Annotated in this window: 56 protein-coding genes and 1 pseudogene (1 of these 57 only partly in view); 29 read left to right on the plus strand and 28 right to left on the minus strand. The window is 62.1% G+C overall.

Annotation, left to right across the window (positions count from 1 at the left end; genetic code table 11):
• Positions 1-424 precede the first annotated feature (424 nt).
• Both N5D53_RS18725 and exaA read right to left on the minus strand, forming a co-directional pair.
• Positions 425-1,084: a pentapeptide repeat-containing protein gene (locus N5D53_RS18725; RefSeq protein ID WP_020193825.1), complete on the minus strand. Its 660-nt coding sequence runs from the start codon at positions 1,082-1,084 to the stop codon at positions 425-427.
• Between the two features lie 66 nt (positions 1,085-1,150).
• Positions 1,151-3,046 (minus strand): quinoprotein ethanol dehydrogenase, encoded by a 1,896-nt coding sequence (exaA, locus tag N5D53_RS18730; protein WP_010953593.1) that lies wholly within the window; start codon positions 3,044-3,046, stop codon positions 1,151-1,153.
• Between the two features lie 254 nt (positions 3,047-3,300).
• Between exaA and pedF the strand changes: the two genes are divergently transcribed.
• The 11 genes from pedF to N5D53_RS18785 all read left to right on the plus strand — a co-directional run bounded on the left by pedF (position 3,301) and on the right by N5D53_RS18785 (position 14,691).
• Complete coding sequence (gene pedF / locus N5D53_RS18735; RefSeq protein ID WP_010953594.1) at positions 3,301-3,762, plus strand: cytochrome c-550 PedF; 462 nt, start codon at positions 3,301-3,303, stop codon at positions 3,760-3,762.
• A 5-nt stretch (positions 3,763-3,767) separates the two neighbouring features.
• Positions 3,768-4,643: a transporter substrate-binding domain-containing protein gene (locus tag N5D53_RS18740; RefSeq protein WP_012052781.1), complete on the plus strand. Its 876-nt coding sequence runs from the start codon at positions 3,768-3,770 to the stop codon at positions 4,641-4,643.
• An 8-nt stretch (positions 4,644-4,651) separates the two neighbouring features.
• Complete coding sequence (locus tag N5D53_RS18745) at positions 4,652-5,413, plus strand: quinoprotein dehydrogenase-associated SoxYZ-like carrier (RefSeq protein WP_019436701.1); 762 nt, start codon at positions 4,652-4,654, stop codon at positions 5,411-5,413.
• Between the two features lie 38 nt (positions 5,414-5,451).
• Positions 5,452-6,375 carry a quinoprotein relay system zinc metallohydrolase 1 gene (locus N5D53_RS18750; protein WP_060544998.1) on the plus strand — a complete coding sequence of 308 codons (924 nt, stop codon included), beginning with the start codon at positions 5,452-5,454 and terminating at the stop codon, positions 6,373-6,375.
• Positions 6,376-6,546: 171 nt separating this feature from the next.
• The gene (gene pedH / locus N5D53_RS18755; RefSeq protein ID WP_121161841.1) at positions 6,547-8,334 is read left to right on the plus strand and encodes a PQQ-dependent alcohol dehydrogenase PedH; all 1,788 of its coding nucleotides are present in this window, start codon (positions 6,547-6,549) and stop codon (positions 8,332-8,334) included.
• A gap of 163 nt (positions 8,335-8,497) precedes the next feature.
• Positions 8,498-10,018, plus strand: coding sequence for an aldehyde dehydrogenase family protein (locus N5D53_RS18760; protein WP_003254088.1), 1,521 nt, complete (start codon positions 8,498-8,500; stop codon positions 10,016-10,018).
• Between the two features lie 230 nt (positions 10,019-10,248).
• On the plus strand, positions 10,249-10,320 hold the full coding sequence (gene pqqA, locus N5D53_RS18765) for a pyrroloquinoline quinone precursor peptide PqqA (protein WP_003243383.1): 72 nt from the start codon (positions 10,249-10,251) through the stop codon (positions 10,318-10,320).
• Between the two features lie 51 nt (positions 10,321-10,371).
• Entirely contained in the window at positions 10,372-10,644 is a 273-nt protein-coding gene (gene pqqD / locus N5D53_RS18770; protein WP_064490943.1) for a pyrroloquinoline quinone biosynthesis peptide chaperone PqqD, read from the plus strand.
• An 89-nt stretch (positions 10,645-10,733) separates the two neighbouring features.
• Complete coding sequence (gene ercA, locus N5D53_RS18775; protein ID WP_004576476.1) at positions 10,734-11,897, plus strand: alcohol dehydrogenase-like regulatory protein ErcA; 1,164 nt, start codon at positions 10,734-10,736, stop codon at positions 11,895-11,897.
• Positions 11,881-13,554: a NahK/ErcS family hybrid sensor histidine kinase/response regulator gene (locus tag N5D53_RS18780; protein WP_279840591.1), complete on the plus strand. Its 1,674-nt coding sequence runs from the start codon at positions 11,881-11,883 to the stop codon at positions 13,552-13,554. The genes ercA and N5D53_RS18780 overlap by 17 nt, the downstream gene beginning before the upstream one ends.
• A gap of 522 nt (positions 13,555-14,076) precedes the next feature.
• Positions 14,077-14,691 (plus strand): hypothetical protein, encoded by a 615-nt coding sequence (locus N5D53_RS18785; RefSeq protein WP_279840603.1) that lies wholly within the window; start codon positions 14,077-14,079, stop codon positions 14,689-14,691.
• A gap of 43 nt (positions 14,692-14,734) precedes the next feature.
• On the opposite strand, the gene N5D53_RS18790 is transcribed toward N5D53_RS18785, so the two are convergent.
• The 11 genes from N5D53_RS18790 to N5D53_RS18840 all read right to left on the minus strand — a co-directional run bounded on the left by N5D53_RS18790 (position 14,735) and on the right by N5D53_RS18840 (position 27,567).
• The gene (locus N5D53_RS18790; RefSeq protein WP_279840592.1) at positions 14,735-16,084 is read right to left on the minus strand and encodes a D-serine ammonia-lyase; all 1,350 of its coding nucleotides are present in this window, start codon (positions 16,082-16,084) and stop codon (positions 14,735-14,737) included.
• A gap of 248 nt (positions 16,085-16,332) precedes the next feature.
• A complete protein-coding gene (locus N5D53_RS18795) occupies positions 16,333-17,055 on the minus strand; it encodes a proteasome-type protease (protein ID WP_014756324.1) in 723 nt (240 codons plus the stop codon).
• A gap of 73 nt (positions 17,056-17,128) precedes the next feature.
• Entirely contained in the window at positions 17,129-17,908 is a 780-nt protein-coding gene (locus N5D53_RS18800; protein ID WP_020189941.1) for a transglutaminase family protein, read from the minus strand.
• Positions 17,905-18,855 (minus strand): alpha-E domain-containing protein, encoded by a 951-nt coding sequence (locus N5D53_RS18805; protein ID WP_003254074.1) that lies wholly within the window; start codon positions 18,853-18,855, stop codon positions 17,905-17,907. The genes N5D53_RS18800 and N5D53_RS18805 overlap by 4 nt, the downstream gene beginning before the upstream one ends.
• A 3-nt stretch (positions 18,856-18,858) precedes the next feature.
• Positions 18,859-20,268 carry a circularly permuted type 2 ATP-grasp protein gene (locus N5D53_RS18810; RefSeq protein WP_274144154.1) on the minus strand — a complete coding sequence of 470 codons (1,410 nt, stop codon included), beginning with the start codon at positions 20,266-20,268 and terminating at the stop codon, positions 18,859-18,861.
• A 432-nt stretch (positions 20,269-20,700) separates the two neighbouring features.
• Positions 20,701-21,072, minus strand: coding sequence for a RidA family protein (locus N5D53_RS18815; RefSeq protein WP_003254071.1), 372 nt, complete (start codon positions 21,070-21,072; stop codon positions 20,701-20,703).
• A gap of 27 nt (positions 21,073-21,099) precedes the next feature.
• On the minus strand, positions 21,100-21,795 hold the full coding sequence (locus N5D53_RS18820; RefSeq protein WP_019751161.1) for a DUF3726 domain-containing protein: 696 nt from the start codon (positions 21,793-21,795) through the stop codon (positions 21,100-21,102).
• Between the two features lie 2 nt (positions 21,796-21,797).
• Positions 21,798-23,492 carry a hypothetical protein gene (locus N5D53_RS18825; RefSeq protein WP_064490948.1) on the minus strand — a complete coding sequence of 565 codons (1,695 nt, stop codon included), beginning with the start codon at positions 23,490-23,492 and terminating at the stop codon, positions 21,798-21,800.
• 26 nt (positions 23,493-23,518) lie between these two features.
• On the minus strand, positions 23,519-25,069 hold the full coding sequence (locus tag N5D53_RS18830; RefSeq protein WP_279840593.1) for a BCCT family transporter: 1,551 nt from the start codon (positions 25,067-25,069) through the stop codon (positions 23,519-23,521).
• A 55-nt stretch (positions 25,070-25,124) separates the two neighbouring features.
• On the minus strand, positions 25,125-26,111 hold the full coding sequence (locus N5D53_RS18835) for a dipeptidase (protein ID WP_003254063.1): 987 nt from the start codon (positions 26,109-26,111) through the stop codon (positions 25,125-25,127).
• 13 nt (positions 26,112-26,124) lie between these two features.
• On the minus strand, positions 26,125-27,567 hold the full coding sequence (locus tag N5D53_RS18840) for an aldehyde dehydrogenase family protein (protein WP_279840595.1): 1,443 nt from the start codon (positions 27,565-27,567) through the stop codon (positions 26,125-26,127).
• A 95-nt stretch (positions 27,568-27,662) separates the two neighbouring features.
• Between N5D53_RS18840 and N5D53_RS18845 the strand changes: the two genes are divergently transcribed.
• Positions 27,663-28,550: a LysR family transcriptional regulator gene (locus N5D53_RS18845; RefSeq protein ID WP_049586259.1), complete on the plus strand. Its 888-nt coding sequence runs from the start codon at positions 27,663-27,665 to the stop codon at positions 28,548-28,550.
• A 66-nt stretch (positions 28,551-28,616) separates the two neighbouring features.
• Here N5D53_RS18845 and N5D53_RS18850 read toward each other — a convergent pair whose 3' ends face one another.
• The 4 genes from N5D53_RS18850 to N5D53_RS18865 form a co-directional block, all read right to left on the minus strand.
• On the minus strand, positions 28,617-29,546 hold the full coding sequence (locus N5D53_RS18850) for a LysR family transcriptional regulator (RefSeq protein ID WP_020191787.1): 930 nt from the start codon (positions 29,544-29,546) through the stop codon (positions 28,617-28,619).
• A 98-nt stretch (positions 29,547-29,644) separates the two neighbouring features.
• Positions 29,645-30,154 (minus strand): flavin reductase family protein, encoded by a 510-nt coding sequence (locus N5D53_RS18855; protein WP_021782251.1) that lies wholly within the window; start codon positions 30,152-30,154, stop codon positions 29,645-29,647.
• A gap of 25 nt (positions 30,155-30,179) precedes the next feature.
• Positions 30,180-31,214, minus strand: coding sequence for a methionine synthase (locus N5D53_RS18860; RefSeq protein ID WP_064490951.1), 1,035 nt, complete (start codon positions 31,212-31,214; stop codon positions 30,180-30,182).
• A 26-nt stretch (positions 31,215-31,240) separates the two neighbouring features.
• The gene (locus tag N5D53_RS18865) at positions 31,241-32,224 is read right to left on the minus strand and encodes a DUF1852 domain-containing protein (RefSeq protein WP_198747262.1); all 984 of its coding nucleotides are present in this window, start codon (positions 32,222-32,224) and stop codon (positions 31,241-31,243) included.
• Between the two features lie 230 nt (positions 32,225-32,454).
• On the opposite strand from N5D53_RS18865, the gene N5D53_RS18870 reads away from it, so the two are divergent.
• On the plus strand, positions 32,455-32,955 hold the full coding sequence (locus N5D53_RS18870) for a peroxiredoxin (RefSeq protein ID WP_010953616.1): 501 nt from the start codon (positions 32,455-32,457) through the stop codon (positions 32,953-32,955).
• A gap of 86 nt (positions 32,956-33,041) precedes the next feature.
• Positions 33,042-33,980, plus strand: coding sequence for a LysR family transcriptional regulator (locus N5D53_RS18875; RefSeq protein ID WP_010953617.1), 939 nt, complete (start codon positions 33,042-33,044; stop codon positions 33,978-33,980).
• On the opposite strand, the gene N5D53_RS18880 is transcribed toward N5D53_RS18875, so the two are convergent.
• Positions 33,957-35,087: a porin gene (locus N5D53_RS18880; RefSeq protein WP_064490953.1), complete on the minus strand. Its 1,131-nt coding sequence runs from the start codon at positions 35,085-35,087 to the stop codon at positions 33,957-33,959. The genes N5D53_RS18875 and N5D53_RS18880 overlap by 24 nt on opposite strands.
• 373 nt (positions 35,088-35,460) lie before the next feature.
• On the opposite strand from N5D53_RS18880, the gene N5D53_RS18885 reads away from it, so the two are divergent.
• Positions 35,461-36,762, plus strand: coding sequence for an MFS transporter (locus N5D53_RS18885; protein ID WP_279840596.1), 1,302 nt, complete (start codon positions 35,461-35,463; stop codon positions 36,760-36,762).
• A gap of 1 nt (position 36,763) precedes the next feature.
• Positions 36,764-37,948: a M20 family metallopeptidase gene (locus tag N5D53_RS18890; RefSeq protein WP_279840597.1), complete on the plus strand. Its 1,185-nt coding sequence runs from the start codon at positions 36,764-36,766 to the stop codon at positions 37,946-37,948.
• Positions 37,949-38,119: 171 nt separating this feature from the next.
• On the opposite strand, the gene N5D53_RS18895 is transcribed toward N5D53_RS18890, so the two are convergent.
• Positions 38,120-38,671: a GNAT family N-acetyltransferase gene (locus N5D53_RS18895; RefSeq protein ID WP_064490956.1), complete on the minus strand. Its 552-nt coding sequence runs from the start codon at positions 38,669-38,671 to the stop codon at positions 38,120-38,122.
• Positions 38,672-38,851: 180 nt separating this feature from the next.
• Between N5D53_RS18895 and N5D53_RS18900 the strand changes: the two genes are divergently transcribed.
• From N5D53_RS18900 to N5D53_RS18945, 10 genes are all read left to right on the plus strand, one after another.
• Positions 38,852-39,109 (plus strand): hypothetical protein, encoded by a 258-nt coding sequence (locus N5D53_RS18900; protein WP_104887458.1) that lies wholly within the window; start codon positions 38,852-38,854, stop codon positions 39,107-39,109.
• 66 nt (positions 39,110-39,175) lie between these two features.
• Positions 39,176-39,418, plus strand: coding sequence for a hypothetical protein (locus N5D53_RS18905; protein ID WP_003254042.1), 243 nt, complete (start codon positions 39,176-39,178; stop codon positions 39,416-39,418).
• Entirely contained in the window at positions 39,415-40,212 is a 798-nt protein-coding gene (xth, locus tag N5D53_RS18910; RefSeq protein ID WP_104887459.1) for an exodeoxyribonuclease III, read from the plus strand. Before N5D53_RS18905 ends, xth begins: the two co-directional genes overlap by 4 nt.
• Positions 40,213-40,329: 117 nt before the next feature.
• Positions 40,330-41,010, plus strand: coding sequence for a thermostable hemolysin (locus tag N5D53_RS18915; protein WP_010953624.1), 681 nt, complete (start codon positions 40,330-40,332; stop codon positions 41,008-41,010).
• A complete protein-coding gene (locus tag N5D53_RS18920) occupies positions 41,000-42,469 on the plus strand; it encodes an AMP-binding protein (RefSeq protein ID WP_064493336.1) in 1,470 nt (489 codons plus the stop codon). The genes N5D53_RS18915 and N5D53_RS18920 overlap by 11 nt, the downstream gene beginning before the upstream one ends.
• Before the next feature lie 8 nt (positions 42,470-42,477).
• A complete protein-coding gene (locus N5D53_RS18925; protein WP_064493335.1) occupies positions 42,478-43,158 on the plus strand; it encodes an iron-containing redox enzyme family protein in 681 nt (226 codons plus the stop codon).
• Entirely contained in the window at positions 43,145-43,951 is an 807-nt protein-coding gene (locus N5D53_RS18930; protein ID WP_064493334.1) for an SDR family oxidoreductase, read from the plus strand. Before N5D53_RS18925 ends, N5D53_RS18930 begins: the two co-directional genes overlap by 14 nt.
• Complete coding sequence (locus tag N5D53_RS18935) at positions 43,948-44,589, plus strand: hypothetical protein (RefSeq protein WP_279840598.1); 642 nt, start codon at positions 43,948-43,950, stop codon at positions 44,587-44,589. Before N5D53_RS18930 ends, N5D53_RS18935 begins: the two co-directional genes overlap by 4 nt.
• Positions 44,590-44,591: 2 nt before the next feature.
• On the plus strand, positions 44,592-45,254 hold the full coding sequence (locus N5D53_RS18940; RefSeq protein ID WP_010953629.1) for a response regulator: 663 nt from the start codon (positions 44,592-44,594) through the stop codon (positions 45,252-45,254).
• The gene (locus tag N5D53_RS18945; protein WP_064493332.1) at positions 45,251-46,615 is read left to right on the plus strand and encodes an ATP-binding protein; all 1,365 of its coding nucleotides are present in this window, start codon (positions 45,251-45,253) and stop codon (positions 46,613-46,615) included. The genes N5D53_RS18940 and N5D53_RS18945 overlap by 4 nt, the downstream gene beginning before the upstream one ends.
• A 12-nt stretch (positions 46,616-46,627) precedes the next feature.
• On the opposite strand, the gene arsH is transcribed toward N5D53_RS18945, so the two are convergent.
• From arsH to N5D53_RS18965, 4 genes are read right to left on the minus strand one after another with little or no spacing between them, the layout of a single operon-like run.
• A complete protein-coding gene (arsH, locus tag N5D53_RS18950) occupies positions 46,628-47,329 on the minus strand; it encodes an arsenical resistance protein ArsH (RefSeq protein ID WP_180688257.1) in 702 nt (233 codons plus the stop codon).
• A 13-nt stretch (positions 47,330-47,342) separates the two neighbouring features.
• The gene (locus N5D53_RS18955) at positions 47,343-47,813 is read right to left on the minus strand and encodes an arsenate reductase ArsC (protein ID WP_047602986.1); all 471 of its coding nucleotides are present in this window, start codon (positions 47,811-47,813) and stop codon (positions 47,343-47,345) included.
• Positions 47,814-47,841: 28 nt separating this feature from the next.
• Entirely contained in the window at positions 47,842-49,125 is a 1,284-nt protein-coding gene (locus tag N5D53_RS18960; protein ID WP_198747244.1) for an arsenic transporter, read from the minus strand.
• 21 nt (positions 49,126-49,146) lie between these two features.
• Positions 49,147-49,494 carry a metalloregulator ArsR/SmtB family transcription factor gene (locus tag N5D53_RS18965; protein ID WP_010953634.1) on the minus strand — a complete coding sequence of 116 codons (348 nt, stop codon included), beginning with the start codon at positions 49,492-49,494 and terminating at the stop codon, positions 49,147-49,149.
• Positions 49,495-49,707: 213 nt separating this feature from the next.
• Between N5D53_RS18965 and N5D53_RS18970 the strand changes: the two genes are divergently transcribed.
• The gene (locus N5D53_RS18970; RefSeq protein ID WP_017147688.1) at positions 49,708-49,881 is read left to right on the plus strand and encodes a hypothetical protein; all 174 of its coding nucleotides are present in this window, start codon (positions 49,708-49,710) and stop codon (positions 49,879-49,881) included.
• A 119-nt stretch (positions 49,882-50,000) separates the two neighbouring features.
• Here N5D53_RS18970 and N5D53_RS18975 read toward each other — a convergent pair whose 3' ends face one another.
• Both N5D53_RS18975 and N5D53_RS18980 read right to left on the minus strand, forming a co-directional pair.
• On the minus strand, positions 50,001-51,008 hold the full coding sequence (locus N5D53_RS18975; RefSeq protein WP_104887463.1) for a zinc-binding alcohol dehydrogenase family protein: 1,008 nt from the start codon (positions 51,006-51,008) through the stop codon (positions 50,001-50,003).
• A gap of 151 nt (positions 51,009-51,159) precedes the next feature.
• Positions 51,160-51,957, minus strand: coding sequence for an SDR family oxidoreductase (locus N5D53_RS18980; RefSeq protein WP_064493329.1), 798 nt, complete (start codon positions 51,955-51,957; stop codon positions 51,160-51,162).
• 109 nt (positions 51,958-52,066) lie between these two features.
• Between N5D53_RS18980 and N5D53_RS18985 the strand changes: the two genes are divergently transcribed.
• Entirely contained in the window at positions 52,067-53,008 is a 942-nt protein-coding gene (locus N5D53_RS18985; RefSeq protein WP_064493328.1) for a GlxA family transcriptional regulator, read from the plus strand.
• Between the two features lie 19 nt (positions 53,009-53,027).
• Here N5D53_RS18985 and N5D53_RS27680 read toward each other — a convergent pair.
• The 3 genes and pseudogenes from N5D53_RS27680 to N5D53_RS18995 all read right to left on the minus strand — a co-directional run.
• Positions 53,028-53,258, minus strand: a pseudogene (locus N5D53_RS27680) (hypothetical protein); the annotation flags it as partial.
• A gap of 75 nt (positions 53,259-53,333) precedes the next feature.
• The gene (locus N5D53_RS18990; protein ID WP_010953638.1) at positions 53,334-53,798 is read right to left on the minus strand and encodes a hemerythrin domain-containing protein; all 465 of its coding nucleotides are present in this window, start codon (positions 53,796-53,798) and stop codon (positions 53,334-53,336) included.
• Positions 53,799-53,966: 168 nt separating this feature from the next.
• Positions 53,967-54,824 carry a glucose 1-dehydrogenase gene (locus N5D53_RS18995; RefSeq protein ID WP_010953639.1) on the minus strand — a complete coding sequence of 286 codons (858 nt, stop codon included), beginning with the start codon at positions 54,822-54,824 and terminating at the stop codon, positions 53,967-53,969.
• Positions 54,825-55,018: 194 nt separating this feature from the next.
• On the opposite strand from N5D53_RS18995, the gene N5D53_RS19000 reads away from it, so the two are divergent.
• On the plus strand, positions 55,019-55,488 hold the 5' portion of the coding sequence (locus tag N5D53_RS19000) for a hypothetical protein (RefSeq protein ID WP_010953640.1). Its footprint extends 55 nt past the window's final position; only the first 470 of its 525 coding nucleotides appear in the window; its start codon is at positions 55,019-55,021; its stop codon lies off the right edge, out of view.

Consider the following 55,488-nt stretch of genomic DNA (forward strand, 5'->3'; position numbering starts at 1 on the left):
TGTGTAGGAGCGGGTTTACCCGCGAATACGGTAGCGGCGGCAACAGTGAACGGCAGGTGGAAATTGGCCAGCAGGGCCGGCCCTTTCGCGGGTGAACCCGCTCCTACACGACGGGCTGTGTCCAACCCTCGATGCGTGTCCACCACCGATCTGTGTGTGTAGGAGCGGGTTTACCCGCGAATACGGTAGCGGCGGCAACGGTGAACGGCGGGTGGAGATTGGCCAGCAGGCCCGGCCCTTTCGCGGGTGAACCCGCTCCTACACGACGGGCTGTGTCCAACCCTCGAGGTGTGTCCACCACCGATCTGTGTGTGTAGGAGCGGGTTTACCCGCGAATACGGTGGCGGCGGCAACGGTGAACGGCGGGTGGAGATTGGCCAGCAGGCCCGGCCCTTTCGCGGGCAAACCCGCGCCTACAGGCCCCTCATTTGTCCCAGGTTTCAGGGCACCCCTTGCACCCCTCCATGTTGGCCTCCTGAAAATTCCCGTAATGCTGCCGCGCCCCGCGCAAATCGGCGCGTGCCAGGTTGCTCTGGCCAAACTTGGCTTCCTGCAGGTTGGCATCGCCCAGGTTGGCCTCTTGCAGGTCAGCCTTGCTCAACCAGGCCATCTCCAGGTCCGCCGCCTGCAAGTTGGCCTGCTGCAGCTTTGCCCCGGACAGCCTGGCGAATTGCAGGTAGGCTGCGCGCAGGTCCGCCTTTTCAAACTGTGCGCCCTGGGCGAACAAGCCCCAGCCTTGAATGGCCACCAGCTTGCTGTTGCTCAGGTCGGCCAGGCGCAGATTGCTCTGTTGCAGGCTGGCGCGGGTCAGGTTGGCACCTTGCAGGCGGGCTTTTTCCAGATTTGCCAGGTCCAGCTGGGCGTGACGCAGGTCGGCATCGCGCAGGTCGGCACCGGCCAGGTTCATCTTGCGCAGGTCCTGGTTGGCCAGGTTGGCGCCGCGCAGGTTGGCGCCCGGGCACTGGCTGGCTTCGGCAATCACGCAGCCGTTGATGGTCAAGGGGGTATCGTTGCCGGCGTCGTCGGCGTTCACTGCCAGGGCAGGGGATAGCGCCAGCAGCAAGGTCAAGGGCAGGTAATTCATGGCAAAAGCCTCCGGGCAGGAGAAGGGCAGAAACGGGGAGGGGCGCAGGCCGCTCCCCGCTGCAGGTCAACGCTGTGCAGTCTTGTTGTCCCAGCTCGGGATCTTGAACACCCAGAACGAGCCACCCTGAGCCACCGGTTTGGTCAGCTCGGCCATGTCGCCGCCCCACAGTGGTACCGCACCGCCGTAGCCCACGGTCACGCCGATGTACTGCTCGCCGTCCTGTTCCCAGGTGATGGGCGGCGAGACGATGCCGCTGCCAGTCTGGAACTTCCACAGCTCTTTGCCCGTCTTGGCGTCGAAGGCCTTGAAGAAGCCGTCGCCCGTGCCGGTGAACACCAGGTTGCCCTTGGTCGCCAACACCCCGGCCCACAGCGGCAGGTGTTCCTTGTGTTCCCACACCAGCTTGCCGGTGGTCGGGTCCATGGCGCGCAACGTGCCGACGTGGTCGTCGTACATGCGCTTGATACGGAAGCCCATGCCCAGATAAGCCGAGCCCTTCTTGTAGTTCACTTCCTCGGTCCAGTATTCCTCTTTCCACTGGTTGCCGGGGATGTAGAACAGCCCGGTGTCCTGGCTGTAGGCCATGGGGTTCCAGTTCTTGCCGCCCAGGAACGGTGGCGAGACTTCCACCGGCTTGCCCTTGGTTTCACCCGGCAGCGGCTTGGCCGGGCGTTGGCCGGGGTTTTCCACCGGGCGCCCGGTCTTCAGGTCGATATGGCTGGCCCAGGTGATGTTGTCGACGAAGGGGAAAGCGTTCTGCAGCTTGCCGTTGTTGCGGTCGACCACATAGAAGAAACCGTTGCGGTCGGCGTGGGCGGTGGCCTTGACCACGTTGCCGTTCTTGTCCTTGTAGTCGAACAGCACCAGCTCGTTGTTGCCGGAGAAGTCCCAGGCATCGTTGGGGGTGTGCTGGTAGAACCACTTGACCTCGCCGGTGCTCGGGTCGACGCCGACCTGGCCGGAGGTGTACAGGCTGTCGAAGTCATGCGGGTTGCCGTCTTTCGACGTGCGCGCCCAGGTATTCCAAGGGCCGGGGTTGCCAGCGCCGACAATGATGGTGTTGGTTTCGGGGTCGAAGCTCGCGCTTTGCCAAGGGGCTCCGCCGCCGTGGCTCCAGGCTTCGACCTTGCCGGTTTCGGTGGTAGGGTCGTCTGGCCAGGACGGCGCCTTGACGTCACCGGTCGGGGTGCTGTCCTTGCCGTTCAGGCGGCCCATGTGGCCCTCGACGAAGGGCCGCATCCACACTTCTTCGCCGGTGTCCGGGTCGCGTGCGAACAGCTGGCCGACCACCCCGAATTCATCGCCGGAGCTGCCGTGGATCAGCAGCACCTTGCCGCTGGTCTTGTCCTTGATCAGCACTGGCGCACCGGTCATGGTGTAGCCGGCGCTGTGGTCGCCGAACTTCTTGTTCCACACCACTTTGCCGGTGCGCTTGTCGAGGGCGATGACACGCGCATCGAGGGTGCCAAAGTAGATCTTGTCGCCGTAGATCGCCGCCCCGCGGTTGACCACGTCACAGCAGGGACGAATGTTGTCGGGCAGGCGGTGGTTGTAGGTCCACAGGCGTTTGCCGGTCTTGGCATCGAGGGCGAATACCCGTGAGTACGAGCCGGTGACGTAGACCACGCCATCGCTGACGATGGCCTGGGATTCCTGGCCGCGCTGCTTCTCGTCGCCGAAGGAGTAGGACCAGGCCGGGGTCAGCTTGAACACGTTCTTGTCATTGACCTGGGCCAGCGGGCTCCAGCGCTGGGCATTGGTGCCCATGCCGTACTGCAGCACGTCCTGGGTGGTCAGGTGGTCATTGGCGATGTCTTCCCAGGTGACGTTCTTGCCGGCAGGTGCAGCGGGTGTGCTGGCCGCTGTTGCCACATTGCCCAGGGCCAGGCTACCGGCCATTAGCAGGACGCGCACGCTCAGGGCCAGCGGGGAAAGGGCGGGTAGCGATCTTATTGTCATGGTTGCAGTTCCCAGTGGAGGTTTTGGCCTGCACAGGGTGGGGCGCAGCAGCTGTCGCGGGATACGGAAAAAGTCCCGCCCTTGCCGGGAATAGTTCCCGCACGGCACCTCAATTGGCCCTTCGCCACAAGCCCTACTACCAAGGGATTAAGGCCCGGCCACCAAAGCAGCATTCGGCCGCCCGCGGGCTGTTTCTAAGATGGCGGCACGGCCTCTGTGGTTGAGGCTTTGTGTGCAAAGGTGAGGGCATAACAATGACAACAAAATGCAATGTGTTGCTTGCTGCTGGGTTGCTGGCCGCAGCCGTGCTGACCGGTACAGCCTGGGCCCATGGCAACGTGGTGCCCCAGGCAGTGGAGACCAAGGGCCTGACTCCGATCAAGGACACTGGCGTGAGCCTGGACGGCGACGGCTGGGCCGCGGTCAACCCGTACCGCAGCTCGCCCGAGCACGACAAGGCCGTGGAAATCGGCGCCTCGGCCTACAACCAGAACTGCGCTGCCTGTCATGGCCTGGAGGCCAAGTCGGGTGGTATCGCGCCTGACTTGCGCATGCTCGACGCGGGTGATGCCGGCGATGAATGGTTCGTCGAGCGGGTACGCCACGGCGCGGTTCGCGACGGCCGCGTGTACATGCCGAAGATGGCCGATTACCTCAGCCAGGAAGCCCTGTGGGCGGTGCGCACCTACCTGGACAGCGTGCACGTCGAGGAGTGACGGCCATGCGTCTGTGGGCGGTGCTGTTGAGTGGCCTGCTGCTGTGTTGCGCGGCGGCCCAAGCGCAGGTGCGCAACTATGACGCGATCATCGCCGCCGGCGAGCTCAAGGTGGCGGTGTACAAGGATTTCGCCCCCTACAGTTTTCAGGACCACGGCCAGCCGCGTGGTGTCGATGTGGAGCTGGCGCAGGCCCTGGCCACGGCCTTGGGGGTACGCCTGCAACTGATCTGGGCGCCACCCGGAGAAAAGCTCGACGATGACCTGCGCGACTACATCTGGCGTGGCAGCCCGCTGCGTCATCAGCAATTGGCCGACCTGATGATGCGGGTGCCTTACGATCGCGCCTACGCGCAGCGGCGCAACGAGCTGGGGGAGCTGGAAAACGCCCAGGTGGTGATGTTCGGCCCCTATCAGCAGGAGCGTTGGCAGGTGGCCTACGATCGCCGTCGCCTGGCCTCGGTGGCCAGTGTCGCGGTATTCCAGCAGCATCCTATCGGGGTCGAGGTGGACAGCGTGCCGTCGTTCTACCTGACATCGGTGTTCAACGGCATGCTCAGCGCCAGGACCCACCATTACCCCAGCGTGCAGCAGGCGTTCGCTGCCATGCAGGCCGGCCAGGTGGACGCAGTGATGGCGATGCGCGGCGAGGTTGACTGGCAGCTGCACCAGGCCGCCGACCCACAACTGGCCTTGGCAGAGAACGCCTACCCGAACCTCGGCAAACAGGCCTGGGAAATCGGCATGGCCGTGCATGAAAGCAACCGGCAGTTGGCCTACGCGGTGGAGGAGGCCATGGAAGCGATGATTCGCGATGGCCGGCTCAAGGCGATGTATGCCGCATACGGCCTGCGTTACGAGGTCCCGGAGATGTATCAATAGGAGTGGCCATGAACTGGCGAGCAACTTTCCTGCTGGCCTGCTGGATGCCCTGGGCCGCCCAGGCTGCGACACAAGGCACCCACACAGACCCGGTGCCTTCCGTGATGTGGGACTTCTACCACAAGCAGTTGCTGGGGCAGGCGGCGTTCGTGTTCGATGACCGTGTGAAGCTTCTGGCGCCGCCCTTTGCCGAGGATGCACGGCAGGTACCGCTGGAGATCGACGCCCGGGCGTTCACGGGCGATGTGGTGCGGATTATCGCCTGGGCAGAACTGAACCCTCTGCCGCGCATCGTCGACTTTCAGCCCGGCGAGCGCGTGTTGCCCTGGTTGTCGATCCGCATCCGCATCGAACAGGCCACACCGTTGCGCGCCGCCGTACTGACACGCGATGGCCTGTGGCACGTCGGTTCGACCCTGATCGATGCTGCCGGCGGCGGTTGTACTGCACCCAGCGTGGTGCGCACCCAGCCCGGCTGGGAGGAGCACCTCGGGGAGGTGCTGGGCGGGCGCTACCCGCGTGGCGACAGCAGCCGCCTGCGCCTGCAGGTGGCCCACCCCATGGATAACGGCCTGGTCAGCGGCATTCCTGAGTTCTTTCTCAACCATGCCGAGTTGCAAGGTGCAGATGGCCAGCGCCTGGCCAGCCTGGAGCTGTACCCGGCGGTCAGCGAAAACCCCAACCTGGGCTTTGACATTCAGGGCCCCGGGCCAACACGGCTGCTGTTGCGGGACAACAGCGGCAACCAGTTCGAGGCGGCGCTGCCCTGAGCGCGTTGTCTGATTTCACCCTGACCCGAGGCACCATCATGCGTTGGATCCTGTTGTTGCTGCTGTGCCTGGGGCTGCCGGCCCAGGCTGATCTGGCGTACCGGCTCACACCCCGGCAGATCGCCGAGGGCACCTGGTTGCTGGAAGGCAGCACCGACAATTTCGCCAAGGCCAATGGCGGCAATGTGGTCAACACTGCGTTCATCGTCACCGACAGCGGTGTGGTGGTGATCGACAGCGGGCCGTCGAAAGGCTATGGCGAGGCATTGCGCAAGGCAATTGCCACCCTCACCGACAAGCCGGTAGTGGAAGTGCTGTTGACCCATCATCATCCGGACCATGTGCTGGGCAACCAGGCCTTTGCCGATGTGCCGATCGGTGCCCTGGCCGGCACCCGCGACCTGCTGCGCCAGCAAGGCGATGCCATGGCCGAGAACATGTATCGCCTGGTCGGCGACTGGATGCGCGGTACCGAGGTGGTGCTGCCGACCCGGGTGCTGCAGCCGGGTGTGCATGAGGTGGGTGGGCACCGCCTGAGGTTGCTGGGGCTGGGCGGGCATACGGGTGCCGACCTGGCGATTTTCGATGAAAAGACCGGCGTGCTGTTTGCCGGCGATCTGGTGTTCTACGAACGCGCCCTGACCACGCCCAACAGCCCGGGGCTGGACGTGTGGCTCAAGGACCTGGATACCCTGCAGGCACTGCCCTGGAAACAGCTTGTACCCGGGCATGGCCCGTTGGCCAGTGATGCGCAGCCGTTCGTGCAGATGCGTGACTACCTGGGCTGGCTCGATGGCCTGATGCGTGATGGCGCGGCGCGCGGTGACGACATGGCCGAGATGATCCGCAGCCCCATTCCCGAACGGTTTGCCGGGATCAGCCTGACGCGTTATGAGCTGATCCGCAGTGTCAGCCACCTGTACCCGCGTTACGAGCGCCAGCAGTTGCAGCGCTTGCCATGACATTTTTTGTGCCTGTCAGCCCCCGTGCCGCCCACCCATCGCTCAGGCCCCTACCAAGGAACTAGAAAACTCCGCACTGCGAGCAATTGTTGGCAATCGGGTCGGGACCAAGAATTCCCGACACACCGGGAAATTTTCCCGGGCACAACAAAAAAACCAAAGGTAGCCGTCATGACCCGATCCCCACGTCGCCCCTTGTTCGCCGTGAGCCTGGTGCTCAGCGCCATGCTGCTTGCCGGCGCGGCTCACGCCGCTGTCAGCAATGAAGAAATCCTCCAGGACCCGAAGAACCCGCAGCAGATCGTGACCAATGGCCTGGGCGTGCAGGGCCAGCGCTACAGCCCGCTGGACCTGCTCAACGTCAATAACGTCAAGGAACTGCGCCCGGTCTGGGCATTCTCCTTTGGCGGAGAGAAGCAGCGCGGCCAGCAGGCCCAGCCGCTGATCAAGGACGGGGTGATGTACCTGACCGGCTCCTACTCGCGGGTGTTCGCCGTGGATGCCCGCACCGGCAAGAAACTGTGGCAATACGATGCACGTCTGCCGGATGACATCCGCCCTTGCTGCGACGTGATCAACCGCGGCGTCGCGCTGTACGGCAACCTGGTGTTCTTCGGCACGCTGGACGCCAAGCTGGTGGCCCTGAACAAGGACACCGGCAAGGTGGTCTGGAGCAAGAAGGTCGCCGACCACAAAGAAGGCTACTCCATCAGCGCCGCGCCGATGATCGTCAATGGCAAGCTGATCACAGGCGTTGCCGGCGGCGAGTTCGGCGTGGTGGGCAAGATCCAGGCCTACAACCCGGAAAACGGCGAGCTGCTGTGGATGCGCCCCACCGTGGAAGGGCACATGGGCTATGTGTACAAGGACGGCAAGGCGATCGAGAACGGTATTTCCGGCGGTGAGGCGGGCAAGACCTGGCCTGGCGACCTGTGGAAGACCGGCGGCGCCGCGCCGTGGCTGGGCGGTTACTACGACCCTGAAACCAACCTGATCCTGTTCGGTACCGGCAACCCGGCACCGTGGAACTCGCACCTGCGCCCCGGTGACAACCTGTACTCCTCCTCACGCCTGGCACTGAACCCGGACGACGGCACCATCAAGTGGCACTTCCAGAGCACGCCGCATGACGGCTGGGACTTCGACGGCGTCAACGAGCTGATCTCGTTCAACTACAAGGACGGCGGCAAGGAGGTCAAGGCTGCCGCTACGGCCGACCGCAACGGTTTCTTCTACGTGCTCGACCGCACCAACGGCAAGTTCATCCGCGGCTTCCCCTTCGTGGACAAGATCACCTGGGCCACTGGCCTGGACAAGGACGGCCGGCCGATCTACAACGACGCCAGCCGCCCGGGCGCACCCGGCAGCGAGGCCAAGGGCAGCTCGGTGTTCGTCGCGCCGGCCTTCCTCGGCGCCAAGAACTGGATGCCGATGGCCTACAACAAGGACACAGGGCTGTTCTACGTGCCGTCCAACGAGTGGGGCATGGACATCTGGAACGAAGGCATCGCCTACAAGAAAGGTGCGGCGTTCCTCGGTGCCGGCTTCACCATCAAGCCGCTCAATGAAGACTACATCGGCGTGCTGCGCGCCATCGACCCGGTCAGCGGCAAGGAAGTGTGGCGCCACAAGAACTACGCGCCGCTGTGGGGCGGTGTGCTGACCACCAAGGGCAACCTGGTGTTCACGGGCACGCCAGAGGGCTTCCTGCAGGCATTCAACGCCAAGACCGGCGAAAAGGTCTGGGAATTCCAGACCGGCTCAGGCGTGCTTGGCTCGCCCGTCACCTGGGAAATGGACGGCGAGCAATACGTTTCGGTGGTCTCCGGCTGGGGCGGCGCGGTGCCGCTGTGGGGCGGCGAAGTGGCCAAACGGGTCAAGGACTTCAACCAGGGCGGCATGCTCTGGACCTTCAAGTTGCCCAAGCAGTTGCAGCAAACGGCAAGCGCCAAGCCATAACGCCTGCCTACTGCCGCTTGCTGCCGCTGATCTGCTGGCAAGCGGCCCTACTACCAAATGACGAGAGCCCCGCTGCCAACGATGCATTCGCCCGGCACGCGGGGCTTCTTACCATCGGTGCATCGCCTGTCGTGGGACAGGCACCGACCCGCAGAGGCTCAGCATGATCTACGCACAACCCGGAACTCCAGGCGCCGTCGTATCCTTCAAACCCCGTTATGGCAACTTCATCGGTGGCGAGTTCGTGCAGCCGTTGGCTGGCCAGTACTTCACCAACAGCTCGCCGGTCAATGGCCAGCCGATTGCCGAATTCCCGCGCTCCACGGCCCAGGACGTCGAGCGCGCCCTGGACGCCGCGCATGCCGCCGCCGAAGCCTGGGGCAAGACCTCGGTGCAAGACCGTGCGCGGGTACTGCTGAAAATTGCCGACCGCATCGAACAGAACCTGGAAGTGCTGGCGGTTACCGAAAGTTGGGACAACGGCAAGGCCATACGCGAAACCTTGAATGCCGACGTGCCGCTGGCAGCGGACCACTTCCGCTATTTTGCCGGTTGCATCCGCGCCCAGGAGGGTGGCGTAGGCGAGATCAACGAAGGCACCGTGGCTTATCACATCCACGAGCCGCTGGGTGTGGTGGGGCAGATCATCCCGTGGAACTTCCCGCTGCTGATGGCCGCCTGGAAGCTTGCCCCGGCCTTGGCCGCTGGCAACTGCGTGGTGCTCAAGCCCGCAGAGCAGACGCCGCTGTCGATTACCGTCTTTGCCGAACTGATCGCCGACCTGTTGCCGGCAGGCGTACTGAACATCGTCCAGGGCTTTGGCCGTGAGGCCGGCGAGGCGCTGGCCACCAGCAAGCGCATTGCCAAGATCGCGTTCACCGGGTCCACCCCGGTGGGCTCGCACATCATGAAGTGCGCGGCCGAGAACATTATCCCGTCCACCGTCGAACTGGGTGGCAAGTCGCCGAACATCTTCTTCGAAGACATCATGCAGGCCGAGCCGGCGTTCATCGAGAAGGCTGCCGAAGGCCTGGTGCTGGCGTTCTTCAACCAGGGCGAGGTGTGCACCTGCCCGTCACGGGCGCTGATCCAGGAGTCGATCTACGAACCGTTCATGGCCGAGGTGATGAAGAAGATCGCCAAGATCACCCGTGGCAACCCGCTGGATACCGAAACCATGGTGGGTGCCCAGGCGTCCGAGCAACAGTACGACAAGATCCTTTCGTACCTGGAGATTGCCCGGGAGGAGGGCGCGCAGCTGCTCACCGGCGGTGGTGCCGAGCGGCTGCAGGGTGACTTGGCCAGCGGTTACTACATTCAGCCAACGCTGCTCAAGGGCAACAACAAGATGCGCGTGTTCCAGGAAGAAATCTTCGGGCCGGTGGTGGGCGTGACCACCTTCAAGGACGAAGCCGAAGCGCTGGCGATCGCCAACGACAGTGAATTCGGCCTGGGCGCCGGCCTGTGGACCCGCGACATCAACCGCGCTTACCGCATGGGCCGCGGGATCAAGGCCGGGCGAGTGTGGACCAACTGCTACCACCTGTACCCGGCGCATGCGGCGTTCGGGGGGTACAAGAAGTCCGGTGTTGGCCGTGAGACCCACAAGATGATGCTTGACCATTATCAGCAGACCAAGAACCTGCTGGTGAGCTACGACATCAATCCGCTGGGCTTCTTCTAGACCGCGTCGCGGCCTTCGCGGGCTCGCCCGCTCCCACAGGTTCACCGTTGGTTCCAGAACCGGTGAAGAACCTGTGGGGGCGGGCGAGCCCGCAAAAGGGCCGGCACATGCATGGCCTACCCGTACCAACGCACCCCGCAAGCTCGTTCCAAAGTAGCATTCGGTCCAGTCCGCCCCCGTGCATTAATGTTTCTACCGGAATCCTCCGGCACAAGAAGAGGACTTGCCCTATGTGGACTAAACCCGCCTATACCGACCTGCGCATTGGCTTCGAAGTGACGATGTATTTCGCCAACCGTTGATGACGGCCCGGCCATCGCCACGGTGGCCGGATCCTCCTGGAGCATGCGCCTGTGAACCTGATTGATCGCCAGCAGGCCCTTGCCTTGGGGCGAGGCTTGCGCCTGGGCTGGGAGCCACAGAAGGCTTGCCACGTGCTGTTGTACGCCGGGGGCATCATCGAGCTCAACGCCAGTGCCGGCTGGGTCCTGGAGCTGCTGGACGGCCACAGTACCGTGGCAACGGTCATCGACCGCCTGGCACAACGCTTCCCCGATGTACCGGGGCTCGAAGAGGACGTGCTGGCGTTTCTGGAGGTGGCCCGCGCCAAATCCTGGATAGAATGACTGGTAGCCCCGCTTTGGTCTGGTTGCTTTCGTGGTGGGATGCTTTACGCTGGCGGTTATCTTCCAGAACAATAAGAACAGGCTTACCGATGAGCCAGAGTTTCAGCCCCCTTCGCAAGTTCGTATCGCCTGAAATCATCTTTGGTGCCGGCTGCCGGCACAATGTGGCCAATTACGCCAAAACCTTCGGTGCGCGCAAGGTACTGGTGGTCAGCGACCCTGGCGTGATCGCCGCCGGCTGGGTGGCGGATGTGGAGGCCAGCCTGCAGGCCCAGGGTATCGACTACTGCCTGTACACAGCGGTGTCACCCAACCCGCGGGTCGAGGAGGTGATGCTCGGCGCCGAGATCTATCGGCAGAACCACTGTGATGTGATCGTCGCCGTCGGTGGCGGCAGCCCGATGGATTGCGGCAAGGCCATCGGCATCGTGGTGGCCCATGGGCGCAGCATCCTCGAATTCGAAGGCGTGGACATGATCCGCGTGCCCAGCCCGCCGCTGATCCTGATCCCGACCACCGCCGGCACCTCGGCGGACGTGTCGCAGTTCGTGATCATTTCCAACCAGCAGGAACGCATGAAGTTCTCCATCGTCAGCAAGGCGGTGGTGCCGGACGTGTCGCTGATCGACCCGCAGACCACCCTGAGCATGGACCCGTTCCTGTCGGCCTGCACCGGCATCGATGCGTTGGTGCATGCCATCGAGGCCTTCGTGTCTACCGGCCACGGACCGCTGACCGATCCCCATGCGCTGGAAGCCATGCGCCTGATCAATGGCAACCTGGTGGAGATGATCGCCAACCCTACTGATATTGCGCTGCGCGAGAAGATCATGCTCGGCAGCATGCAGGCGGGTCTGGCGTTCTCCAATGCGATCCTGGGCGCAGTGCACGCCATGTCGCACAGCCTGGGCGGCTTCCTCGACTTGCCCCATGGCTTGTGCAATGCGGTGCTGGTGGAGCACGTGGTGGCGTTCAACTACAGCTCGGCGCCGGAGCGTTTCAAGGTGATCGCCGAGGTGTTCGGTATCGACTGCCGCGGTCTCAATCACCGGCAGATCTGCGGGCGGTTGGTGGAGCACCTGATTGCCCTGAAGCGTGCCATCGGCTTCCATGAAACCCTGGGCCTGCACGGGGTGCGCACGTCCGATATCCCGTTCCTGTCGCAACACGCGATGGACGACCCGTGCATCCTCACCAACCCCCGTGCGTCCAGCCAGCGTGATGTCGAGGTGGTCTATGGCGAGGCCCTCTGACGAGCAGCAGCGGGCGTTGGCCGGGCTGCTGGGGCTGGGTGACCACTCGGCGCGCAAAAGCCATTACCCGGAGCTGTCCGCCCGCCTGGACGAGCTGGAAGCCGAACGCAACCGTTACAAATGGCTGTTCGAAAACGCCGTGCACGGTATTTTCCAGGCCAGCCTTCAGGACGGCATGCGCGCCGCAAACCCGGCGCTGGCGCGCATGCTCGGCTATGACGACCCGCAAGCGGTGCTTTTTTCCCTGACTGACCTGGCCGCCAACCTGTTTGATGGCGGTGCCGAGGAGTTGCAGGCCATTACCGCGGTGCTCGCCCGTGAGCACAGCCTGCACGGCTACGAAACCCGTCTGCGGCGCAAGGACGGCAGCCATCTCGATGTACTGATGAACCTGCTGCTCAAACCCGGCCATGAAGGGCTGGTGGAGGGGTTCGTCGCCGACATTACCGAACGCAAGCTGGCCCAGCAGCGCCTGCAACAACTCAATGACGAACTGGAGCAACGGGTCGCTGCGCGTACCGATGAATTGCTGGAGGCGCGCGATGCCGCCGAAGCCGCCAACCGCAGCAAGGACAAATACCTCGCCGCCGCCAGCCATGACCTGCTGCAACCGTTGAACGCCGCGCGCTTGCTGATTTCGACCTTGCGCGAGCGGCCGTTGCCAGAGCCCGAGCATGTGCTGGTGGAGCGTACCCACCAGGCCCTGGAGGGCGCGGAAGACCTGCTGACCGACCTGCTGGACATTTCCCGGCTCGACCAGGCGGCGGTAAAGCCGGATGTGGCCGTGTACCGCCTGGACGAGCTGTTCGCGCCGCTGGTCTCGGAGTTCAGCCCGGTGGCCGAGGCGGCGGGCCTGAAGCTGCACGCACGCATAGCCGACTATGCCATCAGCACTGACCTGCGGTTGCTCACACGCATCCTGCGCAACTTCCTCAGCAACGCTTGCCGGTATACCGAGGAGGGGCGGATCCTGCTCGGGGCAAGGCGCCGCGGTGGTCATTTGCGGCTGGAGGTGTGGGATACCGGACGGGGCATTGCGCAGGACCGGCTGCAGGACATATTCCTCGAGTTCAATCAGCTGGATGTGGGGCGTGCAGCGGATCGCAAGGGCGTTGGCCTCGGGCTGGCCATCGTCGAGCGGATCGCCAAGATACTCGGTTATCGGATCCAGGTGCGGTCGTGGCCAGGGCGTGGCTCGGTGTTCAGCATCGAGGTACCTCTTGGCAAAGAAGTGCCGCTGGCTGTTCACCAGGCTGTGCCGCTGCCCAGCGTCGGTGATCCGCTGCCGGGCCGCCGCCTGCTGGTACTGGACAACGAAGTGAGCATACTCGAGAGCATGGGCGCGCTGTTGGGGCAGTGGGGGTGCGAAGTGGTCACGGCTACTGACCAGGAGGGCGCCTTGCTGGCGTTGCAGGGGCGAGCCCCGGAACTGATCCTGGCCGACTACCACCTGGACCATGGTGTAGTGGGGTACGAGGTGGTGAGGTACCTGCGTGAGCATTTTGCGGCTGCCATACCGGCAGTGATCATTACCGCAGACCGCAGCGATCAGTGCCGGCGGGGCTTGCAGAAGCTAGGGGCGCCGCTACTGAACAAACCTGTGAAACCCGGGAAACTGCGGGCGGTGTTGAGCCAGTTGCTCCTGGTGCATTGTTAGGGTACTCGTTCCCACTCGGCGAAATAGAGCACTTAAATGGCCTGTCGCGAAGTTTGGATCCACTGGCCTTTGAAACTTACCATTCGGTCAACTTGCAAGAAGTTAGTAAACTAACTAATACGGCTTTAAATACCGCTGGTCGGTGCTTTTGCTCAAGAAATGAACGATTTGCCAGTGGGTCGTTCCTATTTGCCAGCGAATGTGTTCTTCAAGTACCACACTTCGCACCTCTCCCCAGAACGTACTGGACGTTCAACTTGATTTGAATCGCAGGGATGCACACGGGGCTTTTCTACCTCTGACAATGGAGTAACGCCATGTCCAACCGAGGCTCAACGGTTGAGCCACTGTGTGCAATTGAGTAACCCTTCGCTGTTTCAATTAACGATATGAATTTGGTCTTCCCGGTGCGATCAAGTCGTACGCATGCTTGTTGCAAGGCCATCTAGCGCTAATGCATTACGTGGAGAATTCGACGTGGAGTTTAATACAATTATTAGCCTGTTCGGGCAGAAAGAATCCATGGAGCTGGTGCGGTTGTCGGTCATTTATGTTCATTTACTGGCCTGTTGTGTCGCCATCGGCCTGGTATTTACCAGTGATGCCGAGATGGTCAGGGACTTGTTGAAGGGGCATCAACAGGCCAGCCATGACGGTAAGCACATGGCGCGATTGCAGGCGTCCGTTGCCAATGCCTTGATATTCCTGTGGTTTACCGGTGCCGCGGTCATTGGCATCGATTACCTTGAAAAAGGCATGAGTTATTTTGCCAATCCCAAACTTCACGCCAAGGTCATTATTGTCTTGCTCCTGACCTTCAATGGCATGTTGTTGCATCGCTATGTATTACCTGCCTTGCTCAAGGCCGGTTCTTTGCTTGACCTGAATATAGGCGTGCGGATGTTTGCGTTGTTTTCTGGTGCACTGTCAGGTGTTTCCTGGTTATATGCAGCGATGCTGGGCGTCGGTCGGCCACTGGCCTGGAAGTATTCGCTGACCGAGTTGCTGTTGGCCTATCCGGTGATGATCCTGCTTGGCTTTGCCCTGATGGCCGCACTGACCCAGTGGGCGCGAAAACGCAATATGGCCAAAGCGACGCCAGCACCTGTGTGGCCGCGGGTGGGCATTCCTTGCTGATGGCCTGAGGCACTGCAACGGCGCCGCGAAGCGGCGCTCGCGGTTACGCGTTTGCCTGCACGCTGCGCCCTTTTGCCAGATAGGCATTGAACTCATCTTCCGGCACCATGCTGCCCCCCGTTCCCCAGACAAGATGGGTGGCCTGCTGCAGCCGGGCTGGGGTGAAGCCTTGGCGAGCCAGGTACTCGCCGGCTTGCAGCACCCGTAGCATACCGGGTACGCCGGCCAGGGCAGAAGGTTCCAGTTTGACCTTGTCCTGCTCATGGGCGATGACCATCAAACGGTACAGTTCTTCGTCGGTCACGGTGTAGTAACCATCGATCAGCCGCTGCATGGCTTTGCCGACAAACCCTGATGGGCGCCCGACCGCCAGGCCGTCTGCGGCGGTGACGTTGTCGATGCCGAAGTCCTGCACGCAGGTTTCATCATGCAGGCCGGTGTAGACACCCAGCAGCATGCAGGGGGAGTGGGTGGGCTCGGCAAAGATGCAGTGCACCGCATCGCCGAACACCAGCTTCAGCCCGAATGCGACACCGCCCGGGCCGCCCCCTACGCCGCACGGCAGGTACACGAACAACGGGTGATCTGCGTTCACCTGGATGCCAGCCTGGTCGAATTGCCGCGCCAACCGTTCGGCGGCGACGGCATAGCCGAGAAACAGCTGTGGGGAGTTTTCGTCGTCGACAAAATAACAATTGGGGTCTGAGGCTGCCTGCTGGCGACCCTGCTCGACCGCTACGCTGTAGTCGCACGCGTGTTCTACCACGGTCACGCCGTTGGCCCGCAACTTGTCCTTCTTCCATTGCCGGGCGTCTGACGACATGTGCACGCTCACCTTAAAACCCAGCTTGGCGCTCATGATGCCAATCGACAGCCCCAGGTTGCCGGTCGAACCCACGGCGATCGTGTACTGGCTGAAGAATGCGCGGGCCTGGTCGCTCGCCAGTTTGGTGTAGTCATCCGTTGGCGTGATCAATCCGGCCGCCAGGGCCAGGTCTTCGGCGTGCTTGAGCACTTCATGGATACCGCCCCGGGCCTTGATCGAACCGGAGATGGGCAGGTCACTGTCCGCCTTGAGCCACAGGCTGCCTGCGTTCTGCAGTGATCCTTCTTCGACAAGCACCCGGCGCAGCTGTGGCAGCGGGATGACAGGCGACTCGATGACCCCGCCGGCAGCGGCTGTTTCGGGGAACACGGTGGCCAGGTAAGGCGCGAACCGCTGCAGCCGCGCGCTGGCCGCTTGCACGTCGGCAGCCGACAGGCCCACATCGTGCAGGGCTTCTGCAGCCTTGGCGATACCAGGGTTGAACCAGCTGGTCTGCTTCAGGGCAACCAGCTCGGCGATGATCGGGTGGCTTTGTTGCCAGGCTTCCAGGGTTTTTCCGTGAATCATGATTTCACCTGCAGTGCAGTCTGTGGGCCGCCAGCAGCAGTCTCGTGACAGGGGGAAGGGGCAGGATAACCCACGGAGTCTCGAACATTACACATTGGCTTTACTGAGGTGTTGCCTGTACCGGCCCCTTCGCGAGCTCGCCCGTTCCCACAGGACATCACAGCCTTCAAGGCTTGCACAGTACCTGTGGGAGCGGGCAAGCCCGCGAAGGGGCCGCTACAGGCAAAGGATCTGATCCGTTTGCTTACTCAGCCATAAGGCGGCGCTGGCAGTTCGGCCAGCAGGGTTTTCAAGCCGTCGCTCCACTGCCTGCGAATCTGCTGGTAATAGGCATCGTCGCTGGTAATGCGCTTGCGCGTCATGCTTTCCAGGCTGTTATTGCGGTACACCAGCAAGTCCAGCGGCATGCCCACCGACAGGTTGCTGCGGATGGTGGAGTCGAACGAAATCAGGCCGCAGCGCAGCGCTTCATCGAGCGGCGTGCGGTAATCCAGGTTGCGGTCGAGTATTGGCCTGCCGTACTTGCTTTCACCCAGCTGCAGAAACGGGGTGTCCGGTGTGGCCTGGAAGAAATTGCCTTGTGCATACACGTTGTAGATGGCCATGGGGCCGCCGGCTATCTGGCCGCCGACGATGAATGAACTGCTAAGGTCGATATCGGCCGTGAGCTTGCTGCGGTCTCTTTTGACCACCTCGCGCAGGGTGTCGGCGACCAGCACCGTTGCATCGTAGAGCGTGGCAACGTTCAGCAGGTGGGGGCCGTTGCCCTGGGTGCGTTGCTGCAGCAGGTTTACCACCGACTGCGAGGTCGCCAGATTGCCGGCGGTCTGCAGCACGATCAGCCGCTCGCCCGGGACGCTGAAGACGAACAACTTGGTGAACGTGGAGATCTGGTCGATGCCGGCATTGGTGCGTGAGTCGCTGATGAAGACAAGCCCGTCCTCCAGGTGCATGGCGACACAGTAAGTCATGCGGTTTCCCTTGTGTTGCGTGTGGAAGGGTCTTGCCGCACTCGCGCGGCAAGACCGGTCTGAAGCCAGTCTGTCACTGGCGATGCACGTGAACGCTGGCCTGCATCGATTCGGCGCCGCCGCCGCGGCGTACGCCCCTGACCGGACAGGCATCGAGGTAGTCCAGGCCCACCGCCAGCTTCAGGTGACGCTCTGGCCGGGTCAGGCGGTTGGTAATGTCGAAGCTGTACCAGGCATCGTCGACCCAGGCTTCGGCCCAGGCGTGGCTGGCCAGGTGTTGTTCGTCCTCGGTGCACAGGTAGCCGGACACATAGCGTGCCGGTACCCCCAGGCTGCGTGCGCAGGCCAGGAAGGCGTGCGTGTGGTCCTGACACACACCTGCGCCACCGTTGAAGGCTTCGATGGCCGTGGTGCCCACTGACGTGGCCCCCGGGCTGTAGGGCATGTGCTCGGCCAGGCCTTGCATCAGCCCGATCAGTGCTGCCCGGTCGCGGTGACTGCCACATTGCCGGACGGCGAAAGCAGTCAGGGTGTTGTCGGCCAGCGTCAGGTGGCTGCCGCGCAGGAACGGCAGGGGCGACTGGCTCTCGGTTTCGTGTTCGCAATCCGGGTCGATCTCGACCTGGCCGTGTGCGGTAAGCGCCAGGTGGCCATGGGGTTTGTCCAGTGTCAGCACATGCAGGATGTTGCCGTAAGGGTCGATCTGGCCCTTGACCTTGCAGGGCAGGTCCAGTTGCCATTGATTGATACGCTGGCGTTCGCTGCTGCGCGGCGTCAGGCGCAGGAACTGGATACTGTTGCACACGTCGCTGGCGTAGCTATAGGTCGTGTCATGGCGAATGGACAGTTTCATACAACCTCCAGGTAGGAGTGATGGACGGCCTGGCCCAGTTGGTTGATGCGGCCGATGAAGTCGCTCAGCCAGGGGTGCAACCCGGCATCAAGGATTTCGTCGATGGCGGTGTAGCGCAGGCGCGCGTTTAGTTCGGCGGCCATGCGCTGGGCGGCACGCCCGGTACTGCCCGGCAGGCCCGCCAGGATCAGGTCCAGTTCCTCGATGCAGGCATGCAGCGAGCGCGGCACGTCCACCCGCAACAGCAACAGCTCGGACACCGGCCGGGCGCTGGGCGCGGCGCGATAGAGCTCGTTGAAGGCCTCGTACGAGGTCAGCGCGCGCAGCAGGGCGCTCCATTGGTAATAGCCGCGGGCAGAGTCGTCGCTGACCTCTTCGGAGGCCTCGCCGAACATTTCATAGCGCGAATCGAGCAGGCGCAGGGTATTGTCCGCCCGCTCCAGGAAGGTCCCCAGGCGAATGAAGCTGTAGGCATCGTTGCGCATGATGGTGCCGGAGGTCGCACCGCGGAACAGGTGCGATCGTTCCTTGACCCAGTCGCAGAACTGGCTGATGCCATAGCGACCCAGGCCATTGCTGGCGATGTTGCGCATTTCGATCCAGGTGGCGTTGATGTTCTCCCACATGTCGGCGGTGATACGGCCGCGCACTGCATGGGCATTGGTCCTGGCGGCCTGCAGGCAGCAATAGATACTGCTGGGGTTGGTGGCGTCGAGGGCGAAGAAGTGCAGCATGCGCTCGGTGTCGAGTTCCTTGTGCCGACGCAGGTAGTCGTCCAGCATGCCCGAGGCCATCAGCGACATTGCCAGTTCGGCATGGCCGTCGCTGCGCCCGGCCTGGGGCATCAGCGATAGCGAGTAGCTGACCTCGAGCATGCGTGCGAGGTTTTCTGCACGCTCCAGGTAGCGGGACATCCAGTACAGGTCGGAAGCAGTTCGCGAAAGCATGGCTCAGTCCTCCACCACCCAGGTGTCCTTGGTACCGCCGCCTTGCGACGAGTTGACCACCAGCGAGCCTTCCTTGAGCGCCACGCGCGTCAGGCCACCGGGCACCAGGCGGGTTTCACTGCCCGACAACACGAACGGGCGCAGGTCGATGTGACGCGGTGCGATGCCGCTGTCGACGAAGGTCGGGCAGGTTGACAGGCACAGCGTCGGTTGAGCGATATAGGCGTGCGGGCGGGCTTTGATGCGCGCGCGGAAGTCCTCGATCTGGGCTTTGGTCGAAGCGGGCCCGACCAACATGCCATAGCCGCCGGAGCCCTGGGTTTCCTTGACCACCAGTTCGGGCAGGTGGGCCAGCACATGGGACAGGTCCGCCGGCTTGCGGCACTGCCAGGTCGGCACGTTGTTCAGGATCGGTTCTTCGCTCAGGTAAAAGCGGATCATGTCGTCGACGAAGGGGTAGATGGATTTGTCATCGGCCACGCCAGTGCCGACGGCGTTGGCCAGTACCACATTGCCGGCGCGGTAAACGGAGATCAGCCCCGGCACGCCCAGCATGGAGTCAGGGTTGAAGGACAGCGGGTCGAGGTAGTCGTCGTCCAGGCGACGATAGATCACGTCCACCTGTTGGGGGCCGGCAGTGGTGCGCATGTAGACATGCTCATCACGCACGAACAGGTCGGCGCCTTCGACCAGCTCGATGCCCATTTCCCGCGCCAGGAAGGCATGCTCGAAATAGGCGCTGTTGAAACGGCCGGGCGTGAGCAGCACCGCGGTGGGGTTGTCCATTGGGCTGGCGCTCTTGAGCGTGTCCAGCAGCAGGTTGGGGTAGTGATCGATGGGCGCGATGCGCTGGGCGGCAAACAGTTCGGGGAACAGGCGCATCATCATCTTGCGGTCTTCGAGCATGTAGCTGACGCCGCTGGGGGTGCGCAGGTTGTCTTCCAGCACGAAGTAGCTGCCATCGCCGTCACGTACCAGGTCGACACCGGCAATATGCGCATACAGCCCACGGTGAAGGTCCAGGCCCTGCATGGCGATCTGGTAGCCCTCGTTGGCCAGCACTTGCTCTGGTGGGATGATGCCGGCCTTGAGAATGCGCTGGTCGTGGTAGATGTCCTGCAGGAACAGGTTCAGCGCCTGTACCCGTTGAATGCAGCCACGCTCGACCGTGCGCCATTCGCTGGCGCGGATGCTGCGCGGGATGATATCGAAGGGGATCAGGCGCTCGGTATCCTGCTTGTCGCCATACAAGGTGAAGGTGATGCCTGCGCGGTGAAACAGCAGGTCGGCCTCGCGCCGGCGCTGTTCCAGCAACTCCAGCGGGGTGTTGGCCAGCCAGCGGGCGAACTCCTGGTAATGCGGGCGGCAGTTGCCGTCCGCTTCGTACATTTCATTGAAAAAAGCCCGGGACATACCCACTCCTTGCCGCCGTTGCCGGCAGCTTCATTGCGGTTCATCTGCGTCTTTCAGGGTGCTGCCTTGCTGGGGTAAGTGGGAGCTGTGTCTCGCGTTAACCTCGGTCTCGGTAGATTGCCTGTGCGTTGAGCACAATCAGTCTGTGCAATAAAAGTGCCGAATACGCCTGGCGGCTCTGGGGGGCGGGATATGTGAGGGGCACACCCGATGTGAGCTGCCTGGCCGCAAGGGCCGGCGCATCAAAAAAGGGCGCTTTTGATCCGGGCGCGGGTTTTGAACCGAAATGGGGCGCAGGCCGGTACCTGGCGGGCGAAAAAGGGAATATTCCGGGTGCATGACGTGGGGCGGAGGGGGCATGCATCGAGCGCCGCGCGGGCGGCACTCGATTGCGCGAACGCTGAATATCGTGAGACGGGCGCCTTCAGGGCGTCAGAGGCAGGCGTAGACCACCAGTTCCACCAACATTTCTTCCCGGGCGAGGCCAGCCACCACTACGGCCGCGCGGTTGGGGTAGGGTGCCTGGAAATACTCGGCGTACACGGCATTTACAGTTGCCAGATAACGGCGGTCGGTCACGTAGATCAGCACCTGGGTCACGGCATCCAGCGAGCTGCCAGCGGCTTCCAGGGTGTGGCGCAGGTTGTCCAGTGTCTGGCGGGCCTGGGCCTCGATGCCGCCGGCAACCACCTGGCCCTGCGTATCGATTGGGATCTGAGCCGTGTACAACGTACCGTTGCCGACGACCGCCCATTCCAGTGGCGCCCTGGAGGCGAACAGCTCGGTCTTTATCGCATGCTTCATGGGTTGTTTCCTCAGTGGCAAGGGTGTTCAGTCGGCGTCGCTGCCGCCGCCTGCACCGTGGCGGCGTGAGGCATCGGTGCTCTCGACAAGGATGTGTTCGGCCAGCTGCCTGAGCCTTTGCCAGGTATGTTCGTCGACTGTAAAACCTTGCTGCAGTGTGCGCTGCGGGTCGGTTATTGCCTGGGCGGTCTGGCCTGCTCGAGTGAACAGCACCGTTACGTCCTGCGCGGCCGCTTCAATGGCCTGGGGCCGGGTTTCACTGCTCAGTTCCGGGCGCGGCATGCCGGCGGTAAAATCGGCCCAGTGGCATTGGCGGGCGTCCTCCCAGCGGGCTTGCACGTGCAGTCCCTGCACCGCTGCCCGGCTCAGGTAGCCCAGCAACAGCAAACGGTTGTGGCAGTGGCGTATGCGCAGTTCGGCCTGACCACAGCGCATGGCCTTGGCTGCCGCCAGTTCCACCACCGTGGCGGCGCAGCGCAACACGCTCTGGCCCTTGGCGTCGATCACCAGCAGGGCGTTATCCTCATGGCACAAGGCGTATGGCCGTGCAGCTTCGCCTTGCAGATAACGCAACGCCTTTTCCAGTGCACCGACGCCATCGAGCCCCTGCAGTTGCAACCAGCCCACGAGTTCGGCGGCATCCTCGCAGTCGCCCGGGGCGAAGCCCATGCCTTCGAATGCCTTGCGGCACATCACCTGTATTTCGTTAAGCGATACGCGCATGGTCAAAGCTCCCTTTGCGGCATGACTGCGAAATTCCAGTCGTCTGCGAACGGCTGACCGATGTCGCTGACCAGCGGCGCGCCCTGGAACAGCGTGATACGCACCCAGCGGCTTGACTTGGGGTCGAATTTCCCCGCGCCGAAAAATGCCAGTTTGCAGCGCAGCAGGTGAATCGGCAGCATGTCCCGGGCCAGCAGATTGGCACGGATTTCACCGTAGTTCGTTTTTGCCATGCCTTGCAGGCGGCGTACCGCGCCCTTGAACATCGGTTGGGCGATCAGGAAGTGAGCGGTCAGCGCCTGAGGCTGCAGTTGCAGGTGCTCCAGCAGCGCGCTATGGCACTGCTGGATATTGCGGGCGATACCCAGCTGCATTTCTTTTTCGGCCCCTGGCTCCTCTGCGCGAATGCCCAGGCGCGGCTCTTCTTTTTCAGCTGAGCGGTACCAGAAGAAGTGCTCCGCATCGGCAGCACTGAAGTCGTAGCGCAACGCCCAGCCATACTGCTGCTCGATGAGCTGGCGCAGTTGCCCAAGGGGCATCTGGGCGTCCAGCTGCCAGCTTTCGTTGACCCCCATGTGCTCGGCCAGGGGCGTGACCTGCTCGGGGTACAGCTCCAGCAGCAGGCTGACCAGAAGCTCCTGGCAGCCCACCCCCGTGTGTAATTGCGCCCAGGCCAGCAGGCGCGGCCAAAGGCCCGCGCCGTCGGCTTGCGTGCCAAGCCAGGTGGCCAGTAAAGCAAGCTCGGCCAAGGTTTGCAGGTTCTGCTCATGCTGGCGCTGGTCTTCGGTCCGGGACTGGCTCAGGTGCAACTGGGCGCGCGCCAGCAATTGCTGCAGGCGTGCCAATTGGTCGGGCTCCGCCGACTGCGCCAGTACTAGTGCCAGGGCCGTTTCCCGCGTACTGATCCAGTGCTCCACCAGTTGAGGGTGGTTGATCAGAAAAGGGGCCATTCCCAGCCCGGTCGCGTTGCCGACCCCCAGGTAGCGTTGAAGGGCCGGGGCCAGTTGCACTGCCCGCTGCGGGGCGAGTGCCTGGGCCATGTGGTTGATCTGCTCGATGCTGAAGTGACGCAGCAGGTAGACGGTGAACATCTGCGCGCTGAACGGCTGGTTGAAGTCCGGGTTATCTTGCAGGCAACCAAAATCGGCGATGCCGAACTTGCCGTTACCGTAAACAGCTGTAGTGCGATACAGGTAGCCGACTTCAGCCAGTTGCTGTGGATCGGGCTGGCGACCTTCTGCCAGCGCCGCCAGAAACCGGTCGAAATTGCGCAAGCTACGGTTGGCCCGCGACAACACCAGCACGCGTGCATCGAAGCGGCCGGCTTCCTGCAGCGGCACGTTGCGTTGCAGGTCGGCCAGCTGTGCCGAGTCGACATCGCCGGCCACCAGCACGAAGCTGACGTCCCACTGGTCGGCGATGACCCGATCGCTGCGCTTTTCCGGCGGCAGGTAGGCCGAGAAGATCACGCAGTGGTAATGGCCGTTCGGCGTTTCGATGCGGTAGATCGCAGTGCCGAAGCCTTGGCCATCGAGGTCGAAACAGCTGCGCCGGATTTGCCAGCGCTGTTGCATCATCCGCCGCATGCTGCTGCGCACGAAGCTTAGCGGGCTCTGGAAGTGGCTACCCAGCCGGGCCAGGTCCATGACTTGGCTGGCAGGGCGCAACGCGGGTATTGCAGGCACGCTGTTGGGCATTGTTGTTGTACCTGGATGGATCATGTTCAGACGCCTTGTTCACGGGCCATGTGTCGAGCGATGCGCACGGCATCCCACAGGGCTGGCAGGATCACCAGCGACACCGGCACCGCGGTGATGACAATGAAGGATTGCAGGGCCGTCACACCGCCTGCGCCAATGGTGATCAGCACCACCGCCGCCAGGCCCATGCCGATTGCCCAGAAACCGCGCAACCACTTCTTCGGTTTATCGTCGCTGGACATCGCCAGCGCCACGGTGAAGGCCATGGCGTCGCCATTGGTGGCCACCGAGATGAAACTCAGGAACAGGAACAGCGCGCTGACAAGGCCACCCAGTGGCAGGTTCTGCGTCACTCCCAGCAACAGGTCTTCAGGCTTGGCGCCATGGGCGGTGACGCTGCCTGGCGTTTGCAGCTCCAGGCCGATCCCGGTACCGCCTACCACGGTGAACCAGAACATGGTCACCAGCGGTGCGATGATCGACAGCGTCATGATGATCTCGCGGATGGTGCGGCCCCGCGAGATCCGCGCGACGTACAGTGCCACCATGGGCGCGTAGCCGATGAACCAGCCCCAGTAGAACACCGTCCACCAGTCCAGCCATTTGGGGTCGGCGCGGAACATCGTCAGCGGGATGAAGTGCTCCACGTGCAGGGCAAAGGCCGCCGGGAAACCGCCGAGGATGAACAGCGTCGGTCCGAATACCACCATGAACAGTGCCAGGCCGATCATCAACCAGACGTTGATCTCGCTGACAAAGCGGATGCCTTTGAGGCCCACCAGGCACGAGACAGTGTACATCGCGGTGACCAGGACAATGGTCAGCGACTGGGTGACGATAGTGTTGGGCAACCCCCACACGGCGTGCATGGCGCTGCTGATCTGCAGGCCAAGGAAACCGATCGGACCGATGGTGCCGGCCACTACCGCGATGATCGAGGCAGCGTCGGCCAAGGTGCCGATCGGGCCCTTGAGCGCTCGCTTGCCGAACAGGGGGTAGAGCAGGGTACGCGGCGCCAGCGGAAGGCCTTTATCGTAATGCAGGTGCATCAGCACGATCGCCAGCAGGCTACCCAGAACGGCCCAGGCCAGGAAGCCCCAGTGCACGAACGATTGCGCCAGTGCCGCGGTGGCCGCTGCTTCACTGTGCGGTTGCAGGCCGGCGAAGAAGGGCGGTGGGCTGGCAAAGTGCATCAAGGGTTCGGCAGCGGCCCAGAAGGCGCCACCACCTGCCAGCAAGGCGCACATGATCACTGCGATCCAGTTGAAGGTGCTGACGTCCGGGCGCTGGGTGACCCCGCCCAGGCGTACACGCCCGCATCTGGAAAACCCGATGAACAGGCTGACGGCGAAGGTTACCAGCATCAGCACTTGCCAATAGAGGCCAAAGGCCTTTGTCGACCAGGCGAACAGGGTATTGACCAGCGCCGACACGGTGTCGATGTCGATCAGCGCCGCCAGCAGGAAGGCGCCGAGGAATCCGCCGCTGATCAGGAACAACGGCCAGTCGATATCGCGTGCCATAGGCAGGCCCATGGCCTGGCCGTCGGCCTGCAAGGTGGTTGGGTTTTTCATGAAACCTCCGGAACCTGCGATTTTTTTTATTGTTGATGCTGTCCGTGCAAGGGGTTCAGGCCTGTGCCGTGGTGGCGGTCTCCAGCAAGCGCAACCAGTTCAGCCCCATGATGTTGCCCACGTCGTGCTCGGCAAAGCCGCGGGCGCGCAGGCCCTGGGCAATGTTGCGGAAGTCGCGGCTGTCGCGGAACCACTGCAAGGGCGCCGGCCAGTTGGCGTTGTCCCTGGAGCCTTCGCCGTAGTCCTTGTCCTTGCTCCAGCGGCCGTTGCGCATCCATTCCAGCACAGACAAGGGTTGCGCCTGGCACAGGTCGGTGCCGATGCCGATGTGCTCCACACCCATCAGGTCGGCGGTGCGCGCGACCATGTCGCAGAAACTTTCCAGGCTACAGTCCGAGGCACCCTTGAGATGGAACGGGTAGGTGCTGAACCCCAGCAGCCCGCCGGACTCTGCGATCCCGCGTAGCACCGCATCGGACTTGTTGCGCTTGGCGGCGTGGAAGCTGGCAGGGTTGGCGTGGGAGATGATCACCGGTCGGCTCGACAGTTCGATGGCCTCAAGCGTGCTTCGCTCGGCGCTGTGAGACATGTCGATGAGCATGCCGACGCGGTTCATTTCGGCGATCACCTGGCGGCCGAAGCGGCTGATGCCGTTGTCCTCGCGCTCATAGCAGCCGCTGGCCAGCAGGCTTTGGTTGTTGTAGGTCAGCTGCATGACGAACACCCCGAGCTGGCGGAAAACCTCCACCAGGGCAATGTCGTCCTCGATCGGCGAGCAGTTCTGGAAGCCGAAGAAGATGCCCACCCGGCCCTCCTCGTGGGCCAGGCGGATGTCGCTGGCCGTGCGTACCGGGCGGATCAGCTCGGGCCATGTCTCGAAGCGGCGGTTCCACTCGCCCAGGCGCGACAGGGTTTCGCGGGCGTTTTCGTGGTAGGCGATGGTGGCGTGCACCGCGCTCAGGCCACCGGCCTGCATCTGCTGGAATATTTCCTGGCTCCAGTTGGAGTACTGCAGGCCGTCGATCATCAAGAGGTCGTGCATGGCATGTATTCCTTCAGGGCCGCAGGTAGGTGGTCTTGACCACGGTGTAGAAGTCGCGAGCGTATTGCCCCTGTTCCCGAGGGCCGAAACTCGAGGCTTTACGGCCCCCGAATGGCACGTGGTAGTCGGTGCCGGCGGTGGGCAGGTTGACCATCACGCAGCCGGTCTGGGCGCGGCGTTTGAAGTGGCTGGCGTGGCGTAGCGACTGGGTGATGATCCCGGCGGTGAGGCCGTACTCGGTATCATTGAGCGTGGCCAGCGCCTCTTCAAAATCGCGCACGCGGATCACGCAGGCGATAGGGCCGAACACTTCCTCGCGGTTGATGCGCATGTCGTTGCGGCTGTTGATGAACAAGGCAGGGCGCATGTAGTAGCCATCGCAGGCCAGTTGCAGGCGCTCGCCACCTTCGATCAGGGTGGCGCCTTCGGCCTGGGCCAGTTGCAGGTAGGCCAGGTTCTGTTCCAGCTGGCGCGCGTCAGCTACCGGGCCGATCTGTACGCCAGCCTCCAGTGCATGGCCGACCTTGAGCTGGCGCATGCGCAGGCGCAGCGCCTCGACGAAGCGGTCGTGGATGCCGTCGCAGACGATCAGCCGTGACGACGCGGTGCATTTCTGCCCGGTGCCGAAGAAGGCCCCGTTGAGCGCGCATTCCACGGCCAGTTCGAGGTCGGCGTCGTCCATGACCACCAGGGCATTCTTGCTACCCATTTCCAGCTGGCAGCGCACCAGGTTACCGGCGGTGGCCACCGCTACGCGTCGGCCCGTCTGCAGAGAACCGGTGAACGTCAGGGCATCGATCTCGGCGGACTGGATCAGGGCCTCGCCGACGTCGGCACCGCTGCCCATCACCAGGTTGAAAGTGCCGCTGGGCAGGCCCTGACGGCTGATGATCTCGGTGAGCGCCCAGGCACTGGCCGGCACCAGGTTGGCCGGCTTGAACACCACGGCGTTGCCGAAGGCCAGGGCCGGGGCGATTTTCCAGGCGGCGGTGGCCATGGGGAAGTTCCATGGGGTAATGATGCCCACCACACCCACCGGTTCGCGATGCACTTCGATGTCGACCCCAGGGCGCACCGAGGCGGCAGTCTCGCCCATCTGGCGCAGCACTTCGGCGGCGTAGTAATGGAAGAACTGGCCGCTGCGATTGACCTCGCCGACGCCTTCGGCCAAGGGTTTGCCTTCTTCTCGCGACAGCAGTTCGCCGAGCTCTTCCTTGCGGGCGATCAGCTCGTCGCCGATGGCCATCAGCACTTGCTGGCGGCTTTCCAGACCACTGGCGGCCCACAGGGGTTGAGCGGCGCGGGCGGCCTGGATGGCCTGGCGGGCCTGTTCGGCGCTGGCCTGATGGTACTGGCCGATCAGGTCGCCAGTGTCCGAGGGGCTGTAGTTGCCCAAAGTGGCGTGGCCTTCACACCACTGGCCATCGATGTAGTTGTTGTAGGTCTTGTGTGACATGGATGAACGCCTCCGTTTGCATGGCATTCATCATGCGAGCAATATGCAGCAAATAAAAATTAATAAAAAAAATGCTTTGATAAGGAATGCTAACCATGTTGCCCGAGCTGAAAATCGCCCAGTTGCGTTACTTCGTACTGGTCGCCGAACTCAAGAGTTTCCACGCGGCCGCCCGCCAGGCCTTTCGCACCCAGCCTGCGATATCCCTGGCCCTGCGTGAACTGGAGCAGAAGCTGGGGCAGGCACTGGTCGAAAAGGGCGGTGGCCGGGTAGAGCTGACGCCATATGGCGAGCATTGCCTCCCGTTGTTTCGTGGCTTGATCGAGCACCATGACCGTATTGCGCGTGAAGCCATGCTGTTTGCCCGGCATGAAATCGGCCAGGTCAGCATCGCCACCGTGCCTTCTGTGGCCAGCCGAATGCTGCCAGGGCCACTGGCCCGCTTTGTGGCCGCGCACCCCAATGTGCAGGTCAGCATTCAGGACGGCACGGCCGAACGTGTGCAGCAGTTGCTCGCTCAAGGGCAGGTGGATTTCGGCATCAGCAGCCTGTGGGTGGACGATGACCAGCTCGAATTCGCCCCCATCGTGAATGATCAGGTTGGCGTGGTGTGCCGCAGCGACCACCCGCTGGCGCAGGCGGGGGGGCGGCTGCATTGGGCGCAGTTGCTGGGCGTGCCGATGATCCGCAACGGTACCTCGCAATTGCTGGCGGGTACCGAGGCCGAGGGTTTGCTGGCCGATAGCCGGCTGTTCATTTCCAACATGATTTCGTTGATCGCCATGCTGGAGGAGGGGGTAGGGATCAGTACCTTGCCGTACCTCGCTTTTCCGCAGGAGAACGACAAACTGGCGTTCGTCCCCCTTGAGGAGCCCAGGGTAGAACGGCATATCGGCATGCTTACCCGCAAAGGGCGCAGCTTGTCACCTGTGGCGGGGGCACTGATGGCGTTTCTGCAAGTGCAGTTGGCGAAGGCTGGCTGATTCGTTGGCGGTACGGGCATGGCGCGCCATGGCCGGCACTGAGGTTCGCAAACGCACGCCCGGCTTTCAGAGAACCGGGCCTGACGCCACGCTGACACCGGCCAGCGTGGTGAACGAGATGTCCTTGGCCGTGAGCAGAAAATCACGCACGTACGGCACCTCCAGCATGTCACTGCGCAGCGCAGCATAAAGGTTTGCCTGCAGGCCGTGTTCGCCAAGGCGCTTGGCGGTTACATAGCCGCGCGAACTGTATTCGTGCACGGCCCAGTTGGGCAGGCAGCAGACGCCACGCCCGGACGCAACCAGTTGCATCATCATCACGGTAAGTTCCGAAGTACGTACCTGTGCGGGCTCGACGTCGGCGGGGTCGAGGAAGCGGGTGAAGATGTCCAGGCGGGTGCGTTCGATCGGGTAGGTGATCAGTGTCTGGCTGGCGATATCGGCGGGCTCCAGGTACGGCTTGTGGCGCATGGCGTGGTGGTTGTCGATGGCCAGCAGTGCCTCGTAGCTGAACAACGGCACGTAGCTGATACCCGGCAGTGTCACCGGGTCTGAGGTCACCACCAGGTCCAGGTCGCCGCGCTCCAGGGCTGGCAGTGGCGCGAAGGAAAAACCCGAGGCGAGGTCCAGTTCCACCTCAGGCCAGGCGCCGCGGAACTCATCCACTGAAGGCATCAGCCACTGGTAGCAGCTGTGGCACTCGATGGCGATGTGCAGCCGTCCGGCGCAGCCCCCGGCCAGTTTGCCCAGGTCCCGTTCGGTATTGCGGATCTGAGGCAGCACCTGATCGGCCAGCTGCAGCAGCTTCAGCCCGGCGCTGGTGAAGCGCACCGGCCTGGATTTGCGCACGAACAGTGGCATGCCGATGCGCTCTTCCATATCGCGGAACTGGTGCGACAGGGCTGATTGGGTCAGGTGCAGGCGCTCGGCGGCCTCGTGCAGGCTGTCGGTTTCACGCAGCGCGTGGAGGGTTCGCAGGTGGCGTAAATCGATCATGAGTAAAATGGCGGATCAACGCAGTAATGGCGGGTTTTCTTCACTGCTGCGTGATCCTGACAATTCCTTTGATGGGTTTTCCGTGAGTGGGGTGAGGCTCAAGCCGCGTGAGGCGCGGCGAGGTTGCAGTACTGCCCCTTGAAATACAGCAGCGGCTGCGTGGCAGCAGTTGCCTGCAGGTTCAACGCTTTGACTTCGCCAATCACGATCAGGTGGTCCCCGGCGGCATGTTCGGCGTGAATTTCGCAATCAAGCCAGTGCAGGCTGCCGGCAATGATCGGGTTGCCCAACGGCGACGCTTGCCATTCGACGCCGTGCCACTTGTTGGCGCCGCGCCGGGCAAACTGGTTGGAAATGCCGACCTGCTCACCTGACAGGATGTTGACCGTGAAGCGGCCAGCCTGGCGAATTTTCGGGTAGCTGGCCGAACTGGACATCACACTGAATGACACCAGCGGCGGGCTCATCGATACGCTGTAGAACGACTGGCAGGTGAAGCCGATCGGCTCACCTTCGTGGTGCGATGTAATCACCGTGATGCCGGATGCGTAGTGCCCGAGTGCCTGGCGAAAAGTCGACGGCTCGATCGCCGTACCGGAAAGCAACATGGTAGGTCCTGTGGCTGCATTCATTTCAGCGTGCGTTAGCGAGTTCCTGACGGACGATGGCTGCGCCTGCACTCAAGGCCTTGAGCTTGCCGCTGGCTACCTGGCGGGGCAGGGGCGCCATGCCGCAGTTGGTGCAAGGGTAGAGCTTGTCGGCATCGACGAATTGCAGTGCCTTGCGCAGGGTGGCGGCGACCTGTTCGGGTGTTTCAATGACATGGGTGGCCACATCGATGGCGCCGACCATGACTTTCTTGCCGCGAATCAGCTCGAGCAGGTCCATCGGAACATGCGAGTTATGGCATTCCAGCGAAATGATATCGATGCTGGACTGCTGCAGTTTGGGGAAGGCCTGTTCATATTGCCGCCATTCTGAACCGAGGGTTTTTTTCCAGTCGGTGTTGGCCTTGATGCCATAGCCATAGCAAATATGGACGGCCGTTTCGCACTTGAGGCCCTCGATGGCCCTTTCCAGGGTAGCCACGCCCCAGTCATTCACGTCGTCAAAGAAAACATTGAATGCCGGTTCGTCGAACTGAATGATGTCCACGCCCGCGGCTTCCAGTTCTCTGGCTTCCTGGTTGAGAATCTTGGCGAATTCCCAGGCCAGTTTCTCGCGGCTTTTGTAGTGGTTGTCATACAGTGTGTCGATCATGGTCATGGGGCCGGGCAGCGCCCACTTTATCGGCTGTGTGGTGTGCTGGCGCAAGAATTTGGCATCTTCGACAAACACCGGTTTTTGTCGAGCGACAGCACCCACAACCGTCGGTACGCTCGCATCGTAGCGATCACGGATTCTGACGGTTTTCCGTTGTTCGAAATCAACGCCGCTGAGGTGCTCGATAAACGTGGTGACAAAGTGCTGGCGGGTTTGTTCGCCGTCACTGACGATGTCGATACCGGCGTGTTGTTGTTCTTGCAAGGCCAGGCGCAAGGCATCCTGTTTGCCTTCGACCAGTTGCTCGTCTTGCAACTTCCACGGTGACCAGAGTGTTTCGGGTTGAGCAAGCCAGGCGGGTTTAGGCAGGCTGCCGGCCGTGGAGGTGGGTAGCAATTTGTTCATGAACAGTGACCTTATGCTTTGAATGTTCAACGTGCGTATTGAGCGGACCATTGCGCCAGCGTGGCCTGGTAGGGTTTGACAAATTGCTCCTCGGCAAATTTGCCCTGCTCGATCGCCAGGCGGCTGCGCTCTTCCCGGTCATAGACAATGCGCGTGAGCGAGTAGTCCTGGTTCTTCAGGCTGGGCTGGTAGGCCTTGCCCGCAGGAGAATTGGCGTTGTAGATCTCGGGTCGGTAGATTTTCTGGAAGGTGTCCATGGTGCTGATGGTGCTGATCAGTTCAAGGTTGGTGTAGTCAGCCAGCAAGTCGCCGGCAAAATAAAATGCCAACGGGGCGACGCTGTTCGGCGGCATGAAATAGCGCACCTTCAAGCCCATCTTCCTGAAGTATTCATCCGTCAGCGAGTACTCATCCTGCAGGTACTCAACACCTAGCACAGGGTGCTGATTTTCGGTGCGCAGGTAAGTCCTGCTGCTCGATACGCTCAGGCAGATAACCGGTGGTTTGCCGAAGTGCTCCTGGTAGGTTGGCGAGTTGACGAAACACTTGAACAGGTTGCCGTGCAGCTCGCCGAAATGATCGGGTGTGCTGAAGGTGGACCGATGCTTGTTATGCTCCAGTAACAGTACGCTGAAGTCGTAATCGCGCACGTACGAGGAGAAGTTGTTGCCTACCATGCCTTCGAGGCGAGTATTGTTCTTGCGGTCGACAATATAGGTTTTCAATATTTCGATCAGCGGCAGGGCATTGCCGTGCTGCGCGTTTTCAAGGTTCATTTCCACCGATATGATGTCCAGCTCTACGCGGTAGCGATCATGTTCGGGGTTGTCCCAGTGCGCCAGCGCATTGAAACGGTTGTTGATCATCGCCAAGGTATTGCGCAGGTTTTGCTGACGGTTTGCACCCCGTGCCAAATTGGCGAAGTTGGTCGTGATGCGGGTGTTTTCGGCAGGGTGATAATGTTCGTCGAACGCAATGCGCTTGACGGTGAATGTTGGCGCTTTATCCATGGTAACGGCTTCCAGGTGCCTGAGTGTGAGCGATCCAGTGCTGGTCAGTTGCGTAGCTGAGTCGTTCACAGCGTAATCTTGATGTGTTTGATTGAGGCGTATCCTAGGTGGGGCGCTGCATGAATGATATTGAAGTTATTTCACAGGTTTTTTAGCTCTGCTCATGATGCGTTGCCTGGTTGACTGCGGCATCATGGCTGCCTGGCCTTCACCTCACCCAGGAGACAGCGATGATCAAAACCGGCGATCAATTGCCCGACGTTACCCTTTATCAATACAACAACGACGCAGGCGCCTGCGCGATCGGCCCCAAGGCCTTTTCCATTCGCGAGCGTTGCAAGCACAAGAAGGTGCTGATCTTCGCATTGCCGGGCGCGTTCACGCCGACGTGCTCTGAACGTCATGTTCCCGGTTATGTCGCGGCGGCCCCTGCGTTGTTCGCAGCTGGCATTGACGAGATCCTGTGCGTCTCGGTGAACGATGCCTTTGTCATGAACGCCTGGGGCAACAGCTTGCAGGTCGGGGATGCGGTCAAGATGATCGGCGATGGCAATGGCGAATTCAGCGAGGCGCTGGGCCTGACCCAGGACCTTTCGGCACGCGGTTTGGGGCGGCGCTCGCAGCGGTATGCGATGTTGGTCGACGACCAGGTAGTCCAGTACATTGCGGTTGAAAGCCCCGGCAAGTTCGAGGTCAGCGATGCGGCCAGCCTGCTGGCTGTGTTGCGCTAGCCATACCTTTCAGGCCTTGCCGACAACGGCTGTCAGGGCTGCCAGAACACCTTTCGAATCGGCCGCTAACAACAAGGTACAGACGGTTGAAACTTCACCAACTCAGGGCGCTGGTCGCCATTCATAACGCAGGCAGCATCCTCGAAGCCTCCAAGCTCATGCACATTACTCAGCCCGCGCTGAGCCGTTCGATCAAGGAGCTGGAGCGGGAGGTGGGGTTTACCCTGTTGCAGCGGTCGCACAAAGGCATGGCCCTTACCGAGGAAGGCAAGCGTGTCATCCGCCACGCCAACCTCGTGGTAGAGAGCATACGCCGCCTGCAGATCGAAGCGGCGAGCATTCAGGATGCGGCGCTGGGCGCCGTGTCGATCGGGGTGACGTCGTTGACGGCGATGCTCGATGGCGTCGATGAAAGTATCCTGGCCTTTCGGCGCAAGTACCCGCGGGTGAAGATCACCATCACCGACTTGCGCCCCAGCCAGATCCTGCAGCGCTTGCGCGATGGCAGCCTGGACTTTGCCATTACTTCGCAGCAACCGCTGAGTCGGCTGAGCCTGGACTGGGAGGCGCTGGGCAGTATCAAGGGCAGGGTGATTTGCCACGCCTCGAATCGGCAGAAGTTCAGCCAGTCACTGCGCACCTTGCAATACGCCCCCTGGATCAGCCTGGACGAGTTGTCCGACCAGGCTTCGCAGTTTCACCAACTGTTCGAGGCCAACGGCCTTCGGGTGCCACAGAACACCGTTGAATGCACTTCAGTGATGATGGCGCTGAAGCTGTTGAAGAACACGGAATCGTTGATGACCATCAGCGAACTGGCGGTGGACCAAGGGTTTACCTACGGTATCGATTGCGAGTTCGTCGCCATGGCGGTGCAGGAGTTGATTCCGGATTACCCCATCAACCTGGTCTGCATTGACCGCCACAGCCTCACGGCGCCTGCCCAGGAGCTGTTCCACAGCTTGCGCGGGCAGGTGCTCAAGCAGACCCGCCCCGTGGGGTCAGAAGTGGTAGTACATGCCTAGCGAGACGTTGCTTGGGTTATCGCCCGCCTGATCCACCGGGGTGCCGGCGTAGGTGACCGACGAGGCGCGCTGGTTGGCGATCATGCCGAGGCGTCCATAAAGGGCCCAGCGGGGGTTGATGAAATGGTCGTAGCCGATCATCACACCCCACGCGTCCTTGTCGCGGGCGCTGACCTGGCGTTGCATCACCGCCAGGCGCAGCACGTCCAGCTCGCCCACCGGCGCCATCATGCCGAAGGTGTAGAGCGTGGTGCTGGGCGTGCCGGCCTGGTCCACGTCCTGACGTTGCCAGGTGAGGCTGGTGGCCAGCGGGCCGAAATCGTAGAACGCCGACAGGCTCTTGAAGTCGTTGGCGGTCTGGCGTGAGACACCACCGTCGTCCCATGGGTCGCTGTAGTACCGGTTGTATGAGGCCAGCAACATCACCCGGCTGTTGCGGTATTGCAGCCGGGCGCCACCGCCACGCACGGTGCGCCCAGCGCTGGCGGCATCGTCGAAGCCGAAGCTCAGCGCGGTACCGAGGCTGAAGCCGCTGAAGGTCGGGCTGGTGTAGGCCAGGGTGTGCTTGGGGCGCAGGTCAAGGTAAAAGGCGCCCTTGCCGGCGGCAGGCAGGGCCAGGTAGGTGTAGGGCGAGCCATAGGTGGCCAGGAACGGGTCGGCGTAGGTGGGCGTGGCCATGCCGTAGGTCTTGCCGAACTCGAGCCTGCCCAGGGTGCGCGAGCGCAGGGCGACTGTCGCCAGGCGCAGGGTGCCGACGGTATCCCAGGTGCCCTCCAGGGCCTCGCCATTGAGGTTGAAACCCTCCTCGACGTCAAGCTCCACCACGGTATCGGGGTCAAGCGCCTTGCGTGCGTACAGCCCGAGCTTGTTGGTCCAGGCGCCGCCACCGGCCAGCCTGAAACCCGAGTGGTGCTGTGAGTCGTGATAGCTGGCGAATGCATCCACGGTGCCGTACACCTTGAGCGTGTCATCGAAGCCGTAATCCAGCCCGTAATAACCAAAACCCGGCGCAATCCGCGCGAGCGTCGGAAAACCCTCTGCCTGTGCCTGCGCAGCAAGGCAAGCCCCTTGGATCATCAACAGCAACGACGTAATGCGAGTGTTCATTCACGACTCCAGGCCAGCACGGTGATGTGGTGGCTTTAGCGTCGGTGAACAGAACGTTGCAGCGTGATTGCTTATTCGGTCAGGTCATGCCGTTTGGTTAATCAGGGGCTGGCGCGGCGTGTGGATTGGCGAGCGCATCCGCGTTAGACAGGCTTCGTACCCGCGCCAACGCTGCGCTACGGATGCTGATCTGTGGGCGTTATTGGGGCCGCGCGCGGAGCGAGGGCGGACTGTGCGCCAGCTCAGGGCAATTTGGCCAACGATCGCGCCGGCAAATTGCTCATTGGTTATCCCTATGCCGAAACTGCAAGTGTATTGGGTGCCCGATTGGCTGATATTCGCTGCACGCCGCGATTTGCCAACGGAGACAACAATGATCAGACCGCTACCCACATCGCCAAGCCTGCAAAAAGGTGCGCATTCAGCCGCGCAGGTATCGTCCTCCCGTAAAACCTTGGTCGCCTGCTCGTTGGGCAATGCGCTGGAAATGTACGACTTCACGATCTACAGCTTCTTCGCTGTACTGATCGGCAAGCACTTCTTCCCCTCTGACTCGGCCATGGCGTCGTTGTTGATGTCGCTGGCCACCTTTGGCGTCGGTTTCCTGATGCGCCCGGTCGGGGCGATGGTCATCGGTCGCTATGCTGACCGGCATGGACGCAAGGCCGCTTTGAGCCTGACCATCGGGCTGATGACCCTGGGCACCGCAATGATTGCCTTCGCGCCCACGTATTCACAGATCGGGATTTTCGCCACCTTGCTACTGGTGACCGGCCGGCTCATCCAGGGCATGTCGGCAGGCGGAGAGGTCGGTACCGCGTCGGTGTTCCTGATGGAATCCAGTGCGGTCGGCAATCGCTGCCAGAGCGTCAGCTGGCAGGCCGCCAGCCAAGGCTATGCCGCCTTGGTGGGGGCCGGCTTTGGCCTGGCCCTCAGCCAGTTGCTCGACCCTGCCGCGCTGGAAAGCTGGGGATGGCGCATACCGTTCATCTTCGGCCTGCTGATCGGGCCAGTCGGTTGGTACATACGCACGCGGTTGCCGGAAACCCATGAGGCCGCACCGGCGCAGAAGGCAGCGCAGGGGCTGGATGCCGAACTGCTCAAACGCATCGCCCAAGGCATCGGCCTGATGGCCAGCTCGACCATTGGCATGTACCTGTTCGTGTTCTACATGCCGACCTACCTGACCACCGCCTTGCATTATCCACCCGGCAGCGCGATGGCGATTGCCTGCATCAGTAGCGGTTGCATGGCCGTCATCTGCCCGTTGGCCGGCAAATTCGCCGACAAGTATCAGCTCAGAAAACGCCTGCTGGTGTGGACGGTCGCCGCGCCGGTGGTGTTGACCCTGCCCGTGTTCTATCTGCTTGAGCAAGTGCAGCACATGGGCCTGGCCATGATGGGCGTGGCGATCCTGATCTTGCCGACCTGTATCGGTGCCGGTGCGTTCTTCGCGCTGATCATGGAGGGCTTCCCGAAGGCCAGGCGCTCGTTCGGCACCTCGGTCAGCTACAGCCTGGGGGTGACCCTGTTCGGTGGTTTTTCGCCGTTGGTGGCCACCTGGCTGATTGCAGCGCTGGGCACGCCGTTGGCGCCAGCCTACTTCCTGCTGGCCGGCGGCGTCGTCAGCCTGGCCTGCCTCAGATACTTCCCTGAAAACAAAGGATGCGAGTGATATGGGTATTTTGCAGAGCAATCAAACACCGGGCTCAGCCGCCGAGCTGGATGAGTTCGTCATGCTGCGCCGGCAGATCCACGCTGCGCCGGAAATTGGCGGCGACACCCCCGATACGGCGGCCCTGGTAGCCGACAAGCTGCAAGCTTTGGGCTATGAAGTGCATCGCAATGTGGGCGGGCATGGTGTGGTCGGCGTGCTGAAAGTGGGGGACAGCCCGCGCAGCATCGGTTTGCGTGCAGACATGGACGCACTGCCCATGGGCGAAAAGAATGCGTTTGCGCATGCCAGCAAGATCCCCGGCCGCATGCATGCCTGTGGCCATGACGGGCATACCGCGATCCTGCTGGCAGCCGCTGCGCAACTGGCGACTACACGCCAGTTCAACGGGACGTTGAATGTGATATTCCAGCCCGACGAGGAGGGCCTGGCAGGGGCCAAGGCGATGATCGACGACGGCCTGTTCGAGCGCTTTCCGTGCGACTCGGTGTATGCGCTGCATAACATGCCCGGCTTGCCGGTGGGCACGTGCGTGGTGCAGGCGGGGCCTACCATGGCGTCTTCCGAACGTGTCAGCATTCGGATTACCGGTAAAGGCGGGCATGGTGCGATGCCGGAACTGTCGGTAGACCCGGTGATGGCGTTGAACAGCCTGATCAGTGGCATCCAGACCATCAAGTCGCGCAACCTGAGCGTCGAGGACTACGCCGTGATCAGCATCGGCATGATCCAGGCCGGCACCGTCTACAACATCATCCCTGACGAGGCCTGCATGTTGCTGAGCGTGCGCACTGACACGGCCCAGACCCAGCAGAAGATCAACAGCCGCATTGACGCCTTGGCCAAGGGGCACGCAGAAAGCTATGGCGTGGAGATCGAGGTGCAATTCACCCAACTGGCGCCCGCCTTGTGCAACAGCGATCACGAAAGCACGTTGCTGCGTGACAGCCTGAGGCCGTTGTTCGCCGACGGCGCGCTGCTGGACAAGATGCCGAAGAAGGTCATGGGCACCGAAGACTTTGCCTACATGTTGCAGGCGCGGCCTGGCTGTTACTTCATGCTGGGCAATGGCACGGGCGAGTTCCATGGGTGCTCGGTGCATAACCCCCACTACGATTTCAATGATGCGTTGGTGAAGATTGGCGCTGTTTGTTGGGTGAAGTGGGTTCAGGACTATCTGCGTTGACCCCTTTGTCGGGGCTTGCCGGGGCTTCCACAGCTCCGGCAGGTGCCGCCTTTGCCGCGGAGAATGCCCGGCGGTGCATGGCACCGACTTCGCCGGTGTTCGCGAGCAAGCCCGCGCCCGCAGGCTGGACTGCCTTTTGACCCTGCATCATCTGCGAAGGCCGAGGTAGGGTCAGGTTTGCGTCCTGTCGAGCCAGGCACTGCGTGTCATCTCCCATACCTCTACCCGCATCTGCCCAGCGACAAAATGCCCGTCTCGCGTTGCCACCCTGCGCATGCCCTCATACTCCGAAACCCTGCGTGAAGCATGGTTGGCAACCGCTTTGGGAACCTGCATGACCGGACGCGACAATGTTTCGAACCAGTATGTGTTGATGACCTGACATGCTTCGCGCATATAGCCTTGCCCCCACCACTGCGGTGCAAGCCAGAAGCCTCGGTTGTTTCCAGGCTGTTCATACAGGCTGATGCTGCCAATGGCGTTCTCGGTTGCATCGCGCAGCCGGATCATCCAGTGCCATTCGCGGCCCGCCACCATGGCCGGCAGGGCGATATCGCGCACATAGATCAATGCGCCGTCTTCCGGGTAAGGCCACGGCACACGACGGTCCAGATAACGGACGATCTCCCACTGGGGGAACAGTTTCTGAATGGTTGCTGCATCTCCCAACTGAAGGGGTGTGAGAACAAGACGGTCTGTGAACAGCGTTGGAAGGCAATCCATGGCACTCGCTCCTGAGCTTGCGGATAATGCGTCTGAGACTTGTGAAACCTGGTATCCATGCGTCTGCGCCGAAATAGTCTACGCTCTTAGCCGAAGCGCGTCGTGACAGGCTTCATCCCGTTATCGTCGCTCTGGCGATTCACACCGACGGACCAGGCTCGGTCCAAAGAGGGTGCTGCAATGGCGACTATCGACACCGAGAACCTTGCAAAGGGGCTGCAGCAGGTTGAAGCCTGCTGGCAGGCGTATACCTCGTCACAGCGGCTTGTCGAAGGCCTCAAGGGCAGCGACCTGAGCAGTGCCATTGAAACCGCCAACCGCGATTTCACCAGGTTTCAGAACCAGTGCCAGCTGTTTTATGCCGAAGTGCGCAAGAGGGCAGCGGATGCGAACAAGCTGGAGAGCGACATGGCACGGTATCCCCATTACTTTCAGTGACGTCCTGATTGAACGTCGCGCTGTGCCCGGGTTCTGACAAGCAAAGGGTACAGCGAGGACGCTTTCATGAGCATCGAACGCAACATTCCCGAGCTTGAAGCCTGGTACGCCCAGTACGACGACATCAGTTACCGGCGCGCGTCACCGGATGCCTACCACCATGAACTGCTTCGCACAGCCGAGGCCCTGCGCGACGACGGTGCCATCGACTGGGACGACTGGTTGGCGCTCAAGGCGCTGGCCGATGAGGCGCATATCCGCGCGCTGGAAGATGCCGTGCAGGCCCATGTGAGCGACCCGGACGCATGAAAGCGCTGAAGATTGCCACCTTCAACATCAATGGCATCCGCAGCCGTTTGCCGGCGCTGCTGGCCTGGCTGGAGCGGGAGCAGCCCGACATTGCCTGCCTGCAGGAGCTGAAGGCGGCCGATCAGCAGTTCCCTCGCGCGGAGCTTGAGGCAGCAGGCTATGGCAGCCTTCATCATGGGCAACCGTCATGGAACGGCGTGGCCATTCTGGTGCGGGGCAGGGATCCGCTCGAGGTTCGCCGCGGCTTGCCCGGCCTGGAAGAGGACAGCCAGAGCCGCTATCTGGAAGCTGCGGCACACGGGGTGTTGGTCGCTTGTCTCTACCTGCCGAACGGCAACCCGCAGCCCGGGCCCAAGTTCGATTACAAGCTGCACTGGTTCGAATGCCTGATCCAGCATGCGCGCAGCCTCCAGGAAAGTGGCCACCCCACGCTGCTGGCAGGGGATTTCAATGTCGTGCCCACCGACATGGACATCTATAACCCGCGTTCCTGGCTGAAGGACGCACTGCTGCAGCCTGAGTCGCGAGCGTGTTACCAACGACTGCTTGACCAGGGCTGGCTCGATGCCATACGCCATCTGTACCCGGACGAGCGTGTCTACACCTTCTGGGACTATTTCCGTAACCACTGGGCCCGCAATGCCGGGTTGCGAATCGATCACCTGTTGCTCAATCGCGAGCTTGCGCCTTATCTGAAACGGGCGGGTGTCGATGCATGGGTGCGCAACGAGGCCAAGGCCAGCGACCATGCGCCCGTCTGGATCGAGCTGGGTACGCGTCGTGCTCGGTCATAGTCGGTTCAGCACATGAACGAGCGCCGGGCTGAGGCGCTCCGACAGTAGCCGACTTCAGATTGTATTCAGATTCGGCCCCGATAATTTCCTCCGTCGCACCTAGGCGGGGGAAACTTCATGACTCAGTCTCATCAATGGCACAGTTTGCTTCCGTTACCCATCGGTAGCCATGCCGATCATCAGGCGCACCTTTCTCTTCACCTTAGCGGCGATCATGGGCGAGGCGAGCTGGAGCACTTCATACACGAGCGCTTTGCCAGTGTGCACCAGGCGGATGTGCAGCATTACCTGCCGGAGCTGCTTGCCTTGCAGGGTAGCCACGGTCGCCTGATCGCGGCGGCAGGCATGCGGCCGGCCAGCGAAGGGCCGCTCTTTCTTGAGCGGTATCTGGACGAGCCTCTGGAATCGGCCGTTTCACGGGTAACCGGTGCCTCGCCAGATCGCAACTGCATGGTAGAGGTGGGCAACCTGGCCTCGCTCAGCGCCGGCAGCGCTCGAATAATGATCATCGCCGTGACGTGGTTGCTGGCCATGCGAGGTCTGGAGTGGGTCGCATTCACGGGCGCCGCGACACTGTTCAACAGTTTCCGGCGACTGGGGCTGGTGCCCACCGTTCTGGCCTCAGCGGATCCTGCGCGCTTGCAGGGCCAAGTGGACCAGTGGGGGACCTACTACGACCAGCGACCCCAGGTATTTGCCGGCAACATAGGCGTTGGCTTCGATGCCCTGAAGCAGGCGGGCATGTTCGAGCGGCTTGGGTTTCCCATGTTAGCCCTGGAGACCGGCCATGCGGCATGAACTGACTGCCTTTCAGGCACTGTTGCGCCAGCACGCCGTGGAGCATCCTGACGCCGTGGCCGTTCAGGGCGATGCGCAGCGTTACACCTACCGGCAACTGCTCGACGAAGTCGAATCCCGTGCGGGTTGCCTGCGTAGCCAACCACCGGGAACCTTCGCCGTGGTGCTGGATAACGGGCCCGAAGCGCTATTCTGGGATTTGGCGGCGCTGTTCGCCGAACGCGCCAGTGTGACAGTGCCGCCGTTTTTCAGCGCGACCCAGTTCCAGCACTGCTTGCAGCAAAGCGGAGTCACGGCGGCCGTGTGCGAGGCGCAGTGGGCCGAACAGCTCATTGCGCTTGGTTTTGCCCGGCAGGCGCCAGCTGGCGTCTGGCGGCGTGACAGTGTTGTCGCCCCGGCGCTGCCTGAGGGCACTGCCAAGATCACTTACACCTCCGGTAGCACCGGCACGCCCAAAGGCGTGTGCCTGAGCGCTGAAACCCTGCTGCGTGTGGCGCATGAGCTGGAGGCCGCCAGCCGCCCAACCGCGCCGCAGCGATACCTGGCGGTACTGCCACTGGGTGTTCTGCTGGAAAACCTGGGCGTCTACGCCGCGCTCATGGCTGGCGCTTGTGTGCAGCTCTATCCGCAGCAGCAGTTGGGGATGGGAGGGGCAAGCCAGGTCGATTTCAAGCGCCTGCTGGGCGCAATCGCCCTCAGTGGGGCGCAGAGCCTGATCCTTGTGCCGCAGCTGCTGATGGGGTTGGTGACAGCGATCGAGCGTGGGCTGATGCGGGTCGGCCCACTGCGTTTGGTGGCGGTAGGCGGTGCTCGGGTATCGCCAAGCCTGCTCGCGCGGGCCGAGGCGGTCGGTTTGCCGGTGTTCGAAGGTTACGGCTTGTCCGAGTGCGCCTCGGTAGTGGCGCTCAACCGCACAGGGGCTGTGCGCCCTGGGAGCGTCGGCAAGCCATTGCCGCATGTGCAGGTGCGCATCGCCGAGGATGGCGAAGTCCTGGTGGCCGGCTCGACACTGCTGGGCTACCTGGGAGAGCCGCCTGTAACAGGGCAGTGGTGGGCAACAGGCGATGTAGGCCACCTCGATGAGGAGGGCTACCTCTACCTGAATGGCCGCAAGAAGCATCAGTTCATCACCAGTTTCGGGCGCAACGTCAACCCGGAGTGGGTGGAAGCCGAGCTGAGCCAAAGTGGCGTGATCGCCCAGGCTTTCGTGCATGGCGAGGCCTTGCCACGCAACCTTGCCTTGCTCTGGCCGCTGGATCCCGGCATCAGCGACGAGGCCATCGAACAGGCCGTACAGCAATGCAACGCGCGATTGCCCGATTACGCCAGGGTGCAAGCCTGGCGCCGCTTGCCAATGCCTCTGAGCACGCTTGACGAAACCCTGACTGCCAATGGCCGCCCGCGACGTGAGGCGATCTTGCAGCGTTACCACACCCTGTTGTCCGACATCTCGTTGTGAGGTTCACAATGTCCTTTTTCGACACCCTGCAAGTACAAACCGCCCAAGAGCGTCAGGCGCTGTTCGCCGTACCGGTGATCCGCGAAGCGCTGGCCGGCCAGGTCAGCCTGGACAGCTACGTCGCCTTCCTGACCCAGGCCTATTACCACGTGCGCCATACCGTGCCACTGATGATGGCCTGTGGGGCTCGATTGCCGCTGCGGCTGGAGTGGCTGCGCGGTGCGGTCTGCGAATACATTGAAGAGGAATACGGCCACGAGCAGTGGATCCTCAACGACATCAGAGCGTGCGGTGGTGACTGGGAGGCCGTGCGCGATGGCCAGCCGGTGCAATCCATCGAGCTGATGGTCGCCTACCTGTACGACCTGATCGCCCGTGGCAACCCGGTCGGGTTGTTCGGCATGGTCAACGTGCTCGAAGGCACCAGCATCGCCCTTGCCACCCAGGCGGCGGGCGTTATCCAGAGCACATTGGCCCTGCCTGACCAGGCGTTCAGCTACCTCAGCTCGCACGGTGCGCTCGACCAGGAGCACATGGTGACCTACAAACGGTTGATGGACCGCCTCGACGATGCCGGTGACCAGCAGGCCGTCCTCCACGCGGCCAAGGTCGTCTACCGCTTGTACACCGAGATGTTCCAGGGCTTGCCGCGTGCCGGGCAGCAAGAGGTGCACCATGCGTTTGGCTGAGTCCGTGGTAATCCTCACCGGCGCCAGTGGGGGCATAGGCCTGGCGCTGGCTGAACAGCTCTGCGCTGCCGGTGCCCAGGTGTTGGCCGTCAGTCGGCATATGGGCAAGCTGGCTGGCCTGATGAACCGGTACCCTGATCGTCTGCGCTGGCAGGAAGCCGACCTGCGCAGCCCGTCAGGGCGCGAACAGGTCATCGAGCGGGCACGCGAGATGGGGGCTGTGAATGTGCTGATCAACGCTGCTGGCGTGAATCGCTTCGCTCTGCTCGACCAGCTGGATGAGTATGCGCTGGACGAGCTATTGGACATCAACCTGAAGGCTCCCCTGCAACTGACACGCGCCTGCCTGCCGTTGCTGCGCGCTCAACCCAAGGCGTTGGTGGTCAATGTCGGGTCGACCTATGGCTCGATCGGCTACCCCGGCTACGCCACCTACTGCGCCAGCAAGTTTGCGCTGCGTGGTTTTTCGGAAGCGCTGCGCCGCGAGTTGGCCGATACCACGGTGAACGTGCTGTATGCCGCCCCCCGGGCGACCCGCACAACGATGAACAGCAGCGCTGCGACTGCGCTCAATCAAGCGCTGAAAGTTGGTATGGACGACCCGGCGGACGTCGCCCGTGCTGTGCTCCAGGCGGTGCAATCCGAGCGCACCGAGCTTTACCTGGGGTGGCCGGAAAAGCTCTTCGTGCGTATCAACGGCATGTTGCCGGGCATGGTCGACCGCGCACTGCGCAAGCAACTGCCAGTCATTCGCCGCTATATCGGCAGCCACTCCAAGGAGTCGAACAAATGAAGCGTCTGTTCATTGCCAGCTTGCTGGCATTTGCACCCTTCACCTGGGCATTGGACCAGGCAGGCAGCCAGCGCCTGAGTGATCTGCAGCAGCGCTGGGCGCAGATTCAGTACCAAATGCCCAAGGATAAGCGTGCCGACGCCTTCGAAAAGCTGGCAGGCGATGCAGCAACGTTTGTTCGTCAGTATCCCGGCACACCTGAACCCTTGATCTGGGAGGGCATCATCAACAGCAGTTGGGCGGGGGCGACGGGTGGCCTCGGTGCACTGGGCAAGGTCAAGGCGGCGAAAGCCAGCCTGGAGCAGGCCATGACGCTGGACCCAAACGCCCTGCAAGGTTCGGCCTACACCAGCCTGGGCACGCTGTATGACCAGGTGCCCGGCTGGCCTATCGGTTTCGGTGATGCCGAGATGGCCGACAAGATGCTGCGCAAAGCCTTGCAGATCAACCCCAACGGTATCGACAGCAACTATTTCTGGGCCGATCATCTTTATCGGCAGAAGCGCTACCCTGAAGCTACCGCCGCCCTGCAGAAAGCCTTGCAGGCACCGCCCCGGCCGGGGCGTGAGTTGGCTGACCAGGGCCGGCGTGCCGATATCGATGCTTTACTCAAGGCCATCAAGGACAAACAGGACTGAACATGCGGCTGTTGCTGGTTGAGGATGACATCGCACTGGGGGAAGGGATCTGCGACGGCTTGCGCCAGGAGGGTTACACCCTCGACTGGTTGCGCGACGGTGTCAGTGGCTTGCATGCGTTGCAGCACGAGACCTTCGACCTGGTGATCCTGGATCTTGGATTGCCCCGCATGGATGGCCTCGAGCTACTCAGGCGATTACGCGCCGGCGGCGACAGCTTGCCGGTGCTGATCCTCACCGCGCGGGATGCCCTCGATGATCGCATTGCCGGCCTGGATGCCGGCGCCGATGATTACCTGGTCAAGCCTTTCGACCTCAATGAGCTCAAGGCACGCCTGCGCGCCTTGCTGCGGCGCAGCGTCGGGCGCGCCAAGGTGCTGATCGAGCATGCCGGGGTCAGCCTGGACCCGACCACCCAGCAAGTGCAATACAACGGCGTCGAGGTTGTGCTCACCCCCAAAGAGTATGTGCTGTTGCATGAGTTGCTGGCACAGCCCGGCAAGGTATTCACACGTGAGCGCCTGACTCAACTGCTGTATGGCTGGGATGAAGAGCCGGAGAGCAACACGCTGGAGGTGAACATCTACCATTTGCGCAAGAAGCTGTTCAACGGCCTGATTCGCACGGTGCGCGGCATCGGCTATCTGGTCGAGGTCAAGGCATGACCTCGCTTCGCCAGCGCACGCTGTGGCGCGTGATGCTCTTGCTGCTACTCGGTACCGGCTTGCTCGCGCTCTATAACTACCACGACAGCAGCCACGAAATTAACGAGGTGTATGACGCGCACCTGGCCCAGAACGCGCGTTTGCTGCAAGGCGTCATGAGCATGCCGGTACAAGAGGGCTCGCGTGAGGCGCTGTATCAGGCCTTCAACGATGCCTTGGGCAAAGCGGGGCGGCACCAGGTGGGGCACCCTTACGAAAGCAAGCTGGCATTCCAGGTCTGGGGTGAAGGCATGGCGTTGCTGGTGCATACACCCAGTGCGCCACCCATCGACCCACCACCCACTGCTCCGGGGTTCTATGACTTTTCCAGTGGCGGTGAACAATGGCGCGGTTTCGTTTTGCCGGTCCCGGAAAAACACTGGCTTATCTGGGTGGGTGAGCGTGATGATGTGCGCTACGACCTGATCGACCGCATCGTTCGCCACACGCTGTTCCCGTTCCTGCTTGGCAGCCTGGCGTTGGCACTGCTGGTCTGGGCTGCGATCGGCTGGGGGCTGCGGCCACTGCAGAACATGGCCAATGTCATCCGAAGACGCCATGCCGATTCGCTGGAGCCGCTGCAACTGGTACCGCTTCCCACTGAACTGGAGCCCATGCAGGCCGCGATCAATCGCTTGCTGGCGCAGATCGACGATCTGCTGCGGCGTGAACATCGCTTCATTGCCGATGCTGCCCACGAAATGCGTACGCCTCTGGCCGTATTGCGCCTGCACGCGCAGAACGCGCTGGCCGCCAGCAATGATGCCGAGCGCCAGAAAGCCCTGGGCTTTCTTGTGGGCGGGGTCGATCGGCTGACACGGGTGGTCAACCAGTTGCTGACCTTGGCCCGCGTCGAGCCAAGACTGGGGCAGCGAGCCAGCACCCGGATCGACCTGGCCGAGGTCGTCACCGAAACCCTGGCTGAACTGACCCCATGGATACTGGACCGAGGCCTGGAACCCTCGCTGGACATCGACGAAGGGGACCACCACCTGCAGATCGACGCCGGCGCGCTGGGCATTGCGCTACAGAACCTGGTGTCCAACGCGGTAGAACACTCACCGCCTGGTGGGCGCATCGCCGTGTTACTGCGGCGCCTGGACAGCAGCGTCGAACTGGTCGTCGAGGATGAAGGGACGGGTATCGATGAGGAGAGCCTGTCCCGTGTATTCGAGCGCTTTTACAGCCGAAATAGCCCAAATGGTGCTGGCCTCGGGCTGTCCATCGTCGCGACCATCATCGACCGTATGGGGGGGCAGGTACGCCTTGAAAACAGAGCGGGTAGCGGGCTGGCCGCTACCTTGTCGTTTCCACTGTCTTGAATCACCTTTGCTTCAGATGGATCGCTGATTGACCCGCTCAGATAGCTGCTCGGCGCTTTCCTTGCGCTCCGAATAGCGATCGACCAGAAATGCCTGGCGGTCGCGCAGCAGGACGGTGAACTTCACCAGCTCCTCCATGACATCAACCACGCGATCGTAGTACGGCGATGGCTTCATCCGCCCGGCGTCGTCGAACTCCAGATAAGCCTTGGGTACCGAAGACTGGTTCGGGATGGTGAACATCCGCATCCAGCGGCCCAGCACACGCAACTGGTTGACCACGTTGAACGACTGCGATCCGCCGCACACCTGCATCACGGCCAGGGTCTTGCCTTGGGTGGGGCGCAATGCCCCCAGCGCCAACGGAATCCAGTCGATCTGTGCCTTGAACACCGCAGACATCGCCCCATGGCGCTCCGGCGAGCACCACACTTGGCCTTCTGACCATTGCACCAGTTCTCGCAGCTCCTGCACCTTGGGATGCTCCACGGGGACATCGTCAGGCAGCGGCAGGCCCGACGGGTCGAAGGTGCGGGTTTCGGCACCGAAGTGCTCCAGCAGACGCGCGGCTTCTTCTACCAGCAAGCGACTGAAGGAGCGTTCTCGGGTAGACCCGTACAGCAGCAGGATGCGTGGTTTGTGTTCGCTGGTCGGGGTTGCCGAAGGCGGCAGGTCGAACAGCGTGAGGTCGAGGTTAGGCAGTTGCTCGGACATGTATTTTTCCTGTTCAAAGCGAGCCGATGCGATCCAGCGCGTGCTTGAGCTGCTCGCGGTCGAGTTGATCGAACGGCAGTGCGAAGAAGGCCTGGCAGCGAGATCCGATGCGGGCCAGTGTGGCGCGGAACGCCGCATCGACCGATGCTTCGTCACCCACGACATCGGAGGGGTCTTCCAGCCCCCAATGCGACTTCAGCGCAGGGCCGAAATACACCGGGCAGGCTTCGCCCGCGGCCTTGTCGCAGACGGTGATGACGATGTCGGGTGGGTTGCCCTCGAATGCATCGTTGCCTTTGCTGCTCAGGCCCTCGGTCGAAATATTGGCCTGCTGCAACGTGCTCAGGCTGCGTGGCAACACCTGGCCCTTGGGGAAACTGCCAGCGCTGACTGCCTCGAAACCGGGCGGTGCCAGGTGGTTGAACATTGCTTCGGACAGGATGCTGCGGCAGCTGTTGGCCGTGCACATGAACAGGACTCGCATGGAGGGCTCCTCCGCTGGGGGGCGAATGTCAGAGGCTCAGGCGCATTGCCAGAGCAGAAAGGGTGATCAGCAAAACCGGTACGGTGAGCAGCAGGCCGACCTTGAAGTAGTAACCCCAGGTGATGCGCATGCCTTTACGCGCCAGCACATGCAGCCAAAGCAGTGTGGCGAGGCTGCCAATCGGGGTGATCTTCGGGCCGAGGTCGCAGCCGATGACGTTGGCGTAGATCATCGCCTCACGTACCACGCCCTCTGCGCCGCTGGCCTGGATCGACAAGGCGCCGATCAGCACGCTGGGCATGTTGTTCATGACTGAGGACAGCAGCGCGGAGATCAACCCGGTGCCAATGGCCGCGCTCCACAGGCCCTGCTCGGCAAGCCTGTCCAGCAGGTGGGTGAGCATGTCCGTGAGGCCGGCGTTCTTCAGGCCGTACACCACCAGATACATGCCCAGAGAAAAAATCACCACCTGCCACGGCGCTTCCCGCAGCACGCGACGGGTTGAGATGCGGTGACCGCGAGCGGCCACGGCAAAGAGGATTGTGGCACAGACGGCGGCCACCGCACTGATCGGTATGCCCAGAGGCTCCAGTGCGAACAGGCCTGCAAGCAGCACCAGCAGCACCCACCCACCGACTTTGAAGGTGGCGTGGTCATGAATTGCCTCGCTCGGCGCCTTCAGCGCATCGAGCGCGTACTGCTTGGGGATATCACGACGGAAGTACAGGAATAGCACCAGCAGGGTGGCCGCCACGCTGGCGATGTTCACCGGCACCATCACCGATGCGTATTCGGCGAAGCCCAGGCCGAAGTAGTCGGTCGAGACGATGTTGACCAGGTTGGAGACCACCAGCGGCAGGCTTGCCGTGTCGGCAATGAAGCCCGCGGCCATGACAAAGGCCAGTGTCGCGGCGGGCGAAAAGCGCAGCGCGAGCAGCATCGACATGACGATGGGGGTGAGGATCAGCGCCGCACCGTCGTTGGCGAACAGCGCCGATACAGCGGCGCCGAGCAGTACGCAGAAGGCGAACAGGCGGTAGCCGCCGCCGTTAGCCCAGCGCGCCACATGCAAAGCGGCCCATTCGAAGAAACCCGCCTCATCCAACAGCAAGCTGATGATGATGACCGCGATGAACGTGGCGGTGGCGTTCCAGACAATGGCCCATACGGCAGGGATGTCATGCAGGGAAACTACGCCTGTAGCCAGGGCGATGATGGCGCCTAGCGCGGCGCTCCAGCCAACACCGAGCCCCTTGGGCTGCCAGATGACCAGTATGAGGGTGAACACGAAGACAGCAATGGCGGGCAGCATGAAAATCTCGCTTGGTGATGATCAGCAGCAGACGGAATCACGCACGGGGCGACCGTCCATGTTCTTCAGCCGAAGGGCATTGTCAGCCAGCCATTGCGAATTGGCTTGCAAGGTGACCTGAAGCATTTCGTGAACCCAGGAAGGCAGCTCCGGATTCAGGCGGTAATACACCCACTGGCCCTGACGGCGGTCCAGCAGCATGCCATTGCTGCGCAGTTGTGCCAGATGGCGACTGATCTTGGGCTGGCTGTCGTTGAGCGCGCACATCAGCTCGCAGACGCACAGTTCGCCCAGGCTGGCGATAAGCAGAGTGGCGCGAGCGCGGGTTTCGTCAGAGAGGCTCTTGAAGACATCGGGCGGTGTGATCATGGGGGGTGCCTGTACATGCGGAAAGTCGAATATACGTATTTCCATATGTACTGGCAAGCCTTCCTGGGCTTGTGCGCTTGCAGCTCACCATCGCCATGCCCTTCGGTCGACAAAAGCAGGGTTTTGGTAGGCTTCAGACGCTGATGGCAATGCAGGGTGTATAGTGCTTGCTCGGGTGACTGTCGTTCAGTGGCTCATAACCGAGATGCCAACATGTCCCAGACGTACCCCAGCGCGGCCCAAAAAGCCCATGTTCGCATCTGCGAGCAGGTCGAGGCCTTCCTTCAGCATGGCGGCCGCATTCAGCAGGTAGCGATCGGTGTCACCGGCTACGCTGAAGGTGTCTCCAGGGCGCAGTGGAAAAAAGGGCGCACTGCAAAACCTTGAGGAGGCCAGCCGCCGCCGGGAAACGTTCCTTTCAGGTGGTGATTCATGGCTTGTGCATTCGCGAAGCGGAGGCCGGGGTGGTCTTGAAAGCTGAGCCCTGGATCAGAACCGGAACGCGATCAGAAACCTTCCAGAACAATCTTGCCGCGTGCTTTCCCGCTCTCGATCAGGGCGTGAGCGCGTTTGAGGTGCTCGGCGTTGATGGTGCCGTAGTGCTCGCCGAGGGTGGTCTTGAGCACCCCATCATCGACCAGCTGTGAAATGCGATCGAGTAGTTGATGCTGCTTGATCATGTCCTCGGTCTGGTACAGCGAACGCGTGAACATGAGCTCCCAGTGCAGGGAGAGGGATTTGCGCTTGAGCGGCATGACATCCAGTTGCGCCGGGTCGTCGATCAGCGCGAGCTTGCCTTGTGGACGAAGCACTTCGACCAGTTGGGGGAGGTAGGTGTCGGTATGGGTCAGGCTGATCACATGGTCGACCTGGCTCAGATTGAGCGCTTCCAGTTGATGCGGGATGGGTTTGGTGTGATCGATGACATGATGCGCCCCCAGTTCCTTGACCCAGGCTTTGGTTTCAGGCCTCGACGCTGTGCCGATGACCACCAGCTGTGTGAGCTTGCTGGCGAGCTGGACCAGGATCGAGCCCACTCCGCCGGCGGCTCCGATCACCAGTAGGCTTTGGCCCTGGCCCCCGTTTTCTTCGACACCCAGGCGGTCGAACAGCAGCTCCCATGCGGTGATGGAAGTTAGGGGCAGGGCTGCGGCACTGGCGTTGTCCAGGCTGCGGGGCTTGTGTCCGACGATACGCTCGTCCACCACATGGCGCTCGCTGTAGCTGCCAGCACGGTCGATGGCACCGGCGTAGTAAACCTCATCGCCAGGTTGGAACAACGTGACCTCTGGCCCAACCTCGCGAACAACGCCAACCGCATCCCAGCCAAGAACCTGTGGTTGCTCACCGCCGCGGCTCGCGCGGATTTTCGTGTCGACCGGGTTGACAGCAATGGCCTTTACCTCGACCAGCAGATCCCGGGCACCCGGTTTGGGTTCGGGCAACTGCGCGTCATACAGCGACTGTGGGTCCTGGATCGGCAAACCGGGTTGGGTGTAAACGACAGCCTTCATGGGCGCAACCTCTTGGGTATTGGAAAAGTGAGCTCAGGCTAGTGGTTTGGATTAAGTCGATAAACTGGCCAAGTAGCGCAAGACTTTCTCTCCCTCAGTGAAAATGGTGTGAGGCACTCGTTACCAAGCGTAAGCGCCTCACGCGCATCCGTCAGCTGGCGCTGTAACGCGGTGCAAGCTGGTTGCTGGACAGCTGGCTGAACAAGGCCTGCCGGGCAGCTTCGTATTGGTCGAAGGCTTGCAGATCTTGCATCGACGGCAAGGAGATCAGCACTCCGTTGTCGAAGTCCTGCAGCGCACCGTCCACCAGGTCCTGGGCCGACATCACGATGCCGGGGTCGAGGTTTTCGACCGGTAAGCCACCGATTTGCCAGAAGTCAGTGGCGGTAGCCCCGGGCAGTACCGCCTGCACCTGAACCCCCTTGCCCGCCAGCTCCTTGTTCAGGGACTGGGTGAACGCAGTGACGTACGCCTTGCTGCCGCCGTATACGCCGTTGAGCAGTTCTGGCGCCAGGCTGACGATGGACGAGATATTGATGATCGCCCCCTGCTTGCGCGCTACAAAACCGGGTACAGCCGCATAGGTCAGGCGGGTGAGGGCGGTGACGTTCAGGCTGATCATTTCGGCCATGCGTTCGACATCGCTTTCCAGCAGGCTGGTGTGGGTGCCGATGCCCGCGTTGTTCACCAGCATGCTGATGCTGGCGTCTTCGCGCAGCTTGCGTTCTACCTTGGCAAGGTCATCTGTATTGGCCAGGTCGGCCGGGAACACTTCCACGTTCTGCCGCGTTTCGGTGGTGAGCCGGGCCGCCAATGCGTTGAGGCGTTCCCGGTTGCGGGCCACCAGTACCAGGTCATAGCCGCGGCGTGCCAACTGTTCTGCGTAGAGCGAACCGATGCCGGTGGACGCGCCGGTGACAAGCGCGGTGCCTTTGAATGCCTGTGTCATGGTGATACTCCGTTGCTTTGTGTGGGTGGAGCCATCATGCAGAAGACAGTTTTTGTCTTAAAGGACGTATATGGTAGTTTTTCAGGACATTGCTCAGAGGGGCTCAAGCATGCACCGGGTCGGCTATTTGTTAACCGAAGGCTTTCAGATCATGTGCCTGGCAACGCAAACCGTGTTCGAGTTTGCCAATATCGTCGCCGGCAAAGCGGTTTACAGGCTCGAGAACTTTTCTGTCGGGGGCGGCACGCTACGCTCCTCGCTGGGGATGTCTGTCGAGACGCTGCCGTTGGCTGCCCCTGGCCTGGCCGACACCTGGATGGTGACGGGTACGCTGACGCCGTTGACGCCACCCGGTGACGAGGTGCTGGCCAGCGTACGGGGCTTTGTCGACGCTGCGCGGCGCACTGCGGGCCTATGCACCGGGAGTTTCGTTCTGGCGCAGGCCGGGGTGCTGGATGGGCGGCGTGCTACAACCCACTGGGCCTACGCGAACAAGTTGCGTGAGTTGCACCCGAAGATCGACGTCGAGGAAGACCGGATCTTCATCGTCGATGGGCCGATTTGGACGTCCGCCGGCATGACCGCCGCCCTGGACATGGCCCTGGGCATGGTGGAAAAGGATCTGGGTAACGAGATGGCCAGGTCGGTAGCGCACAAGATGGTCATGCACCAACGCCGTTCTGGCGGGCAGTGCCAGCACTCCGAACTGTTGTCGCTGTCGCCCAGGACGGACCGTATCCAGAGCGCCCTGGATTACGCGCGCAGGCACCTCAGCCGCCCATTGTGCGTGGAAGAGCTGGCCCAGGTGGCGCACCTGAGCCCGCGGCAGTTCACCCGTGTATTCACCGCCGAAACCGGGCAGTCACCCGCCAAGGCCATCGAGGGCCTGCGGCTGGAGGCTGCCCGGCTGATGATCGAGCAGAGCCGGCACAGCCTGGAGGTGGTGGCCAAGGAAACCGGGTTCAGGGACCGCCGGCACCTGCGCGAGGTATTCGTCCGTGTGTTGGGCGTACCTCCTCAGGCGGTGCGAAGGGATGCCCGGCAAGTGTGACCTGCGATTTACTTGAAGCGCTTTTGTTCTTGCGCCACCCCCTCAGGTTCATGAGGCACAACACAAGCTGCAGCACAATCAAAGCCCAGGCCTGGGTATGCCACCCCCAGACTGACCACAGTATGTTGCTGGCGATGAAACAGCAGAAGCCGACCATGCGCCGTCCTGGGCGGTGCGACCCGATGCACCAGGCTGCCACCACTGTGACCACCATGGCCGGCCACTCCAGCAATTCGATCCAGCTCTCCATCGAAGCGAGTCCCAAACATTAATCCCTGGCGTCAGGCCGGGCCGGTCGTGCCCGACCCGGCCTGGCGCCTTTGATTCAAGCGGCCCGTTGCTCACCCTTGAGCAGTTTTTTCTGGGCTTGCATGGCGAGCCCCAGCTCGTCCAGTTGGTCTTTGCCGAGGAGCTTTTTCGCGGTGGGGAAGAGTTCTTCCTCCTCTTCCTCGATGTGATGCTCAAGCAGCTCCTTCATCACCTTGACCCGACCGGCGAACTCAAGCGTGCCTGGCTGCGTATGAAGCAGATCAGGCAGCACCAGGGCGTCGACAGTCCGGTGTTCTTCCTTGGCTTCGTAATACATCTTGGCTTCCTCTTTACCACCGGCTTGCTTGATCGCCGGGTAGAGAATGTCCTCCTCCAGAGCGGTGTGGATTTGCAGTTCCTGCTCAATGCGTTGCAGCAGTTCGGCGCGTTTCTTCACGGCACGCTCTGTGGTCGCACAGAGCTCTTCCAGCAGCTTCTTGACTAATTTATGGTCTTGAACCAGCAGGTCGATAGCATTCATGGTGTCACCTCGTCGCGGGCGAATGAAAAATGGCTTGCATGAGGTTGAGTAGCAGTGGGCGGCAGGGTTCAACGCTGATGACGTCTGGTAGGGCACGCGTCAAGCTCAGGCTCGATACCGCTCTGCCAGAGGCGCCGAGGCCCGCGTCAGCAGGCGCCGGCAGCACGATCACAGAATAGGTTTGCCCCCCGTCACGGCGTAACGCGAACCCGAGATGTAGCTGGCTTCATCGGACCCCAGCAAGACATAGATTGGCGCCACCTCCACAGGTTGACCCGGCCGTCCCATCGGGTAACCGGAACCGAAGTTTCTCACCGCCTCATCAGGCATGGTGGCCGGGATCAGCGGGGTCCAGATCGGGCCGGGTGCGACGCTGTTGACGCGAATGCCCTGCTTGCCCAGCAGTTGCGCGAGGCCTGCGGTGAAATTGGCAATGGCCCCTTTGGTCGCGGCATAGGCCAACAGGCTGGGTGACGGGTCGTCAGAGTTGACCGAGCTGGTGTTGATGATCGAACCGCCCTTTGGCATCGAGGGCAAGGCGCGCTGGCAAATGCGGAAAATGGCGGTGATGTTGGTATCGAAGGTCTTCACCCATTCATCGTCGTCAATGTCGTCCAGGCTTTCATGGGCCATCTGGAACGCGGCGTTGTTGACCAGGATATCGATGCGACCAAACTGCGCCACTGTCTTGTCGACGATGTCGTGGCAGTGCTGTTTCTGTGCCAGGTCGCCGGGCAGCAGCAGGCACTGGCGGCCAGCCGCTTTGACCCAGCGCGCGGTTTCCTGCGCATCGTCGTGTTCATTCAGATAGGCAATGGCAACGTCAGCGCCTTCTCGGGCATAGGCAATCGCCACCGCACGCCCGATGCCACTGTCAGCACCGGTTATCAAGGCGATCTTGCCTGCGAGGCGATTGTTGCCGGTGTAGCTCTGCTCACCGCAGTCCGGATACGGATCCATCTTGCGCTGGGAACCGGGAACGCTTTGCGGTTGGGATGGGAATGGAGGGGTAGGGTAGTCGCTCATGCTGGAAGCTCCTGCAGGGTTGGAACGCTCATTCCCGTTCGAAAGGCGCGCCAGGCCAGTGTTGAAGTGGATCTTCGTGCTGAGCGACGAGCGGTTGATGCACCCATTCCCAGTGAATTTTTACCCTCCGCCTAGCTCTACCGCTGACGGGGCCTGCTGGCATGGGTGAGGCCCACGTTATCAAGGAGTCTGCAGTGCCTCGAATCATCACGCCTTCCACGCCGGAACATGAGATCGATCAGACGAACGAGAGGATGTTCGGTACGCCCAAGGAGCGGCTGGATTTCTATCGACGCGAAATTCAGTATGAGACCACCATCCTGGCCAACCGTACCGACGCTTATCTTGCGGCCCAGTCGTTCCTGGTGATCGCCTACGTGTCATCGATGGGTAACCTGAACCAAAGCTGGGGCGAAATGTTCACCCTGATGGTCCCGGCTTTTCTCGCACTGCTCGGCGTGCTCAGTACACTGAATGCCTGGCCTGGCATCCGCGCGGCCTTCCGGATTATCGAGCACTGGCAGATGAAGCAGAGCCACTTGCTGCGCAGCGAGCCGCTGATGGGGCTGGCCTATGACGAGTCGCCGCTGTTCTGCGAGGCCGAAACCTCTCAGGCGGGGCACCGCAAATCGCTGCTGTTTTCCTTGCGCACGCCCTGGATTTT

The organism is Pseudomonas sp. GD03862 (genome assembly GCF_029840855.1).
GTDB classification, from domain to species: domain Bacteria; phylum Pseudomonadota; class Gammaproteobacteria; order Pseudomonadales; family Pseudomonadaceae; genus Aquipseudomonas; species Aquipseudomonas alloputida.

Bases quoted from the DNA above. Each gene is read 5' to 3' on its own strand.
- N5D53_RS18890 (WP_279840597.1), top strand. From the start codon at position 36,764: ATGGGTATTTTGCAGAGCAATCAAACACCGGGCTCAGCCGCCGAGCTG.
- N5D53_RS18945 (WP_064493332.1), top strand. From the start codon at position 45,251: ATGACCTCGCTTCGCCAGCGCACGCTGTGGCGCGTGATGCTCTTGCTG.
- N5D53_RS18980 (WP_064493329.1), bottom strand. From the start codon at position 51,957: ATGACACAGGCATTCAAAGGCACCGCGCTTGTCACCGGCGCGTCCACC.
- pedF (WP_010953594.1), top strand. From the start codon at position 3,301: ATGACAACAAAATGCAATGTGTTGCTTGCTGCTGGGTTGCTGGCCGCA.
- N5D53_RS18815 (WP_003254071.1), bottom strand. From the start codon at position 21,072: ATGAAGCATGCGATAAAGACCGAGCTGTTCGCCTCCAGGGCGCCACTG.
- ercA (WP_004576476.1), top strand. From the start codon at position 10,734: ATGAGCCAGAGTTTCAGCCCCCTTCGCAAGTTCGTATCGCCTGAAATC.
- N5D53_RS18805 (WP_003254074.1), bottom strand. From the start codon at position 18,855: ATGCTTTCGCGAACTGCTTCCGACCTGTACTGGATGTCCCGCTACCTG.
- N5D53_RS18745 (WP_019436701.1), top strand. From the start codon at position 4,652: ATGAACTGGCGAGCAACTTTCCTGCTGGCCTGCTGGATGCCCTGGGCC.
- N5D53_RS18750 (WP_060544998.1), top strand. From the start codon at position 5,452: ATGCGTTGGATCCTGTTGTTGCTGCTGTGCCTGGGGCTGCCGGCCCAG.
- N5D53_RS18825 (WP_064490948.1), bottom strand. From the start codon at position 23,492: ATGCCCAACAGCGTGCCTGCAATACCCGCGTTGCGCCCTGCCAGCCAA.
- N5D53_RS18920 (WP_064493336.1), top strand. From the start codon at position 41,000: ATGCGGCATGAACTGACTGCCTTTCAGGCACTGTTGCGCCAGCACGCC.
- N5D53_RS18990 (WP_010953638.1), bottom strand. From the start codon at position 53,798: ATGAATGCTATCGACCTGCTGGTTCAAGACCATAAATTAGTCAAGAAG.
- N5D53_RS18975 (WP_104887463.1), bottom strand. From the start codon at position 51,008: ATGAAGGCTGTCGTTTACACCCAACCCGGTTTGCCGATCCAGGACCCA.
- N5D53_RS18985 (WP_064493328.1), top strand. From the start codon at position 52,067: ATGCACCGGGTCGGCTATTTGTTAACCGAAGGCTTTCAGATCATGTGC.
- N5D53_RS18810 (WP_274144154.1), bottom strand. From the start codon at position 20,268: ATGTCCCGGGCTTTTTTCAATGAAATGTACGAAGCGGACGGCAACTGC.
- N5D53_RS18860 (WP_064490951.1), bottom strand. From the start codon at position 31,214: ATGAACAAATTGCTACCCACCTCCACGGCCGGCAGCCTGCCTAAACCC.
- N5D53_RS18760 (WP_003254088.1), top strand. From the start codon at position 8,498: ATGATCTACGCACAACCCGGAACTCCAGGCGCCGTCGTATCCTTCAAA.
- N5D53_RS18915 (WP_010953624.1), top strand. From the start codon at position 40,330: ATGACTCAGTCTCATCAATGGCACAGTTTGCTTCCGTTACCCATCGGT.
- N5D53_RS18795 (WP_014756324.1), bottom strand. From the start codon at position 17,055: ATGACTTACTGTGTCGCCATGCACCTGGAGGACGGGCTTGTCTTCATC.
- N5D53_RS18940 (WP_010953629.1), top strand. From the start codon at position 44,592: ATGCGGCTGTTGCTGGTTGAGGATGACATCGCACTGGGGGAAGGGATC.
- pedH (WP_121161841.1), top strand. From the start codon at position 6,547: ATGACCCGATCCCCACGTCGCCCCTTGTTCGCCGTGAGCCTGGTGCTC.
- N5D53_RS18850 (WP_020191787.1), bottom strand. From the start codon at position 29,546: ATGATCGATTTACGCCACCTGCGAACCCTCCACGCGCTGCGTGAAACC.
- N5D53_RS18855 (WP_021782251.1), bottom strand. From the start codon at position 30,154: ATGTTGCTTTCCGGTACGGCGATCGAGCCGTCGACTTTTCGCCAGGCA.
- N5D53_RS18930 (WP_064493334.1), top strand. From the start codon at position 43,145: ATGCGTTTGGCTGAGTCCGTGGTAATCCTCACCGGCGCCAGTGGGGGC.
- N5D53_RS18995 (WP_010953639.1), bottom strand. From the start codon at position 54,824: ATGAGCGACTACCCTACCCCTCCATTCCCATCCCAACCGCAAAGCGTT.
- N5D53_RS18845 (WP_049586259.1), top strand. From the start codon at position 27,663: ATGTTGCCCGAGCTGAAAATCGCCCAGTTGCGTTACTTCGTACTGGTC.
- N5D53_RS18960 (WP_198747244.1), bottom strand. From the start codon at position 49,125: ATGCTGCCCGCCATTGCTGTCTTCGTGTTCACCCTCATACTGGTCATC.
- N5D53_RS18780 (WP_279840591.1), top strand. From the start codon at position 11,881: ATGGCGAGGCCCTCTGACGAGCAGCAGCGGGCGTTGGCCGGGCTGCTG.
- N5D53_RS18970 (WP_017147688.1), top strand. From the start codon at position 49,708: ATGTCCCAGACGTACCCCAGCGCGGCCCAAAAAGCCCATGTTCGCATC.
- exaA (WP_010953593.1), bottom strand. From the start codon at position 3,046: ATGACAATAAGATCGCTACCCGCCCTTTCCCCGCTGGCCCTGAGCGTG.
- N5D53_RS18865 (WP_198747262.1), bottom strand. From the start codon at position 32,224: ATGGATAAAGCGCCAACATTCACCGTCAAGCGCATTGCGTTCGACGAA.
- N5D53_RS18880 (WP_064490953.1), bottom strand. From the start codon at position 35,087: ATGAACACTCGCATTACGTCGTTGCTGTTGATGATCCAAGGGGCTTGC.
- N5D53_RS18935 (WP_279840598.1), top strand. From the start codon at position 43,948: ATGAAGCGTCTGTTCATTGCCAGCTTGCTGGCATTTGCACCCTTCACC.
- N5D53_RS18905 (WP_003254042.1), top strand. From the start codon at position 39,176: ATGAGCATCGAACGCAACATTCCCGAGCTTGAAGCCTGGTACGCCCAG.
- N5D53_RS18895 (WP_064490956.1), bottom strand. From the start codon at position 38,671: ATGGATTGCCTTCCAACGCTGTTCACAGACCGTCTTGTTCTCACACCC.
- N5D53_RS18925 (WP_064493335.1), top strand. From the start codon at position 42,478: ATGTCCTTTTTCGACACCCTGCAAGTACAAACCGCCCAAGAGCGTCAG.
- N5D53_RS18740 (WP_012052781.1), top strand. From the start codon at position 3,768: ATGCGTCTGTGGGCGGTGCTGTTGAGTGGCCTGCTGCTGTGTTGCGCG.
- xth (WP_104887459.1), top strand. From the start codon at position 39,415: ATGAAAGCGCTGAAGATTGCCACCTTCAACATCAATGGCATCCGCAGC.
- N5D53_RS18885 (WP_279840596.1), top strand. From the start codon at position 35,461: ATGATCAGACCGCTACCCACATCGCCAAGCCTGCAAAAAGGTGCGCAT.
- N5D53_RS18830 (WP_279840593.1), bottom strand. From the start codon at position 25,069: ATGAAAAACCCAACCACCTTGCAGGCCGACGGCCAGGCCATGGGCCTG.
- N5D53_RS18785 (WP_279840603.1), top strand. From the start codon at position 14,077: ATGGAGCTGGTGCGGTTGTCGGTCATTTATGTTCATTTACTGGCCTGT.
- N5D53_RS18840 (WP_279840595.1), bottom strand. From the start codon at position 27,567: ATGTCACACAAGACCTACAACAACTACATCGATGGCCAGTGGTGTGAA.
- N5D53_RS18835 (WP_003254063.1), bottom strand. From the start codon at position 26,111: ATGCACGACCTCTTGATGATCGACGGCCTGCAGTACTCCAACTGGAGC.
- N5D53_RS18725 (WP_020193825.1), bottom strand. From the start codon at position 1,084: ATGAATTACCTGCCCTTGACCTTGCTGCTGGCGCTATCCCCTGCCCTG.
- N5D53_RS18870 (WP_010953616.1), top strand. From the start codon at position 32,455: ATGATCAAAACCGGCGATCAATTGCCCGACGTTACCCTTTATCAATAC.
- N5D53_RS18900 (WP_104887458.1), top strand. From the start codon at position 38,852: ATGGCGACTATCGACACCGAGAACCTTGCAAAGGGGCTGCAGCAGGTT.
- N5D53_RS18955 (WP_047602986.1), bottom strand. From the start codon at position 47,813: ATGCGAGTCCTGTTCATGTGCACGGCCAACAGCTGCCGCAGCATCCTG.
- N5D53_RS18790 (WP_279840592.1), bottom strand. From the start codon at position 16,084: ATGATTCACGGAAAAACCCTGGAAGCCTGGCAACAAAGCCACCCGATC.
- N5D53_RS18800 (WP_020189941.1), bottom strand. From the start codon at position 17,908: ATGAAACTGTCCATTCGCCATGACACGACCTATAGCTACGCCAGCGAC.
- N5D53_RS18965 (WP_010953634.1), bottom strand. From the start codon at position 49,494: ATGATCACACCGCCCGATGTCTTCAAGAGCCTCTCTGACGAAACCCGC.
- arsH (WP_180688257.1), bottom strand. From the start codon at position 47,329: ATGTCCGAGCAACTGCCTAACCTCGACCTCACGCTGTTCGACCTGCCG.
- N5D53_RS18820 (WP_019751161.1), bottom strand. From the start codon at position 21,795: ATGCGCGTATCGCTTAACGAAATACAGGTGATGTGCCGCAAGGCATTC.